We start from the raw sequence: 55,307 nt of genomic DNA, 5'->3' as shown, positions 1-55,307 counted from the left end.
GTATCGCGGCACCACCATGGCCGGCATCATCCGCGACGAGGCGCGCCACGATCCCTCGCGCGGTTTCGTCGGCGGCTACGAATTCGAGACGCTGTCGCTCGGTCTGCCGTTCATGGCTGCCTTCCTCAATCCCGGCGGATGGGGCCGTTCCTTCACCACCGCGCTCGACCACTATGATCACATGGCCGGCCTGTGGATCGTCGGCGAGGACATGCCACGCGAGGAAAACCGCATCACGCTGCACAAGGACGAGAAGGATGCGCACGGCATGCCGATCGCCGACGTGCATTTCGATGACCATCCCAACGACACGGCGATGCGCAACCACGCCTACAAGCAGGCCACAGCGCTTTACGATGCGGTTGGCGCGACGCGCTCGTTCCCGACGCCGCCCTATCCCTCGACTCACAATCTCGGCACCAACCGGATGAGCGAGAAGGCGGAAGACGGCGTCGTCAACCAGCACGGCCAGGCGCACGACATCAAGAACCTGTTCGTGTCGGACGGCAGCCAGTTCACCACCGGTGCGGCCGAAAACCCGACACTGACGATCGTGTCGCTGGCGATCCGCCAGGCCGAATACATAGCGTCGCAAATGTCGGCCAAGACGATCTGAGCCGTCCTCCCGGACCGCTACGCGGAACGCGCATGGGCGCGTTCCGCACTTTTATCTCCCGAGATTGACTAGGCGCCGACCGGCTGCCCGTCCTTGCGGCGGATGGCGACGACGGACGGCCGCGGCAACTGGCCGTCTTTGAAATCGGGCCACAGCGTCTGCACCTTGTCGAGCGTCTCGGCGTCTTCCGCAGGGTGCTGTACCGACAGGAACAGCGTGGTGCCGTCCGGCGTGAAGCACGGGCCGGTTGCTTCCGCGCCATGCGGGCAAGTGAACAGCAGTTTCGGCAGGCCGCGCGCGGCACCCTCGGTGTCGACGCCATAGACGCCGTCCGGCAGGTCGAAATCATTGGCGCCGTCGGTCGCCACCCACAGCCGCCCGGCCGGATCGAAGGTGATGTTGTCGGGGCAGACGAACCAGCCATTGTCCGACGTATCGGGATGGAAGGTCGCGCCGACCTTGGCATCCCTGGGATTGCCACAGAGCACGAACAGGTCCCAGGCATACTTTTCCGCCGTGTGGTCGGCATCCGCGCCGCGGCCGCCGGGCGGGATCAGCTCGACAATATGGCCCCAGAGGTTTTCCGGCCGCGTGTTGGCCGGATTGACCTTGGACTGGTCGCGCTTCTTGTTCTTGGTCATCACCGCATAGACGCGGCCGGTCACCGGATTGGTCTCGATGTCCTCGGGCCGGTCCATCGGCGTGGCGCCCAGCGCGTCGGCCGCAAAACGCGTCTTCAACAGCACTTCGGCCTGGTCGGCAAAACCGTTCTCGGCAGTGAGCTTCCCCTGGCCATGCACCAACGGCAGCCATGTCATCGAGCCGTCGGCATCGAAGCGGGCGACCGACAGCACGCCCTCGTCGAGCAGATCGGCGCCTGAGGCCGGGTTGGCCTTGTCGTAGGCTTTTGCCGAGACGAAGCGGTACATGTATTCGAAATAGTCGTCGTCACCCATATAGACGACGACGCGGCCGTCCTTGTTGAGGACCACGGTCGACGCCTCATGCGACATGCGTCCGAGTGCAGTGCGCTTTACCGGCTTGGACTGCGGGTCGTAAGGGTCGATCTCGACCACCCAGTCGAAGCGGTTGGCCTCGTTCGGCTCCTTGTCGAGGTTGAAGCGGTCGTGGAAGCGGCCGCGGCCATAGATGTCGGAGCCGTCGAAGCCGTAACGGTCGAGCAGTTCGGCGGTCGGCGCCTTCTTCGGGTCGCCGCCGAAAATGTCCGACACGCCTTCCTCGCAGGTCAGCACCGTGCCCCAGGGGGTGAAGCCGCCGCTGCAGTTGTAGCTGGTGCCGAGCACCTTGGTGCCGGTGGCGTCGGCTGAAGTCATCATCAAGGCATGGCCGGCGGCCGGCCCGGAAACGGTCATTTCGGTGTTGGCGGTGATGCGGCGGTTGAGCGGGCTGTCGGCCACGGTCTCCCACTTGCCGTCCTTCAACTGCACTTCGACGATCGAATGGCCCATCGCGGCCATGCCGAGATCGACCTGTTCCTTGGTCATCGTCTTGCCGGCATCGTCCTCGGTCATCCCGGGAAACATCACATTGGGCGAGATGTATTCGTTGTTGACGCAGAGCAGGCCGTGGTCGGAATTCACCGTGCCCTTGGGCAGCGGCATGAAGGCGATGTAGTCGCAATTGTAACCGAAGCGTTTCTCCTGCTCGTCGGCGGCGACTTTGTTGCCGTCGAACTCGGCGAGGCCTGCGGCAAGCGGGTCGCCCCAGCGCGCGACGATGGTCGTCTCATAGCCCTCAGCGGCGGCATGGGTTTTGTCGTAGACCCGCTTCAGCTCGGGAAAGCCGAGCGTCGACTGCGCTGCCGCGGCATGCGTTTCGCCGGCAAACAAGGAGCCGACAAAGCTGCCGCCGGCAATCAAAGCGCCGGAGGCAAGGCTGCCTTTCAAAAGAGACCGGCGCGAGACGCGCTCGGCAATGACGTCGCGGATGACGGGGGAGGATGAAGACGGTGCGTTGGCCATGGTGTCTGCCTCTCAGGGTGGATGTTACGGCGCACCGCTGCCCTAGTCTGCTTCGGCAACATCCGGATGACATGAGAGGAAGGTTTTGGCGCAAGCGATGGCGAGAGTGGTTTGCTCGGCTCAGCCCTTGGTGCAGGTCGAGGCGGTGAAGGCACCGTCGGGCTGCTTCAGGATGATGTCGAAGGACGGGGTGGTCTCGCCGTCCAGCGTCGCCTGCGTCATCGAGACGGAGTTGCCGCCGGTAGTGTAGCCGCCCAGCGGTCCCAGCCAGGTGATCTCGCCATTGGCGTTCATCTGATAGTTATAACCTTGCCGCGCGGTGCCGAACGTCACCGGGCCGGTATAGACATTGCCCTTGATGGTGATGTCACCGAGGTTGAGGAAGGCGCCGAGCAGATAGACTTCGCAGTGATAGGTGCCGTCTGGCAGCTTGCCATCGCTGAAGTCGGCGCGCGCGCCGTCGCTCGTTGCCATCAGCAGCAGGATGCCGGAAATGCAGGAGATGCGGGATGTCATCGGGTCACTCGTTTGCGGAGTGAGCTTGCCCCATTTTTGCGCCGTGCCGCAATATTGTTCGTCCGCGTGCCTGGCTGAGTTCAAAATCTAGGCACTTGACATAATTGGGCGAAAATTAGGCAAAAGCCTTGTGCGCTGCGCAAATTTCCCTCAATCAATTTTTAACCGGCTGCCTTTGATTTCTTTAGGCTAATATAACAATCGGCTGATAACGTTAGATTATTCCCCATTTCCGAGAGCCGCATTTGCGTTTGGCACGGCTGTTGCATTGCATGGTTGCGCTGCAATCAACCAGCTTGGGAGTATTCGGTATGAGGGGTAATTTCGCGACAATAACAAAAATGTTTTCGGCCGGCGTGGTCGCTGCCGGCCTGTCGATGTCGTCTTCGGCCAAGGCCGCCGAAGACACGATCAAGGTCGGCATTCTGCATTCGCTGTCGGGGACCATGGCGATTTCGGAGACGACGCTGAAAGACGCCATGCTGATGCTCATCGAAGAGCAAAACGCCAAGGGCGGCCTGCTCGGCAAGAAGCTGGAAGCGGTCGTCGTCGATCCGGCGTCCAACTGGCCGCTGTTCGCCGAAAAGGCACGCGAGCTGATCTCCAAGGACAAGGTCGCCGCCGTGTTCGGCTGCTGGACCTCGGTGTCGCGCAAATCGGTGCTGCCGGTGTTTTCCGAGCTCGACAACATCCTGTTCTATCCCGTCCAGTATGAGGGCGAGGAAAGCGAGCGCAACGTGTTCTACACCGGCGCCGCACCAAACCAGCAGGCGATCCCCGCCGTCGACTACCTCATGAGTGAGGATGGCGGCTCGGTGAAGCGCTGGGTGCTGGAAGGCACCGACTATGTCTATCCTCGCACCACCAACAAGATCCTCGAGGCCTATCTGAAGGCCAAGGGCGTCGCGGCCGAAGACATCATGGTCAACTACACGCCATTCGGCTTCTCCGACTGGCAGACCGAAGTCTCGGCGATCAAGAAGTTCGGTTCGGCCGGCAAGAAGACCGCCGTCGTCTCGACCGTCAATGGCGACGCCAACGTTCCCTTCTACAAGGAGCTCGGCAACCAGGGCATCAAGGCCGAGGACATTCCGGTCATGGCCTTTTCGGTCGGCGAGGAAGAACTGGCCGGTCTCGACACCGCGCCGCTGGTCGGCCATCTCGCCGCCTGGAACTATTTCGAGAGCGTCGACACGCCGGAAAACAAGAAGTTCATCGCTGACTGGCACAAGTTCATCAAGAACGACAAGCGCACCACCAATGACCCGATGGAAGCCCACTATATCGGCTTCAACATGTGGGTGAAGGCGGTCGAGAAGGCCGGCACCACCGATCCGGACAAGGTCATCGACGCCATGGTCGGCGTGTCCGTGCCGAACCTGACCGGCGGCTATTCGACGATGATGCCGAACCACCACATCACCAAGCCGGTGCTGATCGGCGAGATCCAGGCCGACGGCCAGTTCGAGACCGTGTCGCAGACGCCCGGCCTCGTGATGGGCGACGAGTGGTCCGACTATCTGCCTGACTCCAAGGATCTGATCTCGGATTGGCGTGCGCCTCTGTCCTGCGGCAACTTCAACGTTGCCACCGGCAGGTGTGGCGGCAAGGGCACGAACTGATCCCTCCCGGGACTGGCCGGTTCCACGGCCAGAGACCGCAAGGCGTCCGGGCGCTTCAGCCCGCCCGGGCGCCAAATTCCACCTTCCGGAAAAGTACCTGAACGGATGATCCTGTTGCGCGCTCTCGGCCTCATGCTGGTGTTCCTGATGGCAAGTCTGTTGCCGTCGAACGCAGCCGAAGCCGATCTGCGCGCCGTCATCGCCAAATTCGCCACCGGCTCAGGGTTTTCGGCGACCGAAGCCGTGGTGCGCGAGCTTGCGGCGACCGGCGATCCCGCAGTCGAACGACCGCTCGCTGCACTTGCCGAAGGTAATCTTTACATCCGCAAAGTCGATTCAGCCGTCTTCGTCGGCAATGAGGCGGGCGACAGTGTCACGCTGCTCGATCCGCTGAGCGGCGAGAGCGCCGGCGAGGCAGCCAAGGCCGATATCACCAAGATCAAGGTCAACAACACGCTGCGCCGCGTCATCCGCGATGCGCTGGGCACGCTGACGTTGCGTGCGAAAGATCCGGCTGTCCGCATTGCTGCCGCCGACACAATGTTCAAGACGCCCGATGCCGCCAACATCGAGCCGCTCGACGCGGCCATTGCCGCCGAGACCGACGCCAAGGTCAAGGCGCTGTTCGAGCAGGCGCGCGCTGCGTCGGTTCTGGTCTCCGACAAGCCCGAGGCCGACAAGCTTGCAGCCATTGCGCTCATCGGCGCGCGCGGCGACCGCAACGCGCTGTCGCTGCTCACGTCGGTCGAGGCCAACGCGCAAGGCGCGCTCAAGGACGCGGCGAGCGCTGCGATCGCCAGCATCAATTCGAGCCTGGCGCTGTGGGATGCCGGTCAGAACATCTGGTACGGCATATCGCTCGGCTCGGTGCTGCTGCTGGCGGCCATCGGCCTTGCCATCACCTTCGGCGTCATGGGCGTCATCAACATGGCGCATGGCGAGATGGTCATGCTCGGCGCCTACACCACCTTCGTCGTGCAGCAGGTGATCCGAACCTCGTTCCCCGGCCTGTTCGACTGGTCGCTGGTCATTGCGTTGCCGCTCGCCTTCCTGGTTGCCGCCTCTATCGGCCTGATCATCGAGCGCGGCGTCATCCGCTTCCTCTACGGCCGGCCGCTGGAAACGCTGCTCGCGACCTGGGGCGTCTCGCTGGTCCTGCAGCAGGCAGTGCGCTCGATCTTCGGGCCGACCAACCAGGAGGTCGGCAATCCCTCCTGGATGTCGGGCTCCTTCGATGTCGGCCAGCTCGCCATCACCTGGAACAGGCTGTGGATTCTGGTCTTCGCGCTCACCGTCTTCGGTGTGCTGCTCTATGTCATGAAGCGCACGCCCTGGGGCCTGCAGATGCGCGCCGTCACCGCCAACCGGCGCATGGCCGCCTCGATGGGTATTCGGACGCCCTGGGTCGACGCGCTGACCTTTGCGCTGGGCTCCGGCATTGCCGGCATCGCCGGTGTCGCGCTCAGCCAGATCGACAATGTCTCGCCCAATCTCGGCCGCGGCTACATCATCGACAGTTTCATGGTCGTCGTCTTCGGCGGTGTCGGCAATCTGTGGGGCACGCTGGTCGGCGCCTTCTCTCTCGGCATCGTCAACAAGGTTTTGGAGCCCTATGCCGGCGCCGTGCTCGGCAAGATCGTCGTTCTGGTCCTCATCATCCTGTTCATCCAGAAACGCCCGCGCGGCCTGTTTGCGCTCAAGGGCAGGGCGGTGGAAGCATGATCACAGGACGCTTCTTCGCTGCCGGCGCGGACCGCCGCATCGCCATCACCATCTTCATCCTGTTGGCCGCCGCCATCATCGTGCCGCTGCTCAACCTTGCGGTGTCGCCGACCAGCGCCTTCTACATCCCGCCCTATATCGTGGCGCTGACCGGCAAATATCTCTGCTACGCATTGCTTGCCTTGGCGCTCGATCTCGTCTGGGGCTATTGCGGCATCCTCTCGCTCGGTCACGGCGCCTTCTTCGCGCTCGGTGGCTATGCGATGGGCATGTATCTGATGCGCCAGATCGGCTCTCGCGGTGTCTACGGCAATCCGATCCTGCCCGATTTCATGGTGTTCCTGAACTACAAGGAATTGCCGTGGTTCTGGTATGGCTTCGATCATTTCTGGTTCGCCGCCGTCATGGTTCTGTCGGTGCCTGGCCTGCTAGCCTTCGTCTTCGGCTGGTTCGCCTTCCGCAGCCGCGTCACCGGCGTCTACCTCTCCATCATCACCCAGGCGATGACATACGCGCTGCTGCTCGCCTTCTTCCGCAACGATATGGGTTTTGGCGGCAACAACGGCCTGACCGATTTCAAGGACATTCTGGGCTTCAACGTCCAGGCCGATGCCACCCGCTCGGCACTGTTTGCCGCCAGCGCGGTGATGCTGGCGCTCGCCGTCTTCATCACCTGGGCGATCGTCGGCTCCAAATACGGCAAGCTCTTGATGGCCGTGCGCGATGCCGAAAGCCGCACGCGCTTCCTCGGCTGGCGGGCGGAAAATGTAAAACTGTTTGCCTTCACCGTCTCGGCTGTCATGGCGGGCATTGCCGGCGCGCTTTACGTGCCGCAGGTCGGCATCATCAATCCCGGCGAGTTCGAACCATCCAACTCGATCGAAGTGGTGATCTGGGCCGCCGTCGGCGGGCGCGGCACCATCGTTGGCCCGATCGTCGGCGCGCTGCTCGTCAATGCCGGCAAATCCTGGTTCACCGGCGTGCTGCCGGAATTCTGGCTGTTCGCGTTGGGCGGCCTGTTCGTCGCCGTCACCCTGTTCCTGCCCAAGGGCATCATCGGCATGTGGGATTCCTGGCGCGGCAATGCCAAGGCGATGCGGGCAGCCGCGATCGCTGAGGAGGCTGGCACCGATCCTGAGGCCCCGCCGCCTGCGAAGATCGTCCGCGCCGCAGCGACAAGGCCGGGCGACTGGTCTACGTCCGGCCCCGAACCGCAGCCGGCGGAGTAGAGCGATGTCGAAGTCCAACACCATCCTCTATCTCGACGGCGTCTCGGTCTCCTTCGACGGTTTCCGCGCCATCAACAATCTGTCGCTTGTGCTCGACAAGGGCGAGATGCGCGCCATCATCGGCCCCAACGGCGCCGGCAAAACGACGATGATGGACATCGTCACCGGCAAGACGCGTCCCGACGAGGGCGACGTGTTCTTCGACGGCCAGGTCGACCTGACCCGGCACGACGAGGCCGAGATCGCCATGATGGGCATCGGCCGCAAATTCCAGAAGCCGACCGTCTTCGAAAGCCACAGCGTCGAAGACAATCTGATGCTGGCGCTCAAGGGGCCGCGCTCGATCTTCCCGGCGCTGTTCCATCGCCGCTCGGCCGCCGAGGCGCGGCAGATCGACGACATCCTCGGCGTCATCCGGCTCGGCGACAAGCGTCACGATCTGGCGGCCAATCTCAGTCACGGTCAAAAGCAGTGGCTGGAGATCGGCATGCTCTTGGCGCAGGACCCGAAGCTGCTTTTGGTCGATGAGCCGGTGGCCGGCATGACCGATGCCGAGACCGAGGAAACAGCGCGCCTGCTCAAAGACATAGCGCGTGACCATTCGATCATCGTCGTCGAGCACGACATGCATTTCGTGCGAGAGCTCGGCGTCAAGGTCACCTGCCTGCATGAGGGCTCGGTGCTGTCGGAAGGGACGCTTGATTTCGTCTCGGCCGACGAGCGGGTCGTCGAAGTCTATTTGGGGAGATGAGCATGGTGTGGCGGGTGCAATTCCATCGCTTCGATCTGTCTTTCCTCCGCTTCTGGAAAAGGCGCTGACATGCTCGAAGTTTCCAACGCCACACTCCACTACGGCGCCGCCCAGGCGCTGCGCGGCGTGTCGCTGAAGGCGGGTGCCGGCAAGATCACTTGCGTGCTCGGCCGCAACGGCGTCGGCAAGACCAGTTTGATGAGATCGATCGTCGGCCACCACCGGCTGACGAGCGGAAGTGTTGCCTTCGAGGGGAAGGCGCTCGACCGGAGCGCGGCGTATGATCGCGCCCGGTCGGGCATCGCATTCGTGCCGCAGGGTAGGGAGATCTTTCCCCTGCTGACGGTACGCGAGAACCTGGAGTCCGGTTTTGCGCCGTTGAAGCGCGCCGACCGCAATGTGCCTGCGCATGTCTTCGAACTGTTCCCGGTGTTGAAGCAGATGCTGGGACGCCGTGGCGGCGATCTCTCCGGCGGCCAGCAGCAGCAGCTCGCCATCGGCCGGGCGCTCGTGATGCGGCCGAAACTGCTGGTGCTGGACGAGCCAACCGAAGGCATCCAGCCCTCGATCATCAAGGACATCGGCCGCGCCATCCGCTATTTGCGCGACCAGGCCGGCATCGCAGTGCTTCTGGTCGAGCAATATCTCGATTTCTGCCGCGAGCTCGCCGACGAGGTCAACATCATGGACCGCGGCCAGATCGTCCATACCGGCCCGGCCGAAGATCTCGACAGGGCGGATGTCAGGAAGTTTCTGACGGTGTAGGTGACGGGAGAATGACCGGTCTCTCGGCGGCGAGCCGCAACCGCGGCGATTAGGTGGAGCCATCCCATCCCTTCGTCATCCTGGGGCGAAGCAAGGAGCGCAGCGACGCGGCGCAGACCCCAGGATCCATGCCGTGACATCTGCCCAAGACCGCAGCGGTGCAGAATCGGTCCCTTTGCCCGGCGCGTCGGTTCTGTGCGCCTACTCAACACTGGCACCCGCAATACTGCATGCTAGTCTTTGTCAGGCCCCGGTGAGTCGGCCGCTTCCGTATCAGTCTGTAGCAGATGGAGGGAATGCGCTGGCTCAGCCTGCAAGTTCCACGCAAGCAAGCCACCCTAGCTTTCCCTCGCAGTTCTGATTGTCGGTCAATGCGTCCAGATAATCTTGCCAGGAGAATAGGCTATGGAACGGTTCGTCGAGGACCACCAGAAACGACGGCTGACAGAGCGCGTCGACATCATCACCGCCATCAACATTCTGCGCTCGCAAGGCTACCAGCAGGATGAGTTGATCGGCGAAATCACCAAGGTTTTCTACGTCGATCTCGATACCTACAACGAGATCGTCCTGGCGGCCTGACCGCTCAGATCGACATGTGTTGAGATTCAGGTCAGGCCGGCTGAATCGGCACAGCCTACCCGGCGCGCCGGAATGCGAGCACCCGGTTGCGGCCGCCGCGCTTGGCGCCGTAGAGCGCCTTGTCGGCGGCGCTGAGCACCTTGTCGAACTTGGTGCCGCCTTCGCTGCCGAAGGCGTACCCGGCGCTGACCGTGCAGGCCAGCAGGCGGGTCTCGGTATCGATCCGGCGCGAGGCAAAACTGGCCCGGATGCGCTCGGCTAGGAATTCCACCTTTTCGGGCAAGATGCGATCGAGGACCAGCGCAAATTCCTCTCCGCCCATGCGCGCGGCGACGTCGCCCGGCTGGAGATTGGCGGTCAAATCCTTGGCGAACAGTTTCAGCACCTCGTCGCCGGTGGCATGGCCGAACTCGTCGTTGATGGCCTTGAAGCCGTCGAGATCGAACACGATCACGGCGGTGAAGACGCCCACCGGCGTCTTGCCATGCAGGTCGAACAGAGCGCGTCGGTTAAGCAGGCCGGTCAGCGGATCGGTCAGCGCTTCGCGACGGTGATGCTGCGCCAGGCGTCCCTGGTTGAGCGCCAGCGACAAGGCGCCGATACCGGTCATGCAGGCAATGACGACGATCAGGCTGAGATCCTCGGCCCAGTTGCTCGGCGCATGGCCGAGCACCAGCCTGCCATCCCAGACGAGCACCCCGGAGCACAGCACGAAGGATATTGCGGTGGCCGTGTAGAGCCCGGCAATACCGATGATCGGGGCCGGAAACTCGGTGCGCCCCTTCCAGTATTCATAGGCTGTCGCAAACAGGAGCAGCGCGGCAAAGGCATTCTCCAGCATGAAGCCTAGACCGTCATAGCCAAGCGCCATTGGCGGCAAGGCGATCGCCAGCGAGACGCCGGCGCCGATGGCGATGCGCGGCAGCGGCGAGGCGCCGGTCGTGAATTGGTGGGCCGCGCCCAGCATGGTCGCGAAGCCGAGCAGCAGAAAGGTAAAGCTGGCTAGGCCGAGCAGGCGTCCCGGCGTGTCGATATAGGCCTGGTAGGCGAAGACGTCGGCGACGATCAGAAGCACGCTGACCGCCCATGTCAGCAGGAATTTTTCCGAGCGCGCGGTCAGCCAGATGCCGAACAAAGTCATACCGAGGCAAGCGGCGGAAAAACCGACAGCCAGCAGAAGGGAATTGTAGTCGAGCGACATGCCCTCGTCCTTGCCCGCGGCGACCTGGCTCCTGCAACCGGGCCGGACCGGATTCATGCAGCAAGGAGGTATCGATAAGGTTACGATGGCGGGGAAGATACCACGTTTCGCTTGATTTAGAGCAATTCTGGGTTGAAACACTCTTTCGCGTCCAAGCGTCCGGAATCGCGTCAAACCAGAGATTTAGAGCGGTTAGCCGTTTCCGCGAACTGCTAGGTCTGTACGTCAGCTCACCCGCTTCATCAGAGCCATGGCGCCGAACGGTGCGCGCACCTTGCCCTCGGTGATGAAGTAGGCGAACACGTCGCGCGGCTTCACCGGCGCCTCGACGGACGGATCGGCGCGCCGCAGATCGGCCGGCTGCTTGCCTTCCGCCCAGGTTTTCACCCGTGCCGCCCATTCGTCCAGGCTTTTCGGCGTATAGCAGTCGGGATTGTCGTCCGAGCCGGCCTGCAGCCGCACATAGATGAAATCGCCGGTGATGTCGGCAATGTCAGGGTATTTGGCATGGTCAGCATAGACAATCGCCGCCTTGTATTTGCGAGCGAGTGCGGCAAATTCCGGCACGATGAAACTGTCGTTGCGCACTTCGAGCGCATGGCGAAGCGCCACCCCATCCTGCTTTTCCGGCAGCAGTTTCAGAAAAGCCTCGAAATCGTCTGCATCGAACTTTTTCGTCGGCGCGAACTGCCACAGGATCGGGCCTAGCTTGTCGCCAAGCGCCGCGACGCCGGAGCTGAGGAAGCGCGTCATGGATTCGCCGGCTTCGCCGAGCACGCGGCGGTTGGTGACGAAGCGGTTGCCTTTCAGCGAATAGACGAAACCGTCCGGCGCTTCGCTCGCCCATTTGACGAAGGTCGGTTCCTTGAAGCTGGAATAGTAGGTGCCGTTGACCTCGATGCTCGGCACCTGCCGGCTGGCATAGTACAGTTGCTTGGCCTTCGAAAGCTTGTCCGGATAGAAGGAGATATCCCAGGGTTCGAAAGTCCAGCCGCCCATGCCTGCGCGGATTGTCCCGGATTTGCTCATATCGTCCTCCCAAATTCAGAAAAATCAGGCCGCCGTGCCCGCGCCGACAGGTTTTGTCATGTCGACCACCGTCCATCCCGGCCGGTGGGGATTGGCACGGCGGCCTGTTTCCTGGAAGCCATAGGCCGTGTAGATCGAAATGTTCCGCTCCATACGCGAATTGGTGTAGAGCCGAACCTCCGGAACGCCCCACGACCGCGCCTGTTCCTCGGCGAAGTCGAGCTGCGCGGTGCCGAGTTTCTTGCCTTGGAAAGCGGGAGAGACCGCAACGCTGAAGATCATCGCATGATCGGGATGCCGCTCGATGACGATCAGCCCGGCAAGATCCGCGCCGCTCTCCAAGAGCCAGACCTCACCGCGCTCGATGCGTGGCGTGTAATCCTCGGTGACCGGAATAGGTGGTGCGCCTAACAGCGGCGTGTAGTGCTCATAGGCGGCCTGCGTCAGCGAGACGACTGCGTCGAGATCACCGGCAAGCGCCTGTCGGAATGTCATTCAAAACTCTCCAGGCGTTCGACCGGTCTGCCTACTATTCCGCCGCTTCGCGCTTGCCTCCGGGGCGCCGCTCCAAAAGTTCCTTGAGGAACTGGCCGGTATAGCTGCGCTTTTCGCGCACGATGGCTTCCGGCGTACCCTGGGCGACCAGTTCGCCGCCGCCGTCGCCGCCTTCGGGGCCGAGGTCGAGCACCCAGTCGGCGGTCTTGATCACTTCGAGATTGTGCTCGATGACCACCACCGTGTTGCCCTGGTCGACCAGTTCGTGCAGCACTTCCAGAAGCTTGGCGACGTCGTGGAAATGCAGGCCGGTTGTCGGCTCGTCCAAGATGTAGAGCGTCTTGCCGGTCGCCTTGCGCGACAGTTCCTTGGCGAGCTTGATGCGCTGCGCCTCGCCGCCCGAGAGCGTCGTCGCCTGCTGGCCGATATGGATGTAGCCGAGGCCGACCTGCTTCAGCGTGTCGAGCTTGTCGCGCACGCCGGGCACGGCGGCGAAGAAATCGACGCCTTCCTCGACCGTCATGTCCAAAACGTCGGCGATCGACTTGCCCTTGAACACGACATCGAGCGTCTCGCGGTTGTAGCGCTTGCCATGGCAGACATCGCAGGTGACGTAGACGTCGGGCAGGAAGTGCATCTCGATCTTGATGACGCCGTCGCCTTGGCACGCCTCGCAGCGGCCGCCCTTGACGTTGAACGAGAAACGGCCGGGCTGGTAGCCGCGCGCCTTGGCCTCGGGCAAGCCGGCGAACCAGTCGCGGATCGGCGTGAAGGCGCCGGTATAGGTGGCGGGGTTCGAACGCGGGGTGCGGCCGATGGGCGACTGGTCGATGTCGATGACCTTGTCGAGGAATTCGAGGCCCTCGATGCGGTCATGGTCGGCCGGATGTTCGCGCGAGCCCATGATGCGGCGCGACGCCGCCTTGAACAAAGTCTCGATCAGGAAGGTTGACTTGCCGCCGCCCGACACGCCGGTGACGGCGGTGAAGGTGCCGAGCGGGATTTCGGCGGTGACGTTCTTCAGATTGTTGCCGCGCGCGCCGACGATCTTCAGCCGGCGGCCCTTCTTGGGCTCGCGCCTGATACCAGGTGTGGCCACTTCAAGCGCGCCCGACAGATATTTGCCGGTGATCGAATTCGGGTTGGCCATCACCTGCTGCGGCGTGCCCTGGGCGATGATCTCGCCGCCATGGATGCCGGCGGCCGGGCCCATGTCGACGACATAGTCGGCATGCAGGATGGCGTCCTCGTCGTGCTCGACAACGATCACCGTGTTGCCGATGTCGCGCAAATGCTTCAGCGTGTCGAGCAGGCGCGCATTGTCGCGCTGGTGCAGGCCGATCGACGGCTCGTCCAGCACATAAAGCACGCCGGTGAGGCCGGAGCCGATCTGCGAGGCCAGGCGGATGCGCTGGCTCTCGCCGCCCGACAGCGTGCCGGAATTGCGCGACAGCGTCAGATAGTCGAGGCCGACATCGTTGAGGAAGCGCAGCCGGTCGCGGATCTCCTTGAGCACCCTGACGGCGATCTCGTTCTGCTTGTCATTGAGCTGCGCCGGCAGGTCGGTGAACCATTTGTCGGCGTTGCGGATCGACTGCTCGGTGACCTCGCCGATGTGCTTTCCGGCGATTTTCACCGCCAGCGCTTCCGGCTTCAGCCGGTAGCCCTTGCAGACCGGGCAGGGCGTTGCCGACATGAAGCGCTCGATCTCCTCGCGCATCCAGGCGGATTCGGTTTCCTTCCAGCGCCGCTCCAGATTGGGAATGACGCCTTCGAACGTCTTGGTCGTCTTGTAGGAGCGCAGGCCGTCATCATACTGGAAGGTGACCTCGCGCTCGCCGGTGCCGCGCAGGACGGCTTCCTTGGCCTCTTCGGTCAGGTCCTTGAATTTGTCGCCGAGTTTGAAGCCGTAGGCTTTGCCCAGCGCTTCCAGCGTCTGCGCGTAATAGGGCGAGGTCGATTTCGCCCACGGGCTGACGGCGCCATCGCGCAGCGAGACGTTTTCGTCCGGCACGATCAGGCTGGCGTCGATGGCACGCTGGCTGCCGAGACCGTCGCAGGTCGGGCAGGCGCCGAACGGGTTGTTGAACGAGAACAGCCTGGGCTCGATCTCCGGAATGGTGAAGCCGGAGACCGGGCAGGCGAATTTTTCGGAGAACAGGATGCGCTCATGCGTCTCGTTCTTCGACTTGTTGACCGAGTCTTCGCCGGTCTGGCTGGCGTCGAGCGGCCGGTCGGCAAACTCGGCCACCGCCAGCCCTTCGGCGAGCTTCAGCGCCGTTTCGATGGAATCGGCCAGTCGTGTCGCCAGGTCGCCGCGCACGACGATGCGGTCGACGACGACGTCGATGTCGTGCTTGTACTTCTTGTCCAGCGCCGGCACGTCGGCGATCTCGTAGAAGACGCCGTCGACCTTGACGCGCTGAAAGCCCTTTTTCTGCAGCTCCAGCAGTTCCTTGCGGTATTCGCCCTTGCGGCCGCGCACGATCGGCGCCAGCAGGAACAGGCGCGTGCCTTCCTCGACCGCCAGCACCCGGTCGACCATCTGGCTGACCGTCTGGCTCTCGATCGGCAAGCCGGTGGCCGGCGAATAGGGGATTCCGACGCGCGCGAACAGCAAGCGCATATAGTCGTAGATCTCGGTGACGGTGCCGACCGTCGAGCGCGGGTTCTTCGACGTCGTCTTCTGCTCGATGGAGATGGCAGGTGACAGGCCGTCGATCTGGTCGACATCAGGCTTCTGCATCATTTCGAGGAACTGGCGCGCATAGGCCGACAGGCTCTCGACATAGCGGCGCTGGCCCTCGGCATAGATGGTGTCGAAGGCAAGCGACGATTTGCCGGAGCCCGACAGGCCGGTCATGACGATCAGGCTGTCACGCGGCAGGTCGAGATCGACATTCTTCAGATTGTGTTCGCGTGCACCGCGAATGGAAAGGTATTTATGGTCGGCCATCGCCGGTCGCCGCCTCAGATCTGGTATCAGTGGGATCGGCGGGGTTTTCCCGGCCATCCCCTATGTAGGTATTTTTGCCGCCACGTCGAGAGACGCCATACTTCTCGACCAAAGTCGTTTAACCGTCTTTCGCGTGAAGGGGCAAGTGGAAAGAACAAAGGCCGAACACGCTCCTGACAAAGCTGTGCAGAAACCTGACAAAGGTGTTTCAGAAACTGACCCTGACGTAAGCTCCCGGCGATCACATTTTTCGGTAACCGGCTATTCAAGGTTGACGCCGCCGGCTCAGGGGGGCAGTCTCTGAAGGTCAACGAAGCCGGCCGTCTTTCGATGGCCTCGCCGCCCATAGGTGGCCTGCGAGACGCCGCAGGTTTTTGCGATTTGTGCTTCGGACGACAACAAACGCAACGGACATAGGAGCGGAGCATGACGCCACCGGATAGTCCTTTGAGGCTCCACATCTCGTTGGAGCCGCGGCGGGCATAAGTGCCAGGGTTCAGCGTTTTCGCCACCCGACAAACCGTGACCTGCCATATCCCATGAAAATCAGAGACTGCTAGTCGGATCGTCGGCTGAATGCCGCGAAGCATCCGAGACAAAAGTCGGTATAACACTACCGGCAAATTGGATCTGGAATCCAAAAAAAGCCCCGACCGTTTGCGGAAGCAACGGCGGGGCTGCTCTTTTGTGCCGATATCGATGCGAGGCGGCAGCCAGATCCGGGCGGCGCCGACTTGTGCATGGAGCCTTGATTCGACCCTAACGATTGGAAGGCTTGTTTGCGCCCACCCCGACATCGACAGTGATGCTGCCGGAAATCCTGACATCGGTATCGCCGATCTTGAATGTGCCGTTCTCGCCGGCAGGCAACGCATCGTCGGGCTCAGGCTGCGGCGTCGGCTTGGCGATACGGTAGTCGCTGGTCACGCCGGGCAGGGCGCCCGTCTGCGGCTGCGATGTGCTGTTCCCGGCAAGAGCCGCGCTACCGGTCGCAGCGGTGATCGCAATGGCTGTCATCAGTCTGTTTAGGCGGTAACGCATTGCAGGACTATAGTGTCGCGCTCCATGCGAGGCCAGACCGGCGGCGTCGAAATTGACGCGACGCCGGCGCGCGTTCAATCTCGCGATCTAGGCCGCCGCCTGCTTGCGGGTGTCGAAAACATGGTCGACGAGGCCCCAGTCCTTGGCTTCGCGCGCGGTCATGAAGAAATCGCGGTCGAGCGTGCGTTCGACGTCTTCATAGGTGCGGCCGCAATGCTGCGCATAGAGCTCGGTCATCTGCCGCTTGGTGCGCAAAATGCCTTCGGCATGGCGCTGGATGTCGGAGGCCTGGCCCTGGAAGCCGCCCAGGGGCTGATGCAGCACGATGCTGGCGTTGGGCAGCGCGATGCGCCGGCCCGGCGTTCCGGCCATCAGCAGGAACGAAGCCATCGAGGCGGCAAAGCCCATGCACACCGTCGACACCGGACAGCTGACATATTGCATCGTGTCGTAGATGGCGAAGCCACTGGTCACCACGCCGCCCGGCGAGTTGATGTAGAGCGAGATCTCCTTGTCGGGATTGTCCGATTCCAGCGACAGAAGCTGGGCGCAGACCAGCGCCGACATGCCGTCATTGATCTCGCCATTGATGAAGATGATGCGCTCGCGCAGCAGCCGCGAGAAAATGTCGAAGGCGCGTTCGCCGCGGCTCGATTGCTCGATCACCATCGGCACCAGATTGGCAAAGCCGCTCATCTCATTGTCTCCGTTTGTTTTTCTTCGGCTCAGGCCGCGCGCATCAATAGATATGGCGCGTTGGCGGCGATCAGCGGTTTGGGCTTGTATGCCCTGAGCGAAAGCCGGCAACCGGCGCTCGCCATCGCCACCGCGGGCGTTGCCGCATGCACAAACCCGTCATGGACGATGCGCAGATGCGTACCGCCTGAAACGGTGCGGGCGAGCGTGAAGGTGACGATGCTGTCCAACCCATCGGCATCGCCGGTGTCGGACCGCTCGCGCCAGGAATAGCGCAGCAGCCGCCCCGGTTCGGCATCGAGCACTTCGCACTCGATCGGCGCGTCCGGCCCGGCAAAGGCAAAGCGGCTGCCGGTTTCCGGCTTGATGTCGTTTGGCATCATCCACGCCGCCAAAAGCTCCGGCACGGTCAGCGCCCGCCACACCTTTTCCGGTGCGTCCGGCAGGTCGCATTCGAAGGCGAGTGTATCCTTGGCGGCCGGAGCCTGCTTTTCATCGGTCATTGGTCCATGTCCTTCAAAACGGCCTTTAGTCTTTCGATGCGTTCCGGCCAGAATGCGCGGTAGCGTTCGATCCAGCCGAGCAGCGGATCGAGCCCTTGCGGATCGGCGCGATAATAGGCGTTGCGGCCGGCCCGCCTTTCTCTGACCAGACCGGCGCCGCGCAGCACGGCGAGGTGTTGCGACACCGCCGGCTGCGACACGCTCATGCCGGTGCGCAGTTCCGACACGCTCATCTCGCCTCCGGCCAGCCGCTCGTAGACGGCGCGGCGCGTCGGGTCGGCCAGGGCGCGAAATATCTCTGCTTCTATCATGACAAAAGCATAAGTCGATACTTATTGATTTGGCAAGCGGTCTTTTATGGCGGCGCCGGAAGCCAGCGCCTTACCGGCTGGGCGGCCCCTTCGAAAGTCGCCTCGAAGATCGGCGACGCCAGCACGGCCTGGATGTGAAGCGTTTCGGTGCCAACGTTTCTGAACCCATGTTTTCGTTGGGCAGGAATGAGAAGCGATTGTCCGGCAATCAGGGTCAGACGTCCTTCGTCGATCCACATTTCAGCGATCCCGGCGATGACGGTCAGCACTTCCTCGACTGGGTGTTGGTGTGTCGGAGCCCCGACGCCGGGCTGAACCCATTGTTCGAACAGGCAAAGCTGGCTCGCTCCGTTGCCGGCGGAAACTTGCATGCGGGTTTCCACGCCCGCTCGCCATTGCTCTCGCGGCTGGTCCAGATGCGCAATGACTTTCATTCGCTCCGCCTTTCGATCCCGGCATAGTCGCAATTTCGGACGCACACCCTACCTCTTGCTGACATTCTTGACAGCCGGGGCAGACAAGAATAGAACAAAAAAAGAACAAAAACCTTGTGGGAAAAGCCAGCCGCGGCAAGCGAGGATCGCATGCAGGCTGTAAGGTGAGCGACTTAAAATTTGTTTCGGATGAGCGCGGAGAAGTGTCATGGCGGGTAGCGTCAACAAGGTCATTCTGGTCGGAAACCTCGGCGCGGACCCTGAAATCCGCCGCCTGAATTCCGGTGACCCGGTCGTCAACATCCGCATCGCCACGTCGGAAAGCTGGCGCGACAAGAATTCCGGCGAGCGCAAGGAAAAGACCGAGTGGCACAACGTCGTCATTTTCAATGACCAGATCGCCAAGGTCGCCGAGCAATATCTGAAGAAGGGCATGAAGGTTTACGTCGAAGGCCAGCTGCAGACACGCAAATGGCAGGACCAGACCGGCGCCGACAAATACACGACGGAAGTCGTGCTGCAGAAATTCCGCGGCGAGCTGCAGATGCTCGATTCACGCGGCGAGGGCGGCGGCCAGGTCGGCAACTATGCCGGTGGCGGCGGTGCGAGCCGTGGCTCGGATTTCGGCCAGTCGAGCCCCAATGAAAGCTTCAACCGTGGTGGTGGCGGCGGTTCCAAGGGCGGTGGTGGCGGCGGTTCGTCGCGCGAACTGGACGACGAAATCCCGTTCTGAGCAGCGAGCGATTGCCACCTAGGGAGAGGGCGCAATGTCGCTCGGACCGCTTCTATCGGCGCCCCCTCCCATTCCCTGGCACGCCTTCGCGGCCCTTGCCGCGCTGGCCATGGGCGGCGCCCAGCTGGCGCTGCCGAAAGGCACGACACGCCACCGCGTGATGGGCTATGCCTGGGCGGCGCTGATGCTGGTCATCGCCATTTCCAGTTTCTGGATCCAGCAGATACGCCTCATCGGCCCGTTCAGCCCGATCCATATCTTGTCGATTATAGTGTTGATCACCGTTCCGCCTGCGGTCTGGCACGCGCATAGGCATCGTGTAGCCAAACATCGCAGGGTCATGATTTCGCTGTATGTTTTCGCGCTGATCGGCGCCGGCGTGTTCACACTGCTGCCCGGCCGCATCATGCATGCGGTCGTGTTCGGCTAGGGATGTCTTTCCAGGAGGATGATTGCCGTGAAAGCACGGATCAAATGGGTCGAAGAGCGCACTTTCGTCGGCGAGTCCGGCAGTGGCCACAAACTCGTGCTGGGAACCGCCTCCGGTCCTGAAGGCAAGACGCCAGGCCCGAGCCCGATGGAGTTGGTGCTGATCGGCACAGGCGGTTGTTCGGCCTATGATGTCGTCCACATTCTGGAAAAAGGCCGCGAGGCGATAGAGGATTGCGTCGTCGAACTCGACGCCGACCGGGCCGAAACCGACCCAAAAGTCTTCACCCGCATCCATATGCATTTCATCGTCACGGGCCGCGCCCTGTCGCACGACAAGGTCCAGCGTGCGATCAACCTCTCGATCGAAAAATACTGCTCGGCCTCCGCCATGCTGGCTAAGACCGCTGTGATCACCCACGATTTCGAGGTTGTTGATACGGTTGGGCAGTAGGGCAGTAGGGCAGTAGGGCAGTAGGGCAGTAGGGCAGTAGGGCAGTAGGGCAGTAGGGCAGTAGGGCAGTAGGCGCTGTCGTTCACCCCGCCATCAGCGCCTTGATGCCATCGGCCACGAACTGCACCGCAAGCGCTGCCAGAATGACGCCGAGCAGGCGGGTCAGGATCGAGCGGCCGGTCTGGCCGAGGATGCGGTCGATACGTTCCGACAGCACAAACACCAGATAGGTGATGGCCAGGCAGACGAAGATGATGCCGACCAGCGCAGCCTGTGCGGTAAAACCCTGGAACGAGCCGGACAAAAGCACGGTTGCCGAAATCGCGCCGGGGCCGGCGATAAGCGGGATCGCCAGCGGGAAGGCGGCGATGTTGTGGATCATGTCCTTGGTGATGGCGACGTCGCCGATCTTCTCCTTGCGGTCCTGGCGGCGCTCGAACACCATTTCGAAGGCGATGAAGAACAGCAGGAACCCGCCGGCGACGCGGAAGGCCGGCAGCGTGATACCGAACACCGACAGGATTGAGGCGCCGGCCACCGCAAACAGCGCCATCACCAGGAAGCCGATGATCGAGGCGCGCACCGAAACCTGCTGACGCTCCTCGCGGTTCATGCCGCGTGTCACCGCCAGGAAGAGCGGCGCGAGACCGGGCGGGTCGATAGTCACCAGGATGGTGACGAAGGCGTTGAACAGGCTGTCGAAACTCGGCATCGCTGACCCCTCCCGCCGGGCCGAGCCCCGCACCACCCTATTGGTAGAGCAAAGCCCGGCCGGTGGGAACCGTCTGAGATGGCGATACCGGAGACGCCGGCGGTGTTAGCCGGCAGCGCTGCAATAGGCCTCCAGGCGATAGCCGTCGGGATCGATGACGAAGGCGGCGTAGTAGTTTTCGCCATAGTCGGCACGCAGGCCCGGCGCACCATTGCTGTTGCCGCCTGCACGCAAGGCGCCGGCGTGAAAGGCGTCGACGCTCGCCTTCGTCGGTGCGGCAAAGCAGAAATGCAGGCCGGATTTTTCGTCAGCCGGCACCGGCCGCGCCGCGTCGTTCACCCAAAATGCTGCCGCCTGCGCGCCATAGCCCAGCGAGCCCGGCGACTGGCTGAGGCAGGAATAGCCGAGCGGCTTCAGCGCGGCATCGTAGAAAAGCTTTGACACGGCGATGTCGCGGACACCGATCGAAACGTGGTCAAGCATGGTTTTCTCCTTGTTGCAGGTGTGTTGCGCCATCAGCCCTGGGCGACGCGGCGCGCCAGGAACTCGACTTCGAGGCGCCATGTCGCCCCATTGTCGTGCGAACGCTCGCCCAACCAGCGGAAGCTGTCCTTGGTGATCCGCGAAAAGCTCCAGCGGACCGAGGAACCAGTGCCGTCGGCGCCGACTTGCACGATCGTGTCGCCTTCGGCGCGACCAAGCTGGCGGCTGTAATATTGGTTACGCGGATCGCTCCAGAAGATGTGCCAGGCATCCGTGCCGGGATCATAGGCCCGCAGCGTTGTGCCATAGAAAGTCCATTTGCCGAGCGAAGGCGAGGGGCCGGCATCGCGCGCGGGCAGGATCCATACATCCTGGATCGCCTTGCCTTCCAGGACCCAGCCGAAATGCACCTCGCCGCGCCCGGTCAAGACGGTGCCGTCCTCAAGGTCGCGCGTGGCATCGAATGTCCAAGCGCCGACAAAGCGGCCGTAGAGATCCAGCTTTTCAGCCAGGTCAGGGTTGGGGCCGTCGCTGTGGAGGGCTTCTGTGAATAGATCGGTCATGCTGCTGCCTTCGTGGTGTCAGGAAGCTGCAAGCGATAGGCCGGGGCGGGGTGTTGCGCTTGGGAAAAATTGCTATCTTTCAAGCCATGACGACAAGCGAGCAGAAACTGGCTTCAGGGCCGGACTGGTATGTGTCCGACGTGGTGTGCACCGCAGGCGCCGGCGATCGCCCGTTCGAGGAAGAGCACCGCAGTGTCTGCATTGCCGCAGTCACCAGCGGCAGCTTCCGCTACCGCACCAGCCAGGGCACCGCCATGCTGGCGCCAGGTGCCGTCCTGCTCGGCAATGTTGGTGCCTGCTATGAATGCGGGCATGAGCATGGCGCCGGCGACCGCTGCCTGTCCTTCCATTTCGCTCCCGCCTATCTCGACCGGATTGCCAACGACGTGCCGGGCGCAGGCAAGCTGGCGTTTGGAGTGCCGCATCTGCCGCCCTTGCCCGCCCTTGCCGCGCTTCTGGCCGAGGCCGAAGCGGCACGCGAGACGGCCGACATCGATGCCTTCGAGGAGCTTGGCCTGCGCATTGCCGCCGCGGCTCTTGCCGTCGGCGGCGCAGCCCTTGCTGTCGCCGGCGAGGCCGCGCCTGCCGCTCGCCCACCGAGCCGGCGCGACCAGAAACGGGTTGCCGAGGCAGTGCGGCAGATCGAGCTCAATGCCGACCGGCCGGTCTCGCTTTCCGAACTCGCCGGCTCGACGGCGACCAGCCCCTATCACTTCCTGCGCACCTTCCGGCAGGTCGCCGGCATGACGCCTTATCAGTTCCTGCTGAGAACCCGGCTACACCGCGCGGCGGTGCAACTGCGCATGTCGGATGAGCCCATCTCGGCAATTGCCTTCGAGGCCGGCTTTAACGACCTGTCGACCTTCAATCGCCGTTTCCGGCGCGTCATGGGCGAGACGCCGGGAGACTATCGCGCGCGCCGGTCAGGCAGCGCCTCGCCGTCACCGTCAGCGTTCGCAGCCTTCTGACCTCAGTCCGAGGTCGGCCTGCAGATAGTCCGCGCCCTTGCTCTTGGCCAGGACCAGCGCTTGCTTCATCGCCTTGTCGAAGTTTTTCGCCACGGCGTTCCGATCGATACGCCGCCGCAGGAAATCCGCCCACAGGAATTCGCCGAACGGCGTCGTGTCCTTGGCGAAGCTGCCTTGCCGGCGCAATTCGCCGGCGATGCTGCGGTAGGGATCATCGACCAGTTCGGCCATGGTCTTTGGGATGGCGTCGAAGTTCCGCCGCCGCCCGTTTTCGTCAAACGGATGCATCCAGCCTCTGTTGTCGAGCACGACGAAAAAAGCTTCCTTGTCGAGCCCCGACAGATCGCGGATCACGGTGACGAAGACATCTTTGACACCTACCTCGAGCAGAGCGCGGGCGAGATGGTGGTGGTCGGTGACATAGTTGCGCTTCTTCGGACCAAGCACTACCGGCACCATATGGCGGCCGAGGAAAATGCCTGTCTTCTCAGGGCTTTGTGCCCGGATCATCCGGCGCTTCAGCGCCACCTCGCGCATGCCGACAGTGATCTGCGTGGGCCGCAGCTCGTCCACGGCGACAGGCTTCAGCAAGGGTTCCCGCTCGGTGGTCATGGCGCCTTGTCCTGTTGTCCTACAAGCTTCATGTCCGGCGATAGCGCCTTGACGGCGGCGTCGACGCTGTGGAAGATTCTGTGCGGGCCGACGAGGTCGGCAATACCGAAACGCGCCAGTGCCGCCTGGGCACGCAGCGATTCCAGCCGTGCGATGGCAAAGACAGCACCGGCCTTGCGGCAGTGGGCAATGTTTTCGATCAGCGCCTGTGCGGCGGTATAGTCGATCTCGGCGATGTTGCTGGCTTCGAGCACGACCAGTTTCACACTGTCGCTCCTGGCGTCGATCAGTTCGCAGACGCCGCGCTTGAAGCTTTCGGCATTGACAAAGGAGAGCGGCGCCTGGAAAGCCGCAACCAGCACGCCGGGGAGCTGCTCGCCCGCCGTTGGCGTGCCAGGCGGCCACCACACCGAGGTGCCCGGAACCTGTTCCAACTCGATCGCCTGCGTACGTGTCGCGCTCCACAGCCCATGCAGCAGCGACAGGCCGATGCCGATCGCCACGCCGGTCTCGATCGGCAGCACGACAATAGCCGTCATGGTGACCAGGATCAGCAGGAATTCGACCGGCGCCTGCCGGTAGACACTGGCAAACACCTTCCAGCGCAAAATGTGATGGGCAACGAACATCAGCACGCCGGCAAGGGCGGCCTGCGGGACATCGGCAAGCAGGCCGCCGCCAAAGGCGCCGAGCGCCAGTACGATTGCCGCGGCAATCAGGCCTGAAAACTGCGAACGCCCGCCCGACTGGGCGACGATTGCAGTGCGCGGCGGGCTGGCATTGACCACGAAGGCGCCGAACAGGCCGGACAGGATGCTGCCGGCGCCGACACCGACAAAGTCGCGGTTGATGTCGTCGCCAGCAAAGGAGCGGCTGGTGGCCGCCGTCTGCACCATGACCACGATGGCGATCAGCAGGGCCAGCGGCAGCAACGCCTGCGCATCGATGAGGCTGACCGTCGGCAGGCCGGCCTGCGGCAGGCGTTGGGCAAGGCACCGAGCACCTCGACGCCGCGCGCCTTCAGGCCGAAGATCGCAACCGCCAGCGTCGCCAGCACCATGCCGATCAAGGCGCCGGGGATGCGGGCGCTGATGCGCTCGGCGGTGAATACAATGGCAAACACGCCAAGGCCGAGCGCCAGGCTCCACGGGTTGATGAGGTGGAGATTGGCGGCGATCTCACCGACGCGGCGCAGCGTTTCGCCGCTTTCGGGCGGCAGCCCGAGCAATCCGGGCAGTTGCGAAACGATGATATGGACCGCGATGCCGGCCAGAAAACCGGTGGTGACTGGGACAGACAGAAGGTCGGCGATCCAGCCGAGCCGGAAGATGCCGCTCAAACCCACAGTAGCCCGACCATCAGCGCCAGCATCGCCGCCAGCGCCAGATAATGCGCCGAGCCGGCAACGGCGATGAGCGCGAGGCCGCCGGCAAACAGCGGTGTGATGGTCGAATCCGCCCCGGACGACAGATGGCGGTTGACGCCGAACAGGGCAAAGGCCAGTGATCCCGCGACAAAGGCGAAGAAGCCGATCTCGGGCGCAAAGCCGCCAAGCCGCGCCGTCGCCATCTGTTCGGGAATGGCGATTGCCGCCAGCGTCAGCCCGGCGGCCAGATCGCCATTGAGATCCCCGGGCCGCCAACCGCTCAGCGCTCGCAACGGCAGCCACCGGGTCCAGTTCATCGTGCTTATGGCTCCCGGCCGGGGAAAACGGTCCATCGCAGGCTTTTGCCTGGCGGCGGCGAAATACGCTTTTGCCAAATCGTCGCAATCAGCGGTATCCATTTGAAATTACCACCGAAATTGTCTTTGGAAAAGTGCCGGGAACATTGGAGTTTCGAGCGGGCTTCCTATATAAGCGGTCAGTGATTCCTGATTAGATTGTGATCCAATTTGACCGACCAAAAGACACCGCGCGGCGCCGACGGCGGCCCCACCGGCATCGAGCCGATCTCCATCATCGAGGAGATGCAGAGCTCCTACCTCTCTTACGCCATGAGCGTGATCGTCAGCCGTGCGCTGCCGGACGTTCGCGACGGCCTGAAGCCGGTGCATCGCCGCATTCTCTATGCGGCGCATGAGAGCGGCTACCACTGGAACCGCAAATATGTGAAATCGGCCCGCCCGGTCGCCGACGTGATGGGTAAATACCATCCGCATGGCGACGCCTCGATCTATGACGCCTTGGTGCGCATGGCGCAGGACTGGTCACTGCGGGTGCCGCTGATCGACGGGCAAGGCAATTTCGGCTCCATCGACGGCGATCCGCCGGCGGCCATGCGCTACACCGAGTCGCGCCTGACCAAGGTCGCGCATGAGCTGCTCGAGGACATCGACAAGGAAACCGTCGATTTCCAGGAGACCTATGATGCCTCCGACACCGAGCCGAAGGTGTTGCCGGCTCGCTTCCCCAACCTTCTGGTCAACGGTTCCGGCGGCATTGCCGTCGGCATGGCCACCAACATTCCGCCGCACAATCTGGCCGAAGTCTGCAACGGCGCCATTGCCATCATCGACAATCCGGCGATCGACCTGCCGGCGCTGATGGAGATCATTCCGGGTCCCGATTTCCCGACCGGCGGCATCGTGCTTGGCCGTTCAGGCATCTACAGCGCCTATGCGACCGGCCGCGGCTCGATCGTCATGCGCGGAAAGGTCAATGTCGAGCAGCGCGGCAACGACCGGGAATCCATCATCATCACCGAAGTCCCGTACCAGGTGAACAAGGCCTCGATGATCGAGAAAATGGCCGAGCTGGTGCGCGACAAGCGCATCGAAGGCATTTCCGACATTCGCGACGAAAGCGACCGTCAGGGCTACCGCGTCGTCATCGAACTGAAGCGCGACGCCGTCGCCGACGTTATTCTCAACCAGCTTTACCGCTTCACACCGCTGCAGACGTCCTTCGGCGCCAATATGGTAGCGCTGAACGGCGGCAAGCCGGAAGTGATGACGCTGACCGACATGCTGAAGGCATTTGTCGGCTTCCGCGAAGAGGTGATTAGCCGGCGAACGAAATTCCTGCTGCGCAAGGCGCGCGACCGCGCCCACGTGCTGGTCGGCCTCGCCATTGCCGTCGCCAACATCGACGAAGTGATCAAGCTGATCCGCACCGCGCCCGATCCGCAGACGGCGCGCGAGCAGTTGATGGAGCGCCGCTGGCCCTCCGGCGACGTCGAATCGCTGATCCTTCTGATCGACGATCCGCGCCATCGCATCAACGAGGACGGCACCTACAATCTGTCCGAGGAACAGGCGCGCGCCATCCTCGAACTGCGCCTGCAGCGCCTGACCGCGCTCGGCCGCGACGAGATCGCCGACGAGTTGAACACGATCGGCGCCGAAATCGTTGATTACCTTGATATTTTGTCGTCCCGCGCGCGCATCCAGCAGATCGTCAAGGACGAGCTCGCCGCCGTGCGCGACGAGTTCGGCACGCCGCGCCGCACCGAGCTCACCGACGGCGGCGCCGACATGGAAGACGAGGACCTGATCCAGCGCGAGGACATGGTCGTCACCGTTAGCCATTCCGGCTACATCAAGCGCGTGCCGCTGTCGCTCTACCGGGCGCAGCGCCGCGGCGGCAAGGGCCGCTCCGGCATGTCGACCAAGGAAGAGGATTTCGTCACCCGGCTGTTCGTTGCCAACACCCACACGCCGGTGCTGTTCTTCTCCTCGCGCGGCATCGTCTACAAGGAAAAGGTCTGGCGGCTGCCGATCGGCAATCCGCAGTCGCGCGGCAAGGCGCTGATCAACATGCTGCCGCTTGAGCAGGGCGAGCGCATCACCACCATCATGCCGCTGCCCGAGGACGAGACCAGCTGGGGCGAGCTCGACGTGATGTTCGCCACCACGCGCGGCACCGTGCGCCGCAACAAGCTGTCCGACTTCGTCCAGGTCAACCGCAACGGCAAGATCGCCATGAAGCTGGAGGAGGAAGGCGACGAGATCCTCGGTGTCGAGACCTGCACCGACAATGACGACGTGCTTTTGACGGCGAACTCCGGCCAGTGCATCCGTTTCTCGGTCGGCGACGTGCGCGTTTTCCAGAGCCGCAATTCGGTCGGCGTGCGCGGCATTAGCATGGCCGAGACCGACCGCATCATCTCGATGTCGGTGATCGAGCATGTCGATGCCTCACCGGCGGAGCGCGCCGCTTACCTGAAGCGGGCGGCGGCGGAGCGGCGGCTCGAGACGGCCGGCGAGGAAGAAGAGATCGCGCTGACCAATGAGGAGATCGGCGAGGAGGCGGAGCTTTCCGACGACCGCTACGAATTCCTCAAGGCGCATGAGCAATATGTGCTGACGGTAACCGAATATGGCTACGGCAAGCGCTCGTCGTCCTACGATTTCCGCCTGACCGGGCGCGGCGGCAAGGGCATTCGCGCCACCGACGTGTCGAAAACGGCAGAGATCGGCCAACTGGTGGCGACCTTCCCGGTCGGCAAAGACGACCAGATCATGCTGGTTTCGGACGGCGGCACGGTCATCCGGGTGCCGGTCAACGGCATCCGTTTCGCCAGCCGCGCCACCAAGGGCGTGACCATCTTCAACACCGCCGAAGGCGAGAAGGTGGTTTCGGTCGAACGGATATCGGAACCGCAGTCTGACGAGGATGCCGAGGAGAACGGCGAGGGCGGGGCCGAGGGCGGTCCGGATGCTGCGGATGCCGCACCCGACAGCGCCGAATAGGGTCAGACACAACAACGCCGGCCCGATGGGCCGGCGCGATCAAGACTTGGCCGGTGAAATCGTTAGTGACGGTGGGGCCAGCGAGCGCCGAAGCCTTCGAAGCGCTTCGTCCTGACACGGACACGCTCTGCTTCCTGATGCAGCCCGAATGCGGTAGCAATCAGCATGGCGACGGTCATTGCGGTGGCGAGCATGTAGATCAGCATTTGCGTGTTCTCCTGCGCCTTACAACGGTTAGATGGGGTTTTGGTTTCATCTTCTGAAGTGCAAACTAGTGAACGCTGCGTGAAGTCTTCGTGATCAAGCCATTCATCTGTCGTTCATGTCTGCGAAAAGGTTCACGCAGATGTTCCCAATCGCATTTGCCTTCCGTCCAATGCCCCGCTAGAAGCCTGCCATGACCGAACGCACCGCCCTTTATGCCGGCTCCTTCGACCCGCTGACCAACGGACACCTCGACGTCCTGAAGGCATCGCTGGCTGTCGCCGACACGGTTTATGCGGCGATCGGCACCCATCCCGGCAAGACGCCGCTGTTTTCCTTCGAGGAACGGGTGAAGCTGATCGAGGCGGCGACCAAGGCCGAATTCGGCCGCGACGGCGGCCGCATCAAGGTTGTCGCGTTCGACGGGCTGGTCATCGACGCCGCCAGAAAGCACGGCGCCTCGATCATGATCCGCGGCCTGCGCGACGGCACCGATCTCGACTACGAAATGCAGATGGCCGGCATGAACGAGACCATGGCGCCGGAGCTGCAGACGGTTTTTCTGCCCGCCAGCCCTTCGGTGCGCACGATTACTGCCACACTTGTGCGCCAGATAGCTTCGATGGGCGGCGACATCCGTCCCTTCGTGCCGGCCGCGGTTGCCGGCGCGCTCATCGCAAAATTCAAGAAATAATCCCCCGGAGATCCTTATGCAGCTGAAGAAGCTCGCCTCGTTCCTCGTCGTGCTTGCCGGTCTTGTCACAGCATCTGCCTCGGCCTATGCCGCCGATCCGGAAAACACCATGATCATCACCTTGAAGGATGGCGACGTCACCATCGCGCTGCGGCCCGACCTGGCGCCCAAGCATGTCGCCCAGATCAAGAAGCTGGTGCGCGAAGGCGCCTATGACAATGTCGCCTTCCACCGCGTTATCGATGGCTTCATGGCGCAGACCGGCGACGTCAAGTTCGGCAATATGAAGAAGGGGTTCAGTCCCGAGGCCGTCGGCACCGGCGGCTCCGATCTGCCTGATCTGCCCGCAGAATTCTCGCAGAGCGAACATTACAAGCGTGGCACGCTCGGCATGGCCCGCTCGCAGGATCCGAACTCCGCCAATTCGCAGTTCTTCATCATGTTCGCGCCGGCGCCGAACCTTGACGGCCAGTACACTATCGTCGGCAATGTCGTCAGCGGCATGGAATTGGTCGATCACATCAAGAAGGGCGACGAGGCCGACAATGGAACGGTCAGCAACCCCGACCGCATGATCAAAGTGCGCATCGCCGCAGACAAGTAGTCTATCAAATCAATCTGTTTTTCTGAGATAAAGGACATCCGACATGGCTGAGATCAAGGACCGCGAAAACGCGCTCATCATGGAAACGACCAAGGGCAACGTCGTCATCGAACTGTTCCCCGATCTGGCCCCCGGCCATGTCGCCCGCATCAAGGAACTGGCGCGCGAAGGCGCCTATGACGGCGTCGTCTTCCACCGCGTCATCGAAGGCTTCATGGCGCAGACCGGCGACGTCAAGTTCGGCAATTCGAGCAAGCCCTCGTTTGCCCCCTCCCGCGCCGGCATGGGCGGTTCGGAAAAGCCCGATCTGAAGGCTGAATTTTCCAACGCCAACCACGGTCGCGGCACCTGCTCGATGGCTCGTTCGCAGAACCCGAACTCGGCCAATTCGCAGTTCTTCATCTGCTTCGACGATGCCGCTTTCCTCAACCGCCAGTACACGGTCTGGGGCCAGGTCATCGAAGGCATGGACAATGTCGACAAGATCAAGCGCGGCGAGCCGGTGGTCGATCCCGACAAGATCGTGTCGCTGAAGGTCGCGGCCGACGTCAAGTAAGGACTGATATCGATGATGGGCGTCGTCTGGTCGCTGCTCGGCATCATGTCCGGCGCCTTCATCGCCATTCAGGCGCCGATCAACTCGCAGCTTGCGCGCGGTCTGGGGCTCCCGGTCGCGGCGGCCGCGTTTTCGTTCCTGTCCGGCGCGATCGTGCTCGGCATAATCTCCGTCGCCGTGGTGAAGTTGAACGACATCTCGCTCGACTGGAAGGCGCCGGCGCCGTGGCTGTTCATCGCCGGCGGCATGCTCGGCGGTTTCTACGTCACGCTGTCGACCATTCTGACGCCGCGCATCGGTGCGGCCGCCCTGATGGCGTTCCTGGTTGCCGGCCAGCTCTTGGCCGGCATGCTGATCGACCGCGTCGGCTTCCTCGGCGTGGCGGTGCGCGAGATCTCATTCGGCCGCGTCGCCGGCGCGGTGCTGCTCTTGGCCGGAGCGCTGCTCGTCCGGCTCTACTGATGCGCGTTGATCTCTTCGACTTCGACCTGCCGGAGGAGCGCATCGCGCTGCGCCCGGCCGAGCCGCGCGACAGCGCCAGGATGCTGGTGGTCAGGCCGGGCGAGGGCTTTTCGGACCGCATGGTGCGCGACCTGCCGTCCCTGCTCGGGGACGGCGACGTGCTGGTCTTCAACGACACCAAGGTCATCCCGGCGCAGCTGAAAGGCATCAGGCGGCGCGGCGAAGCGCAGGCGCAGGTCGAAGCCACGCTGCACATGCGCATGGCGCCCGACCGCTGGCTGGCCTTCATGCGGCCGGGCAAGCGCATCGCTGCCGGCGACCGCATCCATTTCGGCCATGACAGCAATTCCTGCTTCCTCGGCCAGCTCGACGCCACGGTGATCGAGAAGGGCGAAGCCGGCGAAGTGCTGCTCGGCTTCGACCTCTCCGGGCCGTTCCTCGACGAGGCCCTCCACGCCGTCGGCCATATTCCATTGCCGCCTTACATCGCCTCGAAGCGCGATGACGACGAGCGTGACCTGACCGACTATCAGACCATCTATGCCAGGGAGGAGGGCGCGGTTGCCGCGCCAACCGCCGGCCTGCATTTCACGCCGGAGCTATTTGCCGCGCTAGACGCCAAAGGCATCGAACGCCGCTTCGTCACGCTTCATGTCGGCGCCGGCACCTTCCTGCCGGTCAAGGCCGATGACACCGCCGACCACAAGATGCATGCAGAGACCGGTTCCGTCAGCGAGGCGACCGCTGCGGCGCTCAATGCCGCGAAGGCGAGGGGCGGGCGCATCATCGCCGTCGGCACGACCTCGCTGCGCCTGCTGGAGAGCGCGGCAAAGCCCGACGGTACGCTCGCCGCATGGTCAGGCCCGACCGACATTTTCATCACGCCCGGCTATCGGTTCAAGACTGCCGACCTGCTGATGACGAATTTCCATCTGCCGCGCTCGACGCTGTTCATGCTGGTTTCGGCCTTCAGTGGCCTCGACACAATGCGGGCCGCCTATGCGCATGCCATCGACACCAGCTACAGATTCTACTCCTACGGAGACGCAAGCCTGCTTTATCGAGCGGAGATGAGCGATGGACGATGATCTGCAAGCCTTTGACCGAGAAAGCCTGATTGCCGAAGTGAAGAAATTGCGTGCCGGCATCCGCGCGCACCGCGACACGACGGGCCATGATCTGTGCTGGCATCATCCTGATCTGTGGGACCTGTTGCCGGAAAAGACCGAGCCTTCGATCGCCGTGCCGCCCTGGCCAAAATTCATGCGCGGCTGCATCCAGTATCGCCAGTCGCTCGACAGGCAGGCGCCGGACGCACCTGTCCATGACAAGGAATTCAATGGCTGAGACGTTCACTTTCAAGGTCCTCGCCACCGACGGCAAGGCACGGCGCGGTGTCATCGACATGCCGCGCGGCGAAATTCGCACGCCGGCCTTCATGCCGGTCGGCACCGGCGGCACGGTCAAGGCCATGTATATGGACCAGGTGCGCGGCGTCGGCGCCGACATCATCCTGGGCAACACCTACCATCTGATGCTGCGGCCCGGCGCCGAGCGCGTGGCGCGGCTCGGCGGCCTGCATGAGTTCGCCCGCTGGCCGCAGCCGATCCTGACCGACAGTGGCGGCTTTCAGGTGATGTCGCTGTCGAAGCTCAGGAAGCTGACCGAAAAGGGCGTCACCTTCCGCTCGCATATTGACGGCGCGCCTTACGAGATGTCGCCGGAGCGCTCGATCGAGATCCAGGGGCTGCTCGATTCCGACATCCAGATGCAGCTCGACGAATGCACCGCGCTACCGGCCGATCTGAAGGAGATCGAGCGCGCGATGGAACTGTCGCTGCGCTGGGCGGAGCGCTGCAAGACGGCGTTCGGCGACCAGCCGGGCAAGGCGATGTTCGGCATCGTCCAGGGCGGCGATAATGCAGCATTCAGGGTGCGCTCGGCGCAGGCGCTGAGCGCCATGGATCTGAAGGGCTATGCGGTCGGCGGCCTTGCCGTCGGCGAGCCACAGGCGGTGATGTTGGAGATGCTCGACATCACCTGTCCGGAACTGCCTGACAACAAGCCTAGATATCTCATGGGCGTCGGCACGCCGGACGATATCGTGAAATCGGTGGCGCGCGGTATCGACATGTTCGATTGCGTGATGCCGACCCGCGCCGGCCGCCACGGCCTGGCCTACACAAGGCGCGGCAAGGTCAATCTGAGGAACGCCCGCCACGCCGACGATCCGCGCCCGCTCGACGAGGAGAGCGACTGCCCGGCGGCCCGCGATTACTCGCGGGCCTACCTGCATCATCTCGTGCGCTCGCAGGAGGCGCTGGGGGCGATGCTGCTGACCTGGAACAACCTGTCCTACTATCAGAAGCTGATGCAGGATATTCGCGGCGCGATCGAGGCCGGCGCCTTCGAGGCGCGCACGGCGGAGATTTCCGAGGGCTGGGCGAGGGGCGATATCCCTACCCTTTGAACAAATCAACGCCACCTGACGATGATTGACGGATCCATTGTCCGGGCGCAGATTCCGGTTGGGGTCAGGCCATGACTGTCACATATGAACTTGGCGGCAAGACCGCGATCGTGACTGGCGGCGCACGAGGTATCGGCAAGGCCACTGCGGCGCAGTTGTTGAACTCCGGGGCCGAAGTCTGGATATGGGATGCTGATCCGACACCTGTGGACGGCGCGCATTGCCAGACGGTCGATGTGACAAAGGCTCACCAGATCAAAGACGCCCTGGCTGAGGTCGTCGCAGACGATAGCCGGATTGACATTCTGATCAACAATGCAGGCTATTTAGGCGACTATCGTGGGTTCGAGGCATTCGATCCGATCGAGTGGCAACGCATCATCGGTGTCAACCTGATCGGCGTTTTCGAGGTTACGCATCAGGTTCTGCCGATCATGCGCAAGGCTGGCAGGGGCCGGATCATCAATATGGGATCCCTGGCAGGCAAGGAGGGGTTGCCGAATCTGGCCGCCTATTCAGCGGCAAGTGCAGGCGTCATTGCCTTTACGAAAGCCTTGTCGCGGGAGACCTGCGATACCGACATTCGGGTGAATTGCGTGGCACCGGGGCCGATCGATACCGAGTTGATCAGGCGCCTTGGAAACGATGTCGTAGACGACATGATAAATGCCAGCCCGCTCAAGCGCCTTGGCTCGGTGGATGAAGTGGCGGCATTGGTGCTTTGGCTTTGTTCCGACGCCAGCGCATTCAACACCGGAGCCGTGTTCGACATGTCGGGCGGCAGGGCACGCTACTGAGGCTTTGTGCGTCAGGTGCTCAGTGAATTCGACGCCCGCAGGCTGCAGCCGGTGATCTGGAAACTGCCGTCGGGCTGCTGCTGCAGCGTATAGACCGCCTCGTAGTTCTTGCCGTCGGGACCGACGATCAGCACCTGCTGGATGATCGAGCCTGGGCCTGTCTGCTCGACCTTGCCGAAGGAATAGCTTTGTGGCTGACGCACCGGCGCGTAGCCGTTGGTCACCATGTTCATGAAGGCGTCGACGGTCGGGAAAATCTGCTTCACGTTTGGAGCAGCGTAGCTGTAGGCCTTCACGCCATCATTGGCGATGAGCGCCTTCAGCTGACCATCGATGACGGCCTGGCCGGCCTTGATTTCGGCATCGCCGGCAAGGGCTGCCGAGATGAACAGGGAAGACGCGAACAGCAATGAAACGACTGCGAATGCGATACGGCGCATGGCCTGTCTCCATTGTCTCCTGACAAATCGCTGTCTGAAGACACATCATACCATACGCTTGGCGTCGCCTCACGGTTTCAGCAACCGCAGTAATTCGCCACGCAAGTGCCACAAGATCATGCTTAAGCATCCTTTAAGGCGGGGCGCGCATCGTAGGGGACGGGTGGGACCCGTTCGCGCAACCAGGGACGAACCATGTCTGAGCAGCCGATCGACCGGCGCCTTTTGCTGAAGGGCGCGGCTAGCTTTGCAGTTCTGGCTCCCTTGCCCGCTTGGGCAGCCACCGGGCCGACCGTCACCGAAATCGCCTTCGATCCGGCCATTCCAGCGCTCGGCAATGCGGATGGCGACGTCACCATCGCCGAATTCGTCGACTATCAGTGCCCGATCTGCAAGCTCGTCTTCGTCGAACTGAAGAAACTGATGGCACAGGACAGCGGCATCCGCCTGGTAATGAAGGACTGGCCGATCTTCGGCGACGTCTCGCGCGACGCGGCGCGCGTGGCGCTTTTGACCGGCGAACACTATGCCGCCGCGGTCGATGCGCTGATGACCAACCAGCGTGGCCTCTCGGAACGCCGCACCAACGATATCCTGGCTTCGGTCGGGGTCGATGTGGCGATGGTGCGTGCCGATCTCGCCATCCGTGAACCCGACATCGACGCTGCGCTTTTGCGCACCGACAGCCAGGCGACGGCCTTCAAGCTGCGCGGCACGCCGGCTCTGGTCATCGGCGGCAGCCTCTACCGGCGCGGCATGCCGGTGTCCGAACTCAGGCAGGCTGTTGCCAAGGCACGTTCGGCCTGATGCTTGAAAGCCGGGCGGCAGTCTGCGAGAAGGGCCGCCATGGGCGCAAGAAGCGCGTTTCAACGTGGCAGGACCGGCAATGAAGACGTTTTTCGTGCAGATAAAGTGCGACCTGGGCAAATCCTATGAGGTCGCCAGCGCGCTCGCCGATGCCGAGATCGCCTCGGAAATCTACTCGACCGCCGGCAATTACGACCTGCTCGCCAAATTCTATGTCGACGACGAGGAAGATGTCGGCCACTTCGTCAACGAGAAGGTGCAGCATCTTCCCGGAATCAAGGACACCTTCACGGTCGTCACTTTCCGCGCTTTCTAAAGCAATTCCAGGAAAAGTGTGAAGCGGTTTTCCGTCCGGAACTGCTTTGAAACAAAGGACAGAGCGGTTCACCGTTTCCGTGAAACGATGAGCTGCTCTAGCGCCGCATCAGGCATTTGCCCGGCGACGAGGCAAAGCCTGATTACGCCCCTGTTTCGACTGCCCTAATTTTGGGCAGTCGTAACATACTGATCGCCGATGCCCTCCAAATCACCGATTGCGCTTGATTTTCTCCTGCGACGCCAGTGAAATGGCGTCACAGGGGAGTATGCGATTGGCAGCGTTCGATGAAATGCTTCCGGAAGTTTCCGGATTGAGAAAACCGTATACGGCTTACGACCGCTGGCTGAAGGAGCAGGACCCGGCCAGGCTTACCGAAAAGATGCAGGACGCCGAGCGCGTCTTCCGCAAGACCGGCATCACCTTCGCCGTCTATGGCGAGCAGGACGCTTCCGAGCGGCTGATCCCCTTCGATATCGTTCCGCGCATCATCTCCGGCAATGAATGGCGGCGCCTCACGCAAGGCATCGAGCAGCGCGTGCAGGCGCTGAACGCTTTCCTCGATGACATCTACCATCGCCAGGAGATCCTGCGCGCCGGCCGTGTGCCGAGGGAGCTGATCGCCAGGAACGAGGCCTTCCTGCCGGAAATGATCGGCGTGCGGCCGCCGGCCGGCGTCTACACCCACATTATCGGCGTCGATATTGTCCGCATCTCTGAGAACGAGTTCTACGTGCTGGAGGACAATGCGCGCACGCCGTCGGGCGTCTCCTACATGCTGGAGAACCGCGAGACGATGATGCAGCTCTTCCCCGAACTGTTCCAGCAGATCAAGGTGCGGCCGGTCGAGAACTATCCGCAGCTCCTTCGCCAGTCGCTGGCAGCGGTCCGGCCGCAAAGCACCAAGGGCGCGCCGACCATCGCCGTGCTGACGCCGGGCAGCTTCAACTCCGCCTATTTCGAGCACGCCTTCCTTGCCGACCAGATGGGCGTGCAGCTGGTCGAAGGCCAGGACCTGCGCGTCGTCGATGGCCATGTCGCTATGCGCACCACCGAGGGCTACAAGCAGATCGACGTGCTCTACCGGCGCGTCGACGATTCGTTCCTCGACCCGCTGACCTTCCGGCCGGACTCGGCCCTTGGCGTGCCCGGCATCATGGATGTCTACCGCGCCGGCAACATCACCATCGCCAATGCGCCGGGAACCGGCATCGCCGACGACAAGGCGATCTATTCCTACATGCCCGAGATCGTCGAGTTCTACACCGGCCGCAAGGCGATCCTCGGCAACATCCCGACCTGGCGCTGCTCGGAACCCGACAGCCTGAAGTATGTGCTCGAACACATCCACGAGCTGGTCATCAAGGAAGTGCACGGTTCCGGCGGCTACGGCATGCTGGTCGGACCGGCGGCGACCAAGAAGGAATGCCAGGACTTCGCCAAGAAGCTGCAGGCCAAACCGTCCAACTACATCGCCCAGCCGACGCTGGCGCTGTCGACCTGTCCGATCCTGACAGAAAAAGGCCTGTCGCCGCGCCACGTCGATCTCAGGCCCTACGTGCTGGTGTCCGACCGCATCCAGATAGTGCCCGGCGGGTTGACGCGGGTGGCGCTGAAGGAGGGTTCGCTGGTGGTCAATTCTTCACAAGGCGGCGGGACGAAAGATACGTGGGTGCTCGATGATTGAAAGAGCGAGTAGCGAATAGCGAGTAGTGAATAGGGAAAGAGGGGGATACGACGGCGATCAATTCCTACAGGGATCGGATTGTTTGGAAGGCGGCCCTAGGGTTGGCAGTAAATTGCTACTCGGCCACGAAAGGCTTTCCGAGCAGCGAAGCATACGGAATGACCTCTCAGATACGACGCTCGGCCGCTTCTATCGCAGCAAATGTCGCAGAAGGTCACGGACGAGAAAGTACAGGAGCCTTCATTCAGTTTCTTCGAGTGGCACAGGGCTCCCTAAAAGAATTGGAGACACATCTGATCCTGTGCGGAGAGGTAGGATTGATGGTCGAAGCGGAGGTCACGAACTTGCTCGGCCAAACCGAAGACATTGGAAAAATGCTGCGTTCGATGATCAGGAGCCTGCAACAGAAATCATGATAAGTTCCTTCCGCTATTCGCTATTCGCTACTCGCTATTCGCTCGACATCGGAGCAAGCTGATATGCTTTTGGGCCGCACCGCCAACGGGCTCTACTGGATGAACCGCTATATCGAGCGGGCGGAAAACATGGCACGCCTGGTCGATGCAGGCCTGCGCATGGCGCTGACCCGTACCCAGAGCGCCTCGGAAGAGTGGAATTCGGTGCTGCTCAGCGCCGGCTCCGATGTCACCTTCACGCAGAAATACCAGGACTATACCGCCGCCAATGTCGCCGACTTCCTGTTGCGCGACACGTCGAACCCGTCGAGCACGATGTCGGCGATCGAGACCGCACGCAACAATGCCCGCATGGTGCGCACCGCGCTGACACGCGAAACCTGGGAAAGCATCAACGAGGCCTGGATGGCGTTGAAGCGGATGCTGGCAAAGCCGATCGACGAGCGCGACCTGCCGAGCGTGCTCGACGCCATCAAGCGCGAGACGGCGCTTATCCGCGGCTGTTTCTACGGCACCATGCTGCGCAACGAGATCTTCGACTTCTCGCAGCTCGGCACCTATGTCGAACGCGCCGACAACACGGCGCGCATCCTCGACGTGAAATACTACGTGTTGTTGCCGTCGATCTCCTGGGTTGGCTCGACGCTGGACAATTATCAGTGGGAATCGATCCTGCGCTCGGTGTCGGCGCATCGTTCCTACCGCTGGGTCTATGAGGCCGACTACAAGCCGACCAACATCGCCGACTATCTGATCCTCAATGTCCGCATGCCGCGCTCGCTGACCTTCTGCTATCGTTTCCTGGCCGAGCATCTGAAATTCCTCGGTGACGATTACGGCGAACGCCATGCCTGCCACGCCACGGTCGACAGGACCCAGGCGATGCTGCGGGCAGGGTCGATCAAGGACATATTCGACGCCGGCCTGCACGAATTCCTGGCCAGGTTCATTCAGGACAACACCAAGCTGGGCGACGAGATCGCCCAGGATTACCGGTTCAATTGAGCATGACCCCGAACCGGAGGACCGCGTCAGCGAAAAATGGGACCCGGTTTTCGGATAAGGTCATGCTCAAAACGGAAGACACGTTATGAGATTGAAAATCACCCACCGGACCGAATACCGCTACGACGCGCCGGTGCATTATCTGCTGCAGCGGCTGCGGCTGTTGCCGGTCAGTGGCCCGACGCAGACTGTGCTGTCCTGGGCGCTGAAGATCGAAGGTGCGCGCGAGGAAGTGCGTTTCAGCGACCATTTCGGCAACGATAACAGGCTGTTGAGCGTGGAGGGCGAGCGCGACTTCATCACGGTTGAGGCCTCCGGCGAGGTTGTGACGCGCGACACGGCAGGCGTCTCGGGTCCGCATCACGGCTTTGCGCCGCTTTGGCTGTTCAGCCAGGAGACCGCTTTGACCATCCCCGGCGACGGCATTCGCGAGCTTGCCGCGGCGGTCGGCAAAGGCACCGACATCGAAAGGCTGCATCGGCTGATGGCGCTGATCGTCGAGCGCGTCGCCTATACGCCGGGCACCACCAGCGTGACGACGCCGGCGGAAGAGGCGTTGGCGCTGAAGACCGGCGTCTGCCAGGACCACAGCCATATCTTTGTCGCCGCGGCCCGCGCCATGGGCTTTCCGGCCCGTTATGTCAGCGGCTATCTGATGATGGACGCGGCCATCGAACAGGCGGCAAGCCATGCCTGGGCCGAAGTCCATGTCCAGGGTCTCGGCTGGGTCGCCTTCGACGCCGCCAATGGCATTTCTCCTGACGAGCGCTATGTCAGGGTGGCCACCGGCCGCGATTATCGCGATGCCTCGCCGGTGTCGGGAATTCGACTGGGACAGGCGGAGGAACAGCTTGCGGTCACCGTCACGGTAGAGCAGTAGTTCTCGGCAAGATTGCTGCCTGAAGAGATTCCATGACTTATTGCGTCGGCCTCAAGATCGATCGTGGGCTCGTGTTCATGTCGGACACGCGCACCAATGCCGGCATGGATTCGATCTCGACCTTCAAGAAGATGCATGTCTGGGAAGAGCCGGGCGAGCGCGTCATCGTGCTGATGTCGGCCGGTAATCTGGCCACGACGCAGGCTGTCATCAGCCTGCTCGACGAGCGCAACAAGGCGATCGGCGAACGCCATGCGACGCTGCTCGAAACCCCGTCCATGTACCAGACGGTGCGGCTGGTCGGCGACACCGTCAAGGAAGTCATCGCCCAGTCGTCACCGGCCGGCGAAAAGGCGGATTCCTATTTCAACGCCTCTTTCATCCTCGGCGGTCAGATCAAGGGCAGCGCGCCGCGCCTGTTCATGATCTACCCCGAGGGCAATTTCATCGAATCAACCGACGACACGCCGTTCTTCCAGATCGGCGAGACCAAATACGGCAAGCCGATCATCATCCGCGCCTATGAAAGGACGATGAGCCTGGCCGAAACCGTGAAGTTGCTTCTGGTCTCCTTCGATTCGACGCTGAAGTCGAACCTGTCCGTCGGCCTGCCGCTCGACCTGCTGTTCCTCGAGAAGGATGCTTTCAAGGTCGGGCTGAAGAAGCGGATAGGCCAGGACGACCAGTATTATCGCACCATCTCGGACGGCTGGTCGAACGCGCTGAAAACGGCCTTTGCCAGCCTGCCCGATTTCCCGGGTTAGATTGCCTTGCTGGCGCTGTTGCGTGGCGCTTGCCGCGGCGATCGACGCTGCTTGGCCCAGGTCTGGAGACCAGAATGAACAGTGATGATTTCCGGCAATGGTCGAGGCGCGCCGCCGATTGGGGAGTCGAATACCGCTCCTCGCTGCGCGAAAGGCCGGTGCGACCACTGGTCGAACCCGGCGACATCTTTCGCAGCATCGAGGCGTCGCCACCGGAAGCGGCTGAGCCGATGGAACGGATTTTCGCCGATTTCGAAGACAAGATCGTGCCGGGCATGACGCATTGGCAGCATCCGCGCTTCTTCGCCTATTTCCCGGCCAATGCCGCGCCGGTCTCGGTGGTGGCCGAATATCTTGTCTCGGCGATGGCCGCGCAATGCATGCTATGGCAGACCTCGCCGGCCGCGACCGAACTCGAGACACGCATTGTCGACTGGATGCGCCAGGCGCTCGGCCTGCCCGAAGGATTTTCCGGCGTCATCCAGGATTCGGCCTCGTCGGCGACGCTGGCCGCCGTGCTGACCATGCGCGAGCGCGCGCTCGATTGGCAGGGCAACAAACAGGGCCTGGCCGGGCAGAGGCGGCCGCGCATCTATTCCTCCGATCAGGTCCACACCTCGATCGACCGCGCGATCTGGGTGTCGGGCATCGGCGAGGACAATCTGGTCCGCATTCCGGTCACCGGGCGCTTCCGCGCCATGGATACGGCAGCGCTCGAGGCGGCAATCGCCGCCGACCGTGAGGCCGGTATGCTGCCCGCCGGCATCATCGCCAGCGTCGGCGGCACCAGCACCGGCGGCACCGACGATGTCGCCGCCGTCGCCGCGGTGGCCAGGCGCCACGGGCTCTATCTGCATGTCGATGCCGCCTGGGCGGGATCGGCAATGATCTGCCCGGAATTCCGCCATTTCTGGGCCGGCGCAGAGCTCGCCGATTCCATCGTCTTCAACCCGCATAAGTGGCTTGGCGCGCAATTTGACTGCTCGATGCAGTTCATCCGCCAGCCCGAGGATCAGGTCCGCACTTTGGCGATCAAGCCCGAATTCCTGAAGACGCACGGCCGCGACGGCATCATCAATTATTCCGAATGGTCGGTGCCGCTCGGCAGGCGTTTTCGGGCGCTGAAATTGTGGTTCCTGCTGCGCGCGCACGGCTTGGAGGCGCTGCGCAGCATGATCCGCAACCACGTCGCCTGGAGCGAGGGCCTTGCGGCGCGGCTGGCGAACGAGCCGGATTTCGAGATCGTCACCGAGCCAATGCTGTCGCTGTTTTCATTCCGTCATAAGGCAGCCGGCGATGCCGACGATCACAACCTGCGCCTGGTCAATGCCATCAACGACGATGGCCGCCTCTATCTGACGCAGACGCGGGTCGATGGACGGGTCGCCATTCGTTTCCAGGTCGGACAGTTCGAGACCACGGCGGAAGACGTCAATACCGCCTTCACTGTCATTTGCGACTGTGCAAGATCGCTCAAGGGCTGACAGCATGTACCGGCGGTTTCCCGCCCCAGAGTAGCCAGCAAGGAATTGCAAGCAAGGGCATGGCCGGGCAGGGCGAAGAGACGAGCCAAAATCTGACGGGCGTCTGGAACGGGCTTTATTTTTATCCGCGCGAGCTTGCACCCGTCTCCTTCGTAGCCACACTGATCGAGACGGCAACCAGCTTGACGGGGATGACCCACGAACCGGCGAGCCCGGCGACCGGCACAGTGAGATACGCAACCCTGCAGGGGCAGCGCGACGGCAACGCCGTCTCCTTCATCAAAACATATGACAATGCCGGATCGAACGTGGATCCGATCGACTACAGCGGCATTCTGAACGGCGATGCCACCGAGATCGCGGGCACCTGGCGCATCCTGGGAAGCTGGTCCGGCAAATTCCTGATGATCCGCTCGCCGGGCAAAGTCGCTGCCGTCGCCCGCAAGGTGGCGGAGCGGGTCTGAGCTGTATCTGCCTGGTTCGCCTTTGCAATCATCGATATTTCATTAGCCGGCTTCTCCCTTTTCATTGCTTTCGTTTTGAGCTACAAACAAGAAAAACGAAAACGGGGGAGGTTCTCAGTGTATTTGTCGCCGCGTCATGCCGAAATCATCCAGATGGCCAAAGACCATGGCCGGGTGCTGGTCGACGATCTGGCCACCCATTTCAATGTGACACCGCAGACCATACGCAAGGATCTCAACGATCTCTGCGACCAGCGGTTGCTCACTCGCATCCATGGCGGCGCCTTGTTTCCGTCCGGCATCGAGAACATGGAGTACGAGGCGCGCCGCAAGATCGCCGCGGACGAGAAGGAGGCGATCGGCCGCGCGGCGGCCAGGCTGATCCCCGACAACGCCTCGCTCTTCATCAATATCGGCACCACGACCGAGTCGGTCAGCAAGGCGCTGCTCGATCACACCGGGCTCATGGTCATCACCAATAACATCAATGTTGCCAACAGGATGCGCATTTATCCTTCGATCGAGGTGGTGATCGCCGGCGGCGTCGTGCGCGGCTCCGACGGCGGTGTGGTCGGCGAGGCGGCGGTCGATTTCATCAGGCAGTTCAAGGTCGATTATGCGGTCATCGGCGCCTCGGCGATCGACCATGACGGCGCGTTGCTCGATTTCGACTTTCGCGAAGTGAAAGTGGCGCAAGCCATCATCGCCAATGCCAGGCATGTCATCCTGGTGTCCGACCAGACCAAGTTCGAACGCACCGCACCGGTTCGCATCGGCCATCTGTCGCAGGTCAACACCTTCATCACTGACCGTTGCGACATTCCGTCGGTGCGTCGGATCTGCGAAGAGGCTGAGGTGCAGCTGATCGAGACAGCGCTGGGTTAATGGCTTCCATCACGGCGCAGTGACATTTCGTTTGACATTCGTTCTGATTTCGAAATAATCCCGAGACGGTTTCGTAAAAACCTAAAAATGCTGCAATGCGAAATCGCGGGAGGGCTTTGTGGACGCAATCCATGACATCTTCGTCATCGGTGGCGGCATCAATGGCTGCGGCATCGCCCGCGACGCCGTTGGGCGAGGCTTTTCGGTATTTCTGGCTGAGATGAGCGATCTCGCCAGCGGCACTTCCTCCGGTTCGACCAAGCTGATCCATGGCGGCCTGCGCTACCTTGAATTCTATGAGTTCCGCTTGGTGCGCGAGGCGCTGATGGAGCGCGAGGTTCTGTGGAAGAACGCACCGCACATCATCTGGCCGATGCGTTTCGTGCTGCCCTATGCCAAGGGCCTGCGCCCGGCCTGGCTGATCCGGCTCGGCCTTTTCCTCTATGATCATATTGGCGGCCGCAAATTGCTGCCGGCGACCCGCACACTCGACATGGCCAAGGACCCGGCCGGCAAGCCGCTGAAGCCGCTGTTTCACAAGGCGTTCGAGTATTCCGACGGCTGGGTCAACGATGCCCGCCTGGTGGCGTTGAATGCGCGCGACGCCGCCGACCGCGGCGCCACCATCCGCACCCGCACGAAGGTGGTCTCAGCGCGGCGCGAAGGCGATATCTGGGCGATCCGGCTGGAAGATCTGGCGACAGGAAAGACCGAAGAGGTCAAGGCCCGGCTGCTGGTCAATGCCGCCGGTCCGTGGGTCGACCATGTCCTGTCGACCGCTGTCGGCCAGAACGACGTGCACAATGTCCGCCTGGTGCAGGGCAGCCACATCGTCATCAAGAAGAAGTTCGACGATCCGCGCGCCTACTTCTTCCAGAACAAGGACGGGCGCATCATTTTCGCCATCCCCTACGAGGAAGAATTCACGCTGATCGGCACCACCGACCGCGACTATCCCGGTGATCCGCACGACGTGAAGATCAGCGACACCGAGATCGACTATCTCTGCGCGGCGGCAAGCGAATATTTTGCTCAAGCCGTGACGCGCCCGGACATCGTCTGGACCTATTCGGCGGTGCGTCCGCTCTACGACGACGGCGCCTCGAAGGCGCAGGAGGCGACCCGCGACTATGTGCTGAAGGCCGATGGCGGCGAGGGCAAGGCGCCGATCGTCAACGCTTTCGGCGGCAAGATCACCACTTATCGCCGGCTGTCGGAATCGATGCTGGAAAAGATAGAGGGTTTTCTCGGCAAGCGCGGCAAGCCATGGACGGCGAACGCGTCCTTGCCCGGCGGCGATTTCCCGGCCACCGGTTTCGACGCCCAGGTGGCGAAGCTGAAGAGCGCCTATCCCTTCCTCGACCAGCGCCTGGCGCGCCGGCTGACCAGGCTCTACGGTACGCGCGCGCAAGTGCTGCTCGGCCTTGCCAAGTCGAATGCCGATCTCGGCCGCAACTTTGGCGCCGATCTCTACGAGGCCGAGGTGCGCTACCTCTGCGAAAACGAATGGGCGCTGACCGCCGAAGATGTATTGTGGCGTCGCACCAAGCGCGGACTGCATTTCAGCCGCGAGCAGGTCTCGGCCCTCGACGAGTTCATGCGCGGCATCAGCCAGCGCCATGTCGCGGCCGCGGAATAGGGAAGGCGATTGATGCACAAAGCCTGGGAGGAGGCATCATGCTGGAACTGAGAAACGTGACGAAGACGGTCGGTGCGGCGGAGCATATACGCGACGTGTCGCTGACGCTTCAGCACGGCTCGCTCAATGTCCTGCTCGGGCCAACGCTGTCGGGCAAGACCAGCCTGATGCGGCTGATGGCCGGCCTCGACGTGCCGACCTCCGGTTCGGTCTGGTTCGACGGCCAGAATGTCACCGGCATGCCGGTGCAGCAGCGCAAGATCGCCATGGTCTACCAGCAGTTCATCAACTACCCCGCGATGACCGTCTATGAGAACATCGCCTCGCCGCTGCGGGTGGCCGGCACCGATCAGGCCAAGATCGACAAGGAAGTCCGCAACGCGGCAGCGCTGCTGAAGCTGACGCCCTATCTCGACCGCACCCCGCTCAGCCTGTCCGGTGGCCAGCAGCAGCGCACCGCGCTTGCCCGCGCTATCGTCAAGAACGCCAGCCTGGTGCTGCTCGACGAGCCGCTCGCCAATCTCGATTACAAGCTGCGCGAGGAGTTGCGCGCCGAGCTGCCGAAGATCTTCGCCGCCGCCGGCACCATTTTCGTCTATGCCACGACCGAGCCGCACGAAGCGCTGCTGCTCGGCGGCAACACGGCGACGCTGTCCGAGGGACGCATCACCCAGTTCGGCCCGACCATCGACGTCTTCCGCAAGCCGATTGACCTGGTGACTGCAAGGACCTTTGCCGACCCGCCGCTCAACACCATCGTGCTGGCCAAGAAAGGTCCGGACTTCCTGCTCGAGGGCGGCGTCAAATTGCCGGTGCCGGCCGAACTCGCCGGCATTGCCGACGCCAATTATACCATCGGCTTCCAGCCGCATCATCTGTCGCTCGAGCGGCCCGACGCCGCCGCCGTGCCGGTGCGCGCCAAGGTGACGATCACCGAGATCACCGGCTCGGAAAGCTTCATCCATCTCGATTTCGCCGACGCGCGCTGGGTCATGCTGACCCACGGCATCCGCGATTTCGAGCCCGACGCAGAGATCGAGGTGTTCATCGATCCGCGCCACATCATGGTCTTCGACAGCAACGGCAGCGCCGTCGCCGCATCGAAGCTGGCGGCTTGAGGGGGAAGAGATGGCGCGCATCGACGTCAACCATGTCAGGCACTCCTATCTGCCCAACCCGCAGAAGGATGCCGATTTCGCGCTGAGAGAAGTGCACCACACCTTCGAGGATGGCGGCGCCTATGCGCTGCTCGGGCCTTCCGGCTGCGGCAAGACCACGCTGCTCAACATCATTTCGGGACTTTTGCATCCTTCGCACGGAGAGCTGCTGTTCAACGGCAAGGACGTCACCAATTTGTCGACGCAGGAGCGCAACATTGCGCAGGTGTTCCAGTTCCCTGTCATCTACGACACCATGACCGTCTACGACAATCTGGCCTTCCCGCTGCGCAACCGCGGCGTGCCGGAAGCCGACGTCGACCGCAAAGTGCGCGAGACGCTGGAGATGATCGATCTGGCGTCATGGGCGAAGAAGAAGGCGAGGGGCCTGACCGCCGACCAGAAGCAGAAGATTTCGCTCGGCCGCGGCCTGGTGCGCTCAGATGTCAACGCCATCCTGTTCGACGAGCCGCTGACCGTCATCGACCCACATATGAAGTGGGTGCTGCGCTCGCAGTTGAAGCAGCTGCACCGCCGCTTCGGCTACACCATGGTCTATGTCACCCACGACCAGACCGAGGCGCTGACCTTCGCCGACCAGGTCGTCGTCATGTACGACGGCGGCATCGTCCAGATCGGCACGCCGGCCGAACTGTTCGAGCGGCCGCGCCACACCTTTGTCGGCTATTTCATCGGTTCGCCCGGCATGAACGTCATGCCGGTGGCGATCGACGGCAAGACCGCGACGATAGGCAGCCAGCGCATCGAACTGCCCGGCGCGCCAAAGACCGCCGCAGGTAGCTCCGGGGCCATCGAACTCGGCATCCGGCCCGAATATGTCAGGCTCGGCCGCGACGGCATGGCGGTGAAAATCAGCAAGGTCGAGGATCTCGGCCGCCACAAGGTGGTGCGCGCCAGCCTCGAAGGCCGCGAGATCGCGGCCGTCATCGGCGAGGACGAGAGCGTGCCGGCCGAGCCGAAGGTGCGCTTCGACCCGGCAGGCATCAACATCTATGCCGATTCCTGGCGCGTCGAGATGGGGGCATAGATGGAAAAGACCTGGAACAACAAGGCCTGGTTCATGGTGCTGCCGGTGCTCCTGCTGGTGGCGTTCTCGGCGGTGATCCCGCTGATGACGGTGGTCAACTATTCGGTTCAGGACACGTTCGGAAACAACGTTTTCTTTTGGAACGGCTCGGACTGGTTCACCGAAATCCTGGAGTCGGAACGTTTCTGGCTCTCGATGGTCCGCAACCTGATCTTCTCCTTCATCATCCTCGCCATCGAAGTGCCACTCGGCATCTTCATCGCACTCAACATGCCCAAGAAGGGCTGGGGCGTGCCGGTCTGCCTGGTGCTGATGGCGCTGCCGCTGCTGATCCCGTGGAACGTCGTCGGCACGATTTGGCAGGTGTTCGGCCGCATCGACATCGGCCTGCTCGGCTACACGTTGTCGGCGCTCGGCTTCGACTACAATTACGTCAACGACCCGACTGACGCCTGGGTGACGGTCATCCTGATGGACGTATGGCACTGGACGAGCCTCGTCGTTCTGCTCTGCTACGCCGGCCTCGTCTCCATACCGGATGCTTATTATCAAGCCGCCAAGATCGATGGCGCCTCGCGCTGGGCGATCTTCCGCTATATCCAGTTGCCGAAGATGAACCGCGTGCTTTTGATCGCCGTGCTGCTGCGCTTCATGGATAGCTTCATGATCTACACCGAGCCCTTCGTCGTCACCGGCGGCGGCCCCGGCAATTCGACGACATTCCTGTCGATAGATCTGGTCAAGATCGCCATCGGCCAGTTCGACCTCGGGCCGGCGGCCGCCATGTCGATCATCTACTTCCTCATCATCCTGTTGCTGTCATGGGTGTTCTACACCGTCATGACCAATGTCGATGCGGAGCGCTGAGATGAGCGGCGCCAACGAAAGAACGACGAGGCAGGACCGGGTGAACGAGGCGGCGGTTTCGGACGGGCTCGCCAGCACGCTGTCGCAGGACCAGATTGCGCGGCTGATGCGCCGGCGTGGCGAAGAATCCAGGTTCTGGTGGCTGGTGCCGACGATCTACATCATCTTTCTGATGCTGCCGATTTACTGGCTGGTCAATATGAGCTTCAAGACCAATCAGGAGATCCTGGGCGCCTTTTCGCTGTGGCCGAGGAACCCGACCATCGCCAACTACATGGTGATCTTCACCGACCCGTCCTGGTACAAGGGCTACATCAATTCGATCATCTATGTCGTCATGAATATGGTGATCTCGGTTTCGGTGGCGCTGCCTGCGGCCTACGCCTTTTCGCGCTACCGCTTCCTCGGCGACAAGCATCTGTTCTTCTGGCTGCTGACCAACCGCATGGCGCCGCCTGCGGTGTTTGCGCTGCCGTTCTTCCAGCTCTATTCGGCCTTCGGCCTGATAGACACCCATATCGCTGTGGCGCTGGCGCACTGCCTGTTCAACGTGCCGCTGGCGGTGTGGATACTCGAAGGCTTCATGTCGGGCGTGCCGAAGGAAATCGATGAGACCGCCTACATCGACGGCTACTCCTTCCCTCGCTTCTTCGTGAAAATTTTCATGCCGTTGATCGCCAGCGGTGTCGGCGTGGCCTGCTTCTTCTGCTTCATGTTCTCATGGGTCGAACTGCTGATTGCCCGCACCTTGACCACGACCGCCGCCAAGCCGATCGCGGCGATCATGACGCGCACGGTCTCGGCATCCGGGCTCGATTGGGGCGTGCTTGCCGCCGCTGGCGTGCTCACCATCCTGCCAGGCGCGCTCGTGATCTGGTTCGTCCGCAACTATATCGCCAAGGGCTTTGCCCTGGGGAGGGTATGACCATGAACCTCACCTGGATGGCATGGACCCTGCCGACGGCACTGTTTTTCATCACGATCCTTATTCTGCTGTGCGGCATGGCGTTCTGGGAGTTTGTCTCGCCTGGCGGCAATCCGCGTGTCGGCGTGCTGCGCTTCGAGACGACGCGCGGTGACCGCCTCTTTGTTTCGCTGCTTGGCAGCGCCTTTATCCATCTCGCTTGGCTGGGTCTTGTCGGACCCAACCTGTGGTGGGCTCTCGCTCTCTCCGTAGTCTACGCCATTGGCGTGTTCCGCTACGTTTAGAGGGGGAAACTGTTGGAGCGGCCGCGTTGCCGGCGACCGCTCCAGATCGCACTTGAAACCTGAAAGTGGAGGAAACGAAATGCGAAGGCAATTTTTAACATCAACAACTGCGCTTGTCCTGCTCTGGGGAGCAGGCCAGGCCTATGCCGGAATGGACGAAGCCAAAACCTTCCTCGATACCGAAATCAAGGACTTGTCGACGCTGGATCGCGGCGCCCAGGAAGCCGAAATGCAATGGTTCATCGATGCCGCGAAGCCTTTCGCCGGCATGGACATCAAGGTGGTCTCCGAGACCATCGATACGCATAGCTATGAGTCTAAGGTTCTGGCGCCTGCCTTCACCGCGATCACCGGCATCAAGATCACCCACGACCTGATCGGCGAAGGCGATGTCGTCGAAAAGCTGCAGACGCAGATGCAGTCGGGTGAGAATATCTACGACGCCTACGTCAACGACTCCGACCTGATCGGCACCCACTGGCGTTACCAGCAGGCACGCAGCCTGACCAAGTGGATGGCGAATGAGGGCAAGGATGTCACCAATCCGAACCTCGATCTCGCCGACTTCATCGGCACCAAGTTCACGACCGCTCCGGACGGCGACCTCTACCAGCTGCCCGACCAGCAGTTCGCGAACCTATACTGGTTCCGCTACGACTGGTTCAATGACGAGAAGAACAAGGCCGATTTCAAGGCAAAATACGGCTACGACCTCGGTGTGCCGGTCAACTGGTCGGCCTATGAGGACATCGCCGAGTTCTTCACCGGCCGCGAGATCGACGGCAAGAAGGTCTATGGCCACATGGACTACGGCAAGAAGGACCCGTCGCTCGGCTGGCGGTTCACCGATGCCTGGCTCTCCATGGCCGGCAATGGCGACAAGGGCCTGCCGAACGGTCTTCCGGTCGACGAATGGGGCATCAAGGTCAACGAGAAGTCGCAGCCCGTCGGTTCGTGCGTCGCGCGCGGCGGCGACACCAACGGCCCGGCTTCCGTCTATTCGATCCAGAAGTACCTGGATTGGCTGAAAGCCTATGCGCCGCCGGAAGCTCAGGGCATGACGTTCGGCGAATCCGGCCCCGTCCCGTCGCAGGGCACGGTCGCGCAGCAGATGTTCACCTACACGGCCTTCACCGCCTCCTTCGTCAAGGAAGGGCTGCCGGTCGTGAACGCGGACGGCACCCCGAAATGGCGCTTTGCTCCGTCGCCGCATGGCGTGTACTGGAAGGATGGCATGAAGCTTGGCTACCAGGACGTCGGTTCCTGGACCCTGCTCAAGTCGACACCTGACGATCGCGCCAAGGCCGCCTGGCTCTACGCGCAGTTCGTCGTGTCGAAGACGGTCGACGTGAAGAAGAGCCATGTCGGCTTGACGCTCATCCGGGAGTCAACGATCCAGGACAAGAGCTTCACGGAACGTGCCCCGAAGCTCGGCGGCCTGATCGAGTTCTACCGCTCGCCGGCCCGCGTCCAGTGGTCGCCGACCGGCACCAACGTGCCTGACTATCCGAAGCTGGCACAGCTTTGGTGGCAGGCGATCGGTGATGCCTCGTCCGGCGCCAAGACGGCGCAGGAAGCCATGGACTCGCTTTGCGCCGAGCAGGAAAAGGTCATGGAACGCCTGGAGAAGGCGGGCATCCAGGGCGATATCGGCCCGAAGATGGCCGAAGAGCATGACCTCGCCTACTGGAACGCCGACGCGGTCAAGAAGGGCAATCTCGCGCCTCAGCTGAAGATCGAGAACGAGAAGGAAAAGCCGATCACCATCAACTACGACGAACTGGTGAAGAGCTGGCAGAAGTAGTCTTGGCGTACGCGCCAGGATCATAGTGAACGGGGAGGCGGCATCGTGCCGTCTCCCCTGTTTGTATAAGCGAGCTACCGGGAGGACGAATGACCGGATACATCCTTGCGATCGACCAGGGCACGACTTCGACCAGGGCGATCCTGTTCGACGGTGAGATGAAGGTTGCCGGCAGCAAGCAGCAGGAATTCACCCAGCATTACCCGGCCTCCGGCTGGGTCGAGCACGACCCGGAGGACATCTGGGCAACCGTCGTCGCCACGGTCAAAGGCGCGCTGAAGGCCGCCGGCCGCGAGGCATCCGATGTGGCGGCCATCGGTATCACCAACCAGCGCGAAACCGTCGTCATCTGGGACAAGGCGACCGGCAAGCCGATCCACAATGCCATCGTCTGGCAGGACCGCCGCACCGCGCCGCTCTGCCAGAAGCTGAAGAAGCAGGGGCTTGAGAAAAAGTTCACCAAAAAGACCGGCCTGCTGCTCGATCCCTATTTCTCCGGCACCAAGATCGCCTGGATGCTGGACAAGGTGAAGGGTGCGAGAAAACGCGCCGAAAAGGGCCAACTGCTCGCCGGCACCATCGACAGTTTTTTGATCTGGCGGCTGACCGGCGGCAAGATGCACGCCACCGACGCCACGAACGCCTCGCGCACGCTGGTCTACAACATCGAGAAGAATGTCTGGGACGACGAACTGCTCTCCATCCTGCGCATCCCGGTTGCGATGCTGCCTGAAGTCAAGGATTGCGCCGACGACTACGGTGCGACGGAGAAAAGCCTGTTTGGCGCCGAGATAAAGATCCTCGGCGTGGCGGGCGACCAGCACGCGGCGACCATCGGCCAGGCCTGTTTCGAGCCGGGCATGATGAAATCGACTTACGGCACCGGCTGTTTCGCGCTGCTCAACACGGGCGCCGATCTGGTGCGCTCGAAGAACCGGCTGCTGACCACCATTGCCTATCGGCTGAACGGCAAAACCACCTATGCGCTGGAAGGCTCGATCTTCATCGCCGGGGCTGCCGTGCAATGGCTGCGCGACGGCATCAAGGTAATTGGCAAGGCCGAGCACAGCGGCGTGCTGGCGGCGACCGCGGACCCGACGCAGAACGTCTATCTGGTGCCGGCTTTCGTCGGCCTCGGCGCGCCACATTGGGACGCCGAGGCGCGTGGCGCGATCTTCGGCCTGACGCGCAATTCAGGCCCTGCGGAGTTTGCCCGCGCAGCACTCGAATCCGTCGCCTACCAGACGCGCGACCTGCTCGATGCGATGCGCAAGGACTGGAAGGGGGCATCGGCCAAGACCGTGCTTCGCGTCGATGGCGGCATGGTGGCCTCCGACTGGACCATGCAGCGGCTGGCCGACATTCTCGACGCGCCGGTCGATCGCCCGACCATCCTGGAGACGACGGCGCTGGGCGCCGCGTGGCTCGCCGGCTCGAAGGCGGGCGTATGGCCGAAGGCGAAGGACTTTGCCCGGAGCTGGGCGCTCGAGCGTCGGTTCAAGCCGGACATGGATGCCAGTGTGCGTTCGGCAAAACTGGCGGGCTGGCGCGATGCGGTGCGCCGGACGCTAAGCACGCAATAGGTCGGCGAGCCGCGAAATGATTAGGTTTTGCTGAGCGAGGGGGCATGAGAAGTCCAGATTGGTATCCTGCTTGGCGCGACGAGGCTGTCGACCAGCTGAACGCGAAGAACAAGCGACTCGAGGGCGACTTCAACCTGGGTAACTGGTCCCGCTACGACTATGATCTGACATCCGGAAAGCTTCTCTTTTCAGACCAGAACGTCGTCAGAGTTGTCGCCGAAATCCAGATTGCAGGGCACGAGCGCGAAGGCCAGCAACTGGCTTTGGGCCTGGTCGAACTCAAACCTACCTAGCGAACTGCTTGTCGACGCAAAGCTGGTTCGATCGTTCGGAGAGAAGAACGGCATTGACGAGCTGGCGCAGGCCTATGTGACGGATACGCAAGACGATCTGGAAGTGCTCGGTTGGGAATTGTCCGCGACCATGGTTCGAATTTGCGACGCTCTCGGAGTTTATCGGTCTCCACGCGGAGAAGGCGGTGGCCTCTATTTGGTCTTGAAGAGCATTGGTTGGGCGAGTTGAACTGAACCGCCGCTCCCTGTGACAAGCCATATAGAAAAACCCGCGCCGTCTCGGCGCGGGTTTTTACTCATACTCGTCAGCTACTGGTACTCACCCTTGGATCAGTAGGGCGAATTGCACTGCCGCCGAGGACCGTAGTTCGGCTGGTAGGTGTTGTCCGACGCGCGATACGACCGGTAGCGGTCATAGCACCACTGCACATGCGAATCGCCGCCCCGGTAGACGCGGTTCTGGTTGTTGTTGACGATCGCGCCGGTAATCAGCGCGCCGGCAATGAATGCACCAGCCGGGAACCAGAAATCACCGTGACGGCGATAGCCGTGGCGGTAATGGCGCGAGCCGCGATGGCCGTTCCAGTAGGCACCGTCATTGTTGCTGCGCGAGAAATTGCGGTCGCCGTTGAAGTTGCGGTTTTTCATCCACGGCCTGTGGTCGACCGCCTGCACATCGGACGAAGCCGACGGGGCCTGCGGCGCAATCATTTGCGTGGCGCCGGCCGGCACGGCCGCGGAAGCCGCGAAAGAAGCTGACAATGTGGCCGCCAGCATACCCGATACGATCTTGTTCATGATCTTCTCCTTAAAAAGGGTGGTTGACGTCCCTTGTGGGGAGAGAACGGCCCGGCGGTGCGAAGGTTCCCCGCCAGAACATTAAGTTGCTGATTTGCAATGTTTCTCCAGTCAACCGGAGAAGAAAATACCCATCTCGCGCGCCTGCAGATTTTGAAGCGGCGACCTCATTGCGGGAGCGGCTCACCGGGCGTCCTGCCAAGGCAATTTGCAGGGCGTCAGGCGATGGCAGAAACCTCGGTGAAAGGGCCATCTTTTTCCGGTTGACCGGTCGCGGCACTCTCCCTATGTTCCGCGCAATTTCGAGGGCGGCCTTTAGAGCCCGCGGGAGCGCGTAGCTCAGCCGGTAGAGCAACTGACTTTTAATCAGTAGGTCATGGGTTCGAATCCCATCGCGCTCACCAACAAAATGTAGATACACAAGGTCAACCGGTCAGTTGTTGTATCCGCAAATCTGTGGCCGCACAGTGGCTTTCGCAGAGGAACGGAAGGCCGGAAAACTACGGCGCAAGCTCGCCCTTCACGCGATGAAACTCGGGCAAAACTGAAATCATATCTGGACAGCAGTGCCTCTGCCGGTGCCCGCGTACATGGATATCAGCCCATCATTGACGAGACGCCACAATGCTCGCGCTGTTGGATATCGCGAGCAAAGCAGGAGCCCATGGCCGATAAAGCGAGCGGTGGCGCGTTTAAGTGCCGTCAGTGTGGGTATGAGCTACCCTTCAAGCCTTAAAAAGCCCGCCACCGAAGCAGCGGGCCAGATTTAGCAGCGTGATAAATTACAGGCCTTGCCGGCCCGTGATGGCGCACCAGTGTGGTCTGCTTATTTTGCCGGGGATTTGTAGGAAGAAGCGATTTTTCCCGCCTTCTCTTGGGCCGCCTTGAACTCTGCGCCCGTGTATGCTCGCACGGTTTTGATATTCGATACTGCTCCCGATGCGCCGACGACGAGAAGTGCGGGGATCAGGTCAGCACCGTCGCCGAATTCCGTAATTGCCATCCAGTCAGTTTCGCCCGTCGTGACGTAGAAAGAATGCAGTTTCCCGCCCGCTGCTTCAAAGATGGCACGGGCCGCCTTTTCTCGGTTAGACGGATTGTCAATCATTCCACTCGCTGCCGTGGCTGAATAGGACCCTGTGACTATGAACGTTGGCATGTGACATCCTCCCTCGATAATCGGCAGATCTGGTGATCTGCCGAATTTTCAATTTATGGATACAAGGGTCGGTTCCTTGCGGGACCATAGCCCGTTGCTGAACACTCAGTGCGGGCTTCTGCTGTTGGACTAAGGTCTGACGTTATCCTTTTGGTTCCGGAAGCGTCGATTGGACGTTCCGCATTTTAGCCAATCGACATGTAACGTTAATCTAAATCAGTTTCGGCGCTACTCAGCCGCAGCTCCTTCCATCGCCTCGATGCGATACCTACTCAGCATAGGTCCCCGGAGAGTAGAAATGGCCGGTGCGGGGGGTTGCTTGGGCAAGCGAGGCGCACCGGCCATTGCGGGTTTGGAATTCGGGGGTCCCCCGCACTGCCTAAGTTATAGGCATATTAGGAATGACTCAATTACGACTGAAGTCCCTGGGACTTGGCCCGCTTCTACAAGCGGTTGCGGAACGCGTTTTCCTCAAAAATGGCTGAGAGGTCTATTTCATCATGAAACTGAGCATGAGGGTCGAAGGCCAGCCAAGACGCATGAGATCGAAGCTCTCTGAGGCGTGCGCTCTTTGCGAGGCGGACTTGGTGTTGTTCCTCCTCAAACGGAGAAACAGCGTTGTCACGAGGGTTCATGCGCACTCCCGATTGGCGCCATCCCTGGTTCAACGATTGAGTTTTGATTTGGTTTCCTGTGGCCCGCCAGAGCGCACTGCCGT

General features: G+C 62.2%; 59 protein-coding genes, 1 tRNA gene and 1 pseudogene (1 of these 61 running past the window's edge). 41 read left to right on the top strand and 20 right to left on the bottom strand.

What is annotated here, in order from left to right; all coding sequences use genetic code 11:
• Positions 1-616 carry the 3' end of a GMC family oxidoreductase gene (locus AC1D1N_RS14340; protein WP_477349227.1) on the top strand. The gene continues 956 nt to the left of window position 1, outside the view, so only the last 616 of its 1,572 coding nucleotides appear in the window; the start codon falls outside the window, past its left edge; it ends in the stop codon at positions 614-616.
• Positions 617-684: 68 nt separating this feature from the next.
• On the opposite strand, the gene AC1D1N_RS14335 is transcribed toward AC1D1N_RS14340, so the two are convergent.
• Entirely contained in the window at positions 685-2,598 is a 1,914-nt protein-coding gene (locus tag AC1D1N_RS14335; RefSeq protein ID WP_477349225.1) for a PhoX family protein, read from the bottom strand.
• A 120-nt stretch (positions 2,599-2,718) separates the two neighbouring features.
• Positions 2,719-3,114: a hypothetical protein gene (locus AC1D1N_RS14330; protein ID WP_477340223.1), complete on the bottom strand. Its 396-nt coding sequence runs from the start codon at positions 3,112-3,114 to the stop codon at positions 2,719-2,721.
• 311 nt (positions 3,115-3,425) lie between these two features.
• On the opposite strand from AC1D1N_RS14330, the gene urtA reads away from it, so the two are divergent.
• The 6 genes from urtA to AC1D1N_RS14300 all read left to right on the top strand — a co-directional run bounded on the left by urtA (position 3,426) and on the right by AC1D1N_RS14300 (position 9,785).
• Positions 3,426-4,736 (top strand): urea ABC transporter substrate-binding protein, encoded by a 1,311-nt coding sequence (urtA, locus tag AC1D1N_RS14325; protein ID WP_477349223.1) that lies wholly within the window; start codon positions 3,426-3,428, stop codon positions 4,734-4,736.
• 105 nt (positions 4,737-4,841) lie between these two features.
• Positions 4,842-6,458 carry an urea ABC transporter permease subunit UrtB gene (gene urtB / locus AC1D1N_RS14320; protein WP_477340221.1) on the top strand — a complete coding sequence of 539 codons (1,617 nt, stop codon included), beginning with the start codon at positions 4,842-4,844 and terminating at the stop codon, positions 6,456-6,458.
• The gene (gene urtC, locus AC1D1N_RS14315; RefSeq protein ID WP_477349221.1) at positions 6,455-7,687 is read left to right on the top strand and encodes an urea ABC transporter permease subunit UrtC; all 1,233 of its coding nucleotides are present in this window, start codon (positions 6,455-6,457) and stop codon (positions 7,685-7,687) included. Before urtB ends, urtC begins: the two co-directional genes overlap by 4 nt.
• Positions 7,688-7,691: 4 nt before the next feature.
• The gene (gene urtD, locus AC1D1N_RS14310) at positions 7,692-8,438 is read left to right on the top strand and encodes an urea ABC transporter ATP-binding protein UrtD (RefSeq protein ID WP_477349219.1); all 747 of its coding nucleotides are present in this window, start codon (positions 7,692-7,694) and stop codon (positions 8,436-8,438) included.
• A 69-nt stretch (positions 8,439-8,507) separates the two neighbouring features.
• Positions 8,508-9,203 carry an urea ABC transporter ATP-binding subunit UrtE gene (gene urtE, locus AC1D1N_RS14305; protein WP_013895283.1) on the top strand — a complete coding sequence of 232 codons (696 nt, stop codon included), beginning with the start codon at positions 8,508-8,510 and terminating at the stop codon, positions 9,201-9,203.
• 405 nt (positions 9,204-9,608) lie between these two features.
• On the top strand, positions 9,609-9,785 hold the full coding sequence (locus AC1D1N_RS14300) for a hypothetical protein (RefSeq protein WP_112561526.1): 177 nt from the start codon (positions 9,609-9,611) through the stop codon (positions 9,783-9,785).
• 55 nt (positions 9,786-9,840) lie between these two features.
• Here AC1D1N_RS14300 and AC1D1N_RS14295 read toward each other — a convergent pair whose 3' ends face one another.
• From AC1D1N_RS14295 to AC1D1N_RS14255, 9 genes are all read right to left on the bottom strand, one after another.
• Complete coding sequence (locus AC1D1N_RS14295; RefSeq protein ID WP_477349217.1) at positions 9,841-10,986, bottom strand: GGDEF domain-containing protein; 1,146 nt, start codon at positions 10,984-10,986, stop codon at positions 9,841-9,843.
• 225 nt (positions 10,987-11,211) lie between these two features.
• On the bottom strand, positions 11,212-12,015 hold the full coding sequence (locus tag AC1D1N_RS14290; protein WP_477349215.1) for a DUF72 domain-containing protein: 804 nt from the start codon (positions 12,013-12,015) through the stop codon (positions 11,212-11,214).
• A gap of 24 nt (positions 12,016-12,039) precedes the next feature.
• Positions 12,040-12,510, bottom strand: a complete 471-nt coding sequence (locus tag AC1D1N_RS14285) for a GNAT family N-acetyltransferase (RefSeq protein ID WP_477349213.1) — start codon at positions 12,508-12,510, stop codon at positions 12,040-12,042.
• 34 nt (positions 12,511-12,544) lie between these two features.
• Entirely contained in the window at positions 12,545-15,466 is a 2,922-nt protein-coding gene (gene uvrA, locus AC1D1N_RS14280) for an excinuclease ABC subunit UvrA (RefSeq protein ID WP_352586839.1), read from the bottom strand.
• Positions 15,467-16,225: 759 nt separating this feature from the next.
• Positions 16,226-16,483, bottom strand: a complete 258-nt coding sequence (locus AC1D1N_RS14275) for a hypothetical protein (RefSeq protein ID WP_477349211.1) — start codon at positions 16,481-16,483, stop codon at positions 16,226-16,228.
• A 111-nt stretch (positions 16,484-16,594) separates the two neighbouring features.
• On the bottom strand, positions 16,595-17,203 hold the full coding sequence (locus AC1D1N_RS14270) for an ATP-dependent Clp protease proteolytic subunit (RefSeq protein WP_192253728.1): 609 nt from the start codon (positions 17,201-17,203) through the stop codon (positions 16,595-16,597).
• Between the two features lie 29 nt (positions 17,204-17,232).
• A complete protein-coding gene (locus AC1D1N_RS14265; protein WP_477349209.1) occupies positions 17,233-17,706 on the bottom strand; it encodes an SRPBCC family protein in 474 nt (157 codons plus the stop codon).
• Positions 17,703-18,017: an ArsR/SmtB family transcription factor gene (locus AC1D1N_RS14260; RefSeq protein ID WP_477349207.1), complete on the bottom strand. Its 315-nt coding sequence runs from the start codon at positions 18,015-18,017 to the stop codon at positions 17,703-17,705. Before AC1D1N_RS14260 ends, AC1D1N_RS14265 begins: the two co-directional genes overlap by 4 nt.
• 44 nt (positions 18,018-18,061) lie before the next feature.
• Entirely contained in the window at positions 18,062-18,451 is a 390-nt protein-coding gene (locus AC1D1N_RS14255) for a cupin domain-containing protein (protein ID WP_477349205.1), read from the bottom strand.
• A 208-nt stretch (positions 18,452-18,659) separates the two neighbouring features.
• Between AC1D1N_RS14255 and ssb the strand changes: the two genes are divergently transcribed.
• From ssb to AC1D1N_RS14240, 3 genes are read left to right on the top strand one after another with little or no spacing between them, the layout of a single operon-like run.
• Positions 18,660-19,184 carry a single-stranded DNA-binding protein gene (gene ssb / locus AC1D1N_RS14250; protein ID WP_112561535.1) on the top strand — a complete coding sequence of 175 codons (525 nt, stop codon included), beginning with the start codon at positions 18,660-18,662 and terminating at the stop codon, positions 19,182-19,184.
• Between the two features lie 34 nt (positions 19,185-19,218).
• Positions 19,219-19,614, top strand: coding sequence for a DUF2306 domain-containing protein (locus AC1D1N_RS14245; protein ID WP_477349203.1), 396 nt, complete (start codon positions 19,219-19,221; stop codon positions 19,612-19,614).
• A 27-nt stretch (positions 19,615-19,641) separates the two neighbouring features.
• Positions 19,642-20,067 carry an OsmC family protein gene (locus tag AC1D1N_RS14240; protein WP_477349201.1) on the top strand — a complete coding sequence of 142 codons (426 nt, stop codon included), beginning with the start codon at positions 19,642-19,644 and terminating at the stop codon, positions 20,065-20,067.
• 82 nt (positions 20,068-20,149) lie between these two features.
• Here the strand turns inward: AC1D1N_RS14240 and AC1D1N_RS14235 are convergent, their stop codons facing one another.
• The 3 genes from AC1D1N_RS14235 to AC1D1N_RS14225 form a co-directional block, all read right to left on the bottom strand.
• Complete coding sequence (locus AC1D1N_RS14235) at positions 20,150-20,779, bottom strand: MarC family protein (protein ID WP_023822237.1); 630 nt, start codon at positions 20,777-20,779, stop codon at positions 20,150-20,152.
• A 105-nt stretch (positions 20,780-20,884) separates the two neighbouring features.
• Complete coding sequence (locus AC1D1N_RS14230) at positions 20,885-21,262, bottom strand: VOC family protein (RefSeq protein WP_477349200.1); 378 nt, start codon at positions 21,260-21,262, stop codon at positions 20,885-20,887.
• Between the two features lie 32 nt (positions 21,263-21,294).
• Positions 21,295-21,825: a hypothetical protein gene (locus AC1D1N_RS14225; protein WP_477349198.1), complete on the bottom strand. Its 531-nt coding sequence runs from the start codon at positions 21,823-21,825 to the stop codon at positions 21,295-21,297.
• A gap of 86 nt (positions 21,826-21,911) precedes the next feature.
• On the opposite strand from AC1D1N_RS14225, the gene AC1D1N_RS14220 reads away from it, so the two are divergent.
• The gene (locus AC1D1N_RS14220; RefSeq protein ID WP_477349196.1) at positions 21,912-22,793 is read left to right on the top strand and encodes a helix-turn-helix transcriptional regulator; all 882 of its coding nucleotides are present in this window, start codon (positions 21,912-21,914) and stop codon (positions 22,791-22,793) included.
• Here the strand turns inward: AC1D1N_RS14220 and AC1D1N_RS14215 are convergent.
• Positions 22,773-23,405, bottom strand: a complete 633-nt coding sequence (locus tag AC1D1N_RS14215; protein WP_477349195.1) for a ParB-like protein — start codon at positions 23,403-23,405, stop codon at positions 22,773-22,775. The two genes, AC1D1N_RS14220 and AC1D1N_RS14215, sit on opposite strands and share 21 nt — an antisense overlap.
• A pseudogene (locus AC1D1N_RS14210) lies at positions 23,402-25,088 on the bottom strand (SulP family inorganic anion transporter). The gene AC1D1N_RS14215 and the pseudogene AC1D1N_RS14210 overlap by 4 nt, the downstream one beginning before the upstream one ends.
• A gap of 210 nt (positions 25,089-25,298) precedes the next feature.
• Here AC1D1N_RS14210 and gyrA point away from each other — a divergent pair.
• The gene (gene gyrA, locus AC1D1N_RS14205; protein WP_477349193.1) at positions 25,299-28,097 is read left to right on the top strand and encodes a DNA gyrase subunit A; all 2,799 of its coding nucleotides are present in this window, start codon (positions 25,299-25,301) and stop codon (positions 28,095-28,097) included.
• 62 nt (positions 28,098-28,159) lie between these two features.
• Here gyrA and AC1D1N_RS14200 read toward each other — a convergent pair whose 3' ends face one another.
• Positions 28,160-28,303, bottom strand: a complete 144-nt coding sequence (locus AC1D1N_RS14200; protein WP_181057120.1) for a hypothetical protein — start codon at positions 28,301-28,303, stop codon at positions 28,160-28,162.
• A gap of 191 nt (positions 28,304-28,494) precedes the next feature.
• On the opposite strand from AC1D1N_RS14200, the gene coaD reads away from it, so the two are divergent.
• The 8 genes from coaD to AC1D1N_RS14160 all read left to right on the top strand — a co-directional run bounded on the left by coaD (position 28,495) and on the right by AC1D1N_RS14160 (position 33,884).
• The gene (gene coaD / locus AC1D1N_RS14195) at positions 28,495-28,995 is read left to right on the top strand and encodes a pantetheine-phosphate adenylyltransferase (RefSeq protein ID WP_436259806.1); all 501 of its coding nucleotides are present in this window, start codon (positions 28,495-28,497) and stop codon (positions 28,993-28,995) included.
• A gap of 109 nt (positions 28,996-29,104) precedes the next feature.
• Positions 29,105-29,599, top strand: a complete 495-nt coding sequence (locus AC1D1N_RS14190) for a peptidylprolyl isomerase (protein ID WP_376740396.1) — start codon at positions 29,105-29,107, stop codon at positions 29,597-29,599.
• A gap of 43 nt (positions 29,600-29,642) precedes the next feature.
• Positions 29,643-30,155, top strand: coding sequence for a peptidylprolyl isomerase (locus tag AC1D1N_RS14185; protein WP_112561544.1), 513 nt, complete (start codon positions 29,643-29,645; stop codon positions 30,153-30,155).
• 12 nt (positions 30,156-30,167) lie between these two features.
• A complete protein-coding gene (locus AC1D1N_RS14180) occupies positions 30,168-30,617 on the top strand; it encodes a DMT family transporter (protein ID WP_436259807.1) in 450 nt (149 codons plus the stop codon).
• The gene (gene queA, locus AC1D1N_RS14175; protein ID WP_436259808.1) at positions 30,617-31,705 is read left to right on the top strand and encodes a tRNA preQ1(34) S-adenosylmethionine ribosyltransferase-isomerase QueA; all 1,089 of its coding nucleotides are present in this window, start codon (positions 30,617-30,619) and stop codon (positions 31,703-31,705) included. The genes AC1D1N_RS14180 and queA overlap by 1 nt, the downstream gene beginning before the upstream one ends.
• Positions 31,695-31,964 carry a hypothetical protein gene (locus AC1D1N_RS14170; protein ID WP_192253764.1) on the top strand — a complete coding sequence of 90 codons (270 nt, stop codon included), beginning with the start codon at positions 31,695-31,697 and terminating at the stop codon, positions 31,962-31,964. Before queA ends, AC1D1N_RS14170 begins: the two co-directional genes overlap by 11 nt.
• Positions 31,957-33,087, top strand: coding sequence for a tRNA guanosine(34) transglycosylase Tgt (gene tgt, locus AC1D1N_RS14165; RefSeq protein ID WP_436259809.1), 1,131 nt, complete (start codon positions 31,957-31,959; stop codon positions 33,085-33,087). Before AC1D1N_RS14170 ends, tgt begins: the two co-directional genes overlap by 8 nt.
• Positions 33,088-33,158: 71 nt before the next feature.
• Positions 33,159-33,884, top strand: coding sequence for an SDR family NAD(P)-dependent oxidoreductase (locus tag AC1D1N_RS14160; protein ID WP_436259810.1), 726 nt, complete (start codon positions 33,159-33,161; stop codon positions 33,882-33,884).
• Between the two features lie 11 nt (positions 33,885-33,895).
• On the opposite strand, the gene AC1D1N_RS14155 is transcribed toward AC1D1N_RS14160, so the two are convergent.
• Positions 33,896-34,324: a DUF4864 domain-containing protein gene (locus AC1D1N_RS14155; RefSeq protein WP_436259811.1), complete on the bottom strand. Its 429-nt coding sequence runs from the start codon at positions 34,322-34,324 to the stop codon at positions 33,896-33,898.
• Positions 34,325-34,519: 195 nt separating this feature from the next.
• On the opposite strand from AC1D1N_RS14155, the gene AC1D1N_RS14150 reads away from it, so the two are divergent.
• The 20 genes from AC1D1N_RS14150 to AC1D1N_RS14055 all read left to right on the top strand — a co-directional run bounded on the left by AC1D1N_RS14150 (position 34,520) and on the right by AC1D1N_RS14055 (position 52,861).
• Positions 34,520-35,131, top strand: coding sequence for a DsbA family protein (locus tag AC1D1N_RS14150; RefSeq protein ID WP_436259812.1), 612 nt, complete (start codon positions 34,520-34,522; stop codon positions 35,129-35,131).
• Positions 35,132-35,210: 79 nt separating this feature from the next.
• Positions 35,211-35,447 carry an Lrp/AsnC ligand binding domain-containing protein gene (locus tag AC1D1N_RS14145; protein ID WP_112561551.1) on the top strand — a complete coding sequence of 79 codons (237 nt, stop codon included), beginning with the start codon at positions 35,211-35,213 and terminating at the stop codon, positions 35,445-35,447.
• A 274-nt stretch (positions 35,448-35,721) separates the two neighbouring features.
• Positions 35,722-37,134 carry a circularly permuted type 2 ATP-grasp protein gene (locus tag AC1D1N_RS14140; RefSeq protein ID WP_436259813.1) on the top strand — a complete coding sequence of 471 codons (1,413 nt, stop codon included), beginning with the start codon at positions 35,722-35,724 and terminating at the stop codon, positions 37,132-37,134.
• Between the two features lie 101 nt (positions 37,135-37,235).
• On the top strand, positions 37,236-37,550 hold the full coding sequence (locus AC1D1N_RS14135) for a four helix bundle protein (RefSeq protein ID WP_436259814.1): 315 nt from the start codon (positions 37,236-37,238) through the stop codon (positions 37,548-37,550).
• Positions 37,551-37,613: 63 nt separating this feature from the next.
• A complete protein-coding gene (locus AC1D1N_RS14130) occupies positions 37,614-38,555 on the top strand; it encodes an alpha-E domain-containing protein (protein WP_112561554.1) in 942 nt (313 codons plus the stop codon).
• 85 nt (positions 38,556-38,640) lie between these two features.
• A complete protein-coding gene (locus AC1D1N_RS14125) occupies positions 38,641-39,435 on the top strand; it encodes a transglutaminase family protein (protein WP_352586881.1) in 795 nt (264 codons plus the stop codon).
• A gap of 32 nt (positions 39,436-39,467) precedes the next feature.
• On the top strand, positions 39,468-40,199 hold the full coding sequence (locus tag AC1D1N_RS14120; RefSeq protein WP_436259815.1) for a proteasome-type protease: 732 nt from the start codon (positions 39,468-39,470) through the stop codon (positions 40,197-40,199).
• Positions 40,200-40,273: 74 nt separating this feature from the next.
• On the top strand, positions 40,274-41,683 hold the full coding sequence (locus AC1D1N_RS14115) for a pyridoxal phosphate-dependent decarboxylase family protein (RefSeq protein WP_436259816.1): 1,410 nt from the start codon (positions 40,274-40,276) through the stop codon (positions 41,681-41,683).
• Between the two features lie 59 nt (positions 41,684-41,742).
• Positions 41,743-42,147 carry a hypothetical protein gene (locus AC1D1N_RS14110; protein WP_192253776.1) on the top strand — a complete coding sequence of 135 codons (405 nt, stop codon included), beginning with the start codon at positions 41,743-41,745 and terminating at the stop codon, positions 42,145-42,147.
• A gap of 117 nt (positions 42,148-42,264) precedes the next feature.
• Entirely contained in the window at positions 42,265-43,032 is a 768-nt protein-coding gene (locus tag AC1D1N_RS14105; protein WP_436259817.1) for a DeoR/GlpR family DNA-binding transcription regulator, read from the top strand.
• Positions 43,033-43,150: 118 nt separating this feature from the next.
• Positions 43,151-44,671, top strand: a complete 1,521-nt coding sequence (gene glpD, locus AC1D1N_RS14100; protein ID WP_477349187.1) for a glycerol-3-phosphate dehydrogenase — start codon at positions 43,151-43,153, stop codon at positions 44,669-44,671.
• Between the two features lie 38 nt (positions 44,672-44,709).
• Positions 44,710-45,789, top strand: coding sequence for an ABC transporter ATP-binding protein (locus AC1D1N_RS14095; RefSeq protein WP_112561560.1), 1,080 nt, complete (start codon positions 44,710-44,712; stop codon positions 45,787-45,789).
• Between the two features lie 10 nt (positions 45,790-45,799).
• Entirely contained in the window at positions 45,800-46,876 is a 1,077-nt protein-coding gene (locus AC1D1N_RS14090; protein ID WP_436259820.1) for an ABC transporter ATP-binding protein, read from the top strand.
• Positions 46,877-47,743, top strand: a complete 867-nt coding sequence (locus AC1D1N_RS14085) for a carbohydrate ABC transporter permease (RefSeq protein ID WP_112561562.1) — start codon at positions 46,877-46,879, stop codon at positions 47,741-47,743.
• Positions 47,744-47,849: 106 nt separating this feature from the next.
• A complete protein-coding gene (locus tag AC1D1N_RS14080) occupies positions 47,850-48,668 on the top strand; it encodes a carbohydrate ABC transporter permease (RefSeq protein WP_477349514.1) in 819 nt (272 codons plus the stop codon).
• Between the two features lie 2 nt (positions 48,669-48,670).
• Positions 48,671-48,952, top strand: coding sequence for a DUF2160 domain-containing protein (locus tag AC1D1N_RS14075; protein ID WP_112561564.1), 282 nt, complete (start codon positions 48,671-48,673; stop codon positions 48,950-48,952).
• A 79-nt stretch (positions 48,953-49,031) separates the two neighbouring features.
• Positions 49,032-50,756, top strand: coding sequence for an ABC transporter substrate-binding protein (locus AC1D1N_RS14070; protein WP_112561565.1), 1,725 nt, complete (start codon positions 49,032-49,034; stop codon positions 50,754-50,756).
• 89 nt (positions 50,757-50,845) lie between these two features.
• The gene (gene glpK / locus AC1D1N_RS14065) at positions 50,846-52,339 is read left to right on the top strand and encodes a glycerol kinase GlpK (protein WP_436259821.1); all 1,494 of its coding nucleotides are present in this window, start codon (positions 50,846-50,848) and stop codon (positions 52,337-52,339) included.
• A gap of 44 nt (positions 52,340-52,383) precedes the next feature.
• Positions 52,384-52,632 (top strand): DUF6882 domain-containing protein, encoded by a 249-nt coding sequence (locus AC1D1N_RS14060; RefSeq protein WP_477349182.1) that lies wholly within the window; start codon positions 52,384-52,386, stop codon positions 52,630-52,632.
• Positions 52,550-52,861, top strand: a complete 312-nt coding sequence (locus tag AC1D1N_RS14055; RefSeq protein ID WP_477349180.1) for a DUF6882 domain-containing protein — start codon at positions 52,550-52,552, stop codon at positions 52,859-52,861. Before AC1D1N_RS14060 ends, AC1D1N_RS14055 begins: the two co-directional genes overlap by 83 nt.
• A gap of 101 nt (positions 52,862-52,962) precedes the next feature.
• Here AC1D1N_RS14055 and AC1D1N_RS14050 read toward each other — a convergent pair whose 3' ends face one another.
• Positions 52,963-53,430 (bottom strand): BA14K family protein, encoded by a 468-nt coding sequence (locus AC1D1N_RS14050; RefSeq protein ID WP_112561568.1) that lies wholly within the window; start codon positions 53,428-53,430, stop codon positions 52,963-52,965.
• A 328-nt stretch (positions 53,431-53,758) separates the two neighbouring features.
• Between AC1D1N_RS14050 and AC1D1N_RS14045 the strand changes: the two genes are divergently transcribed.
• Positions 53,759-53,834 (top strand) — tRNA-Lys (locus AC1D1N_RS14045).
• Positions 53,835-54,256: 422 nt separating this feature from the next.
• Here the strand turns inward: AC1D1N_RS14045 and AC1D1N_RS14040 are convergent.
• The gene (locus AC1D1N_RS14040) at positions 54,257-54,538 is read right to left on the bottom strand and encodes a GYD domain-containing protein (protein WP_246501615.1); all 282 of its coding nucleotides are present in this window, start codon (positions 54,536-54,538) and stop codon (positions 54,257-54,259) included.
• Between the last annotated feature and the right edge of the window lie 769 nt (positions 54,539-55,307).

The organism is Mesorhizobium sp. P2_B5, assembly GCF_056404775.1.
This window is presented reverse-complemented; position numbering and strand designations above follow the sequence as displayed.

Excerpts from the sequence above, each read along its gene's own strand:
- AC1D1N_RS14335 (WP_477349225.1), bottom strand. The coding sequence starts at position 2,598 with ATGGCCAACGCACCGTCTTCATCCTCCCCCGTCATCCGCGACGTCATT.
- AC1D1N_RS14330 (WP_477340223.1), bottom strand. The coding sequence starts at position 3,114 with ATGACATCCCGCATCTCCTGCATTTCCGGCATCCTGCTGCTGATGGCA.
- urtA (WP_477349223.1), top strand. The coding sequence starts at position 3,426 with ATGAGGGGTAATTTCGCGACAATAACAAAAATGTTTTCGGCCGGCGTG.
- urtB (WP_477340221.1), top strand. The coding sequence starts at position 4,842 with ATGATCCTGTTGCGCGCTCTCGGCCTCATGCTGGTGTTCCTGATGGCA.
- urtC (WP_477349221.1), top strand. The coding sequence starts at position 6,455 with ATGATCACAGGACGCTTCTTCGCTGCCGGCGCGGACCGCCGCATCGCC.
- urtD (WP_477349219.1), top strand. The coding sequence starts at position 7,692 with ATGTCGAAGTCCAACACCATCCTCTATCTCGACGGCGTCTCGGTCTCC.
- urtE (WP_013895283.1), top strand. The coding sequence starts at position 8,508 with ATGCTCGAAGTTTCCAACGCCACACTCCACTACGGCGCCGCCCAGGCG.
- AC1D1N_RS14300 (WP_112561526.1), top strand. The coding sequence starts at position 9,609 with ATGGAACGGTTCGTCGAGGACCACCAGAAACGACGGCTGACAGAGCGC.
- AC1D1N_RS14295 (WP_477349217.1), bottom strand. The coding sequence starts at position 10,986 with ATGTCGCTCGACTACAATTCCCTTCTGCTGGCTGTCGGTTTTTCCGCC.
- AC1D1N_RS14290 (WP_477349215.1), bottom strand. The coding sequence starts at position 12,015 with ATGAGCAAATCCGGGACAATCCGCGCAGGCATGGGCGGCTGGACTTTC.
- AC1D1N_RS14285 (WP_477349213.1), bottom strand. The coding sequence starts at position 12,510 with ATGACATTCCGACAGGCGCTTGCCGGTGATCTCGACGCAGTCGTCTCG.
- uvrA (WP_352586839.1), bottom strand. The coding sequence starts at position 15,466 with ATGGCCGACCATAAATACCTTTCCATTCGCGGTGCACGCGAACACAAT.
- AC1D1N_RS14275 (WP_477349211.1), bottom strand. The coding sequence starts at position 16,483 with ATGACAGCCATTGCGATCACCGCTGCGACCGGTAGCGCGGCTCTTGCC.
- AC1D1N_RS14270 (WP_192253728.1), bottom strand. The coding sequence starts at position 17,203 with ATGAGCGGCTTTGCCAATCTGGTGCCGATGGTGATCGAGCAATCGAGC.
- AC1D1N_RS14265 (WP_477349209.1), bottom strand. The coding sequence starts at position 17,706 with ATGACCGATGAAAAGCAGGCTCCGGCCGCCAAGGATACACTCGCCTTC.
- AC1D1N_RS14260 (WP_477349207.1), bottom strand. The coding sequence starts at position 18,017 with ATGATAGAAGCAGAGATATTTCGCGCCCTGGCCGACCCGACGCGCCGC.
- AC1D1N_RS14255 (WP_477349205.1), bottom strand. The coding sequence starts at position 18,451 with ATGAAAGTCATTGCGCATCTGGACCAGCCGCGAGAGCAATGGCGAGCG.
- ssb (WP_112561535.1), top strand. The coding sequence starts at position 18,660 with ATGGCGGGTAGCGTCAACAAGGTCATTCTGGTCGGAAACCTCGGCGCG.
- AC1D1N_RS14245 (WP_477349203.1), top strand. The coding sequence starts at position 19,219 with ATGTCGCTCGGACCGCTTCTATCGGCGCCCCCTCCCATTCCCTGGCAC.
- AC1D1N_RS14235 (WP_023822237.1), bottom strand. The coding sequence starts at position 20,779 with ATGCCGAGTTTCGACAGCCTGTTCAACGCCTTCGTCACCATCCTGGTG.
- AC1D1N_RS14230 (WP_477349200.1), bottom strand. The coding sequence starts at position 21,262 with ATGCTTGACCACGTTTCGATCGGTGTCCGCGACATCGCCGTGTCAAAG.
- AC1D1N_RS14225 (WP_477349198.1), bottom strand. The coding sequence starts at position 21,825 with ATGACCGATCTATTCACAGAAGCCCTCCACAGCGACGGCCCCAACCCT.
- AC1D1N_RS14220 (WP_477349196.1), top strand. The coding sequence starts at position 21,912 with ATGACGACAAGCGAGCAGAAACTGGCTTCAGGGCCGGACTGGTATGTG.
- AC1D1N_RS14215 (WP_477349195.1), bottom strand. The coding sequence starts at position 23,405 with ATGACCACCGAGCGGGAACCCTTGCTGAAGCCTGTCGCCGTGGACGAG.
- AC1D1N_RS14200 (WP_181057120.1), bottom strand. The coding sequence starts at position 28,303 with ATGCTGATCTACATGCTCGCCACCGCAATGACCGTCGCCATGCTGATT.
- coaD (WP_436259806.1), top strand. The coding sequence starts at position 28,495 with ATGACCGAACGCACCGCCCTTTATGCCGGCTCCTTCGACCCGCTGACC.
- AC1D1N_RS14190 (WP_376740396.1), top strand. The coding sequence starts at position 29,105 with ATGATCATCACCTTGAAGGATGGCGACGTCACCATCGCGCTGCGGCCC.
- AC1D1N_RS14185 (WP_112561544.1), top strand. The coding sequence starts at position 29,643 with ATGGCTGAGATCAAGGACCGCGAAAACGCGCTCATCATGGAAACGACC.
- AC1D1N_RS14180 (WP_436259807.1), top strand. The coding sequence starts at position 30,168 with ATGATGGGCGTCGTCTGGTCGCTGCTCGGCATCATGTCCGGCGCCTTC.
- queA (WP_436259808.1), top strand. The coding sequence starts at position 30,617 with ATGCGCGTTGATCTCTTCGACTTCGACCTGCCGGAGGAGCGCATCGCG.
- AC1D1N_RS14170 (WP_192253764.1), top strand. The coding sequence starts at position 31,695 with ATGGACGATGATCTGCAAGCCTTTGACCGAGAAAGCCTGATTGCCGAA.
- tgt (WP_436259809.1), top strand. The coding sequence starts at position 31,957 with ATGGCTGAGACGTTCACTTTCAAGGTCCTCGCCACCGACGGCAAGGCA.
- AC1D1N_RS14160 (WP_436259810.1), top strand. The coding sequence starts at position 33,159 with ATGACTGTCACATATGAACTTGGCGGCAAGACCGCGATCGTGACTGGC.
- AC1D1N_RS14155 (WP_436259811.1), bottom strand. The coding sequence starts at position 34,324 with ATGCGCCGTATCGCATTCGCAGTCGTTTCATTGCTGTTCGCGTCTTCC.
- AC1D1N_RS14150 (WP_436259812.1), top strand. The coding sequence starts at position 34,520 with ATGTCTGAGCAGCCGATCGACCGGCGCCTTTTGCTGAAGGGCGCGGCT.
- AC1D1N_RS14145 (WP_112561551.1), top strand. The coding sequence starts at position 35,211 with ATGAAGACGTTTTTCGTGCAGATAAAGTGCGACCTGGGCAAATCCTAT.
- AC1D1N_RS14130 (WP_112561554.1), top strand. The coding sequence starts at position 37,614 with ATGCTTTTGGGCCGCACCGCCAACGGGCTCTACTGGATGAACCGCTAT.
- AC1D1N_RS14125 (WP_352586881.1), top strand. The coding sequence starts at position 38,641 with ATGAGATTGAAAATCACCCACCGGACCGAATACCGCTACGACGCGCCG.
- AC1D1N_RS14120 (WP_436259815.1), top strand. The coding sequence starts at position 39,468 with ATGACTTATTGCGTCGGCCTCAAGATCGATCGTGGGCTCGTGTTCATG.
- AC1D1N_RS14115 (WP_436259816.1), top strand. The coding sequence starts at position 40,274 with ATGAACAGTGATGATTTCCGGCAATGGTCGAGGCGCGCCGCCGATTGG.
- AC1D1N_RS14110 (WP_192253776.1), top strand. The coding sequence starts at position 41,743 with ATGGCCGGGCAGGGCGAAGAGACGAGCCAAAATCTGACGGGCGTCTGG.
- AC1D1N_RS14095 (WP_112561560.1), top strand. The coding sequence starts at position 44,710 with ATGCTGGAACTGAGAAACGTGACGAAGACGGTCGGTGCGGCGGAGCAT.
- AC1D1N_RS14090 (WP_436259820.1), top strand. The coding sequence starts at position 45,800 with ATGGCGCGCATCGACGTCAACCATGTCAGGCACTCCTATCTGCCCAAC.
- AC1D1N_RS14085 (WP_112561562.1), top strand. The coding sequence starts at position 46,877 with ATGGAAAAGACCTGGAACAACAAGGCCTGGTTCATGGTGCTGCCGGTG.
- AC1D1N_RS14080 (WP_477349514.1), top strand. The coding sequence starts at position 47,850 with ATGCGCCGGCGTGGCGAAGAATCCAGGTTCTGGTGGCTGGTGCCGACG.
- AC1D1N_RS14075 (WP_112561564.1), top strand. The coding sequence starts at position 48,671 with ATGAACCTCACCTGGATGGCATGGACCCTGCCGACGGCACTGTTTTTC.
- AC1D1N_RS14070 (WP_112561565.1), top strand. The coding sequence starts at position 49,032 with ATGCGAAGGCAATTTTTAACATCAACAACTGCGCTTGTCCTGCTCTGG.
- glpK (WP_436259821.1), top strand. The coding sequence starts at position 50,846 with ATGACCGGATACATCCTTGCGATCGACCAGGGCACGACTTCGACCAGG.
- AC1D1N_RS14060 (WP_477349182.1), top strand. The coding sequence starts at position 52,384 with ATGAGAAGTCCAGATTGGTATCCTGCTTGGCGCGACGAGGCTGTCGAC.
- AC1D1N_RS14050 (WP_112561568.1), bottom strand. The coding sequence starts at position 53,430 with ATGAACAAGATCGTATCGGGTATGCTGGCGGCCACATTGTCAGCTTCT.
- AC1D1N_RS14040 (WP_246501615.1), bottom strand. The coding sequence starts at position 54,538 with ATGATTGACAATCCGTCTAACCGAGAAAAGGCGGCCCGTGCCATCTTT.